The sequence below is a fragment of the Prevotella sp. khp7 genome, assembly GCF_900109055.1.
GTDB lineage: Bacteria > Bacteroidota > Bacteroidia > Bacteroidales > Bacteroidaceae > Prevotella.
Genome location: NZ_FOIV01000003.1, coordinates 671,849 through 729,519, shown reverse-complemented (window position 1 = coordinate 729,519; position 57,671 = coordinate 671,849). Strand labels below are relative to the sequence as shown.

Annotated in this window: 57 protein-coding genes (1 of these 57 cut by a window edge); 18 read left to right on the top strand and 39 right to left on the bottom strand. The window is 46.7% G+C overall.

Going from position 1 to position 57,671, the window contains the following annotated elements; translation table 11 throughout:
* Window positions 1-264: 264 nt before the first annotated feature.
* Window positions 265-1,449: an iron-containing alcohol dehydrogenase gene (locus BMX82_RS10100; protein ID WP_091768617.1), complete on the bottom strand. Its 1,185-nt coding sequence runs from the start codon at window positions 1,447-1,449 to the stop codon at window positions 265-267.
* Window positions 1,450-1,534: 85 nt separating this feature from the next.
* Here BMX82_RS10100 and BMX82_RS10095 point away from each other — a divergent pair, with 85 nt between their 5' ends.
* Entirely contained in the window at window positions 1,535-2,848 is a 1,314-nt protein-coding gene (locus BMX82_RS10095; protein ID WP_091768478.1) for a GH25 family lysozyme, read from the top strand.
* Between the two features lie 40 nt (window positions 2,849-2,888).
* Here the strand turns inward: BMX82_RS10095 and BMX82_RS10090 are convergent, their stop codons facing one another.
* The 8 genes from BMX82_RS10090 to BMX82_RS10055 form a co-directional block, all read right to left on the bottom strand.
* A complete protein-coding gene (locus tag BMX82_RS10090; protein ID WP_036910987.1) occupies window positions 2,889-3,650 on the bottom strand; it encodes a hypothetical protein in 762 nt (253 codons plus the stop codon).
* A 38-nt stretch (window positions 3,651-3,688) separates the two neighbouring features.
* Complete coding sequence (locus BMX82_RS10085; RefSeq protein WP_255396589.1) at window positions 3,689-4,402, bottom strand: NERD domain-containing protein; 714 nt, start codon at window positions 4,400-4,402, stop codon at window positions 3,689-3,691.
* 98 nt (window positions 4,403-4,500) lie between these two features.
* On the bottom strand, window positions 4,501-4,836 hold the full coding sequence (locus tag BMX82_RS10080) for a hypothetical protein (protein WP_036910991.1): 336 nt from the start codon (window positions 4,834-4,836) through the stop codon (window positions 4,501-4,503).
* A gap of 437 nt (window positions 4,837-5,273) precedes the next feature.
* Window positions 5,274-6,542: a histidine-type phosphatase gene (locus tag BMX82_RS10075; protein WP_091768475.1), complete on the bottom strand. Its 1,269-nt coding sequence runs from the start codon at window positions 6,540-6,542 to the stop codon at window positions 5,274-5,276.
* 97 nt (window positions 6,543-6,639) lie between these two features.
* A complete protein-coding gene (locus BMX82_RS10070; RefSeq protein ID WP_091768472.1) occupies window positions 6,640-8,406 on the bottom strand; it encodes a RagB/SusD family nutrient uptake outer membrane protein in 1,767 nt (588 codons plus the stop codon).
* A gap of 41 nt (window positions 8,407-8,447) precedes the next feature.
* Window positions 8,448-11,861, bottom strand: coding sequence for a TonB-dependent receptor (locus BMX82_RS10065; RefSeq protein WP_091768469.1), 3,414 nt, complete (start codon window positions 11,859-11,861; stop codon window positions 8,448-8,450).
* Between the two features lie 55 nt (window positions 11,862-11,916).
* On the bottom strand, window positions 11,917-12,819 hold the full coding sequence (locus tag BMX82_RS10060) for a FecR family protein (RefSeq protein WP_177172075.1): 903 nt from the start codon (window positions 12,817-12,819) through the stop codon (window positions 11,917-11,919).
* A 79-nt stretch (window positions 12,820-12,898) separates the two neighbouring features.
* Complete coding sequence (locus BMX82_RS10055) at window positions 12,899-13,504, bottom strand: RNA polymerase sigma-70 factor (RefSeq protein ID WP_036910995.1); 606 nt, start codon at window positions 13,502-13,504, stop codon at window positions 12,899-12,901.
* A gap of 114 nt (window positions 13,505-13,618) precedes the next feature.
* Here BMX82_RS10055 and BMX82_RS10050 point away from each other — a divergent pair, with 114 nt between their 5' ends.
* On the top strand, window positions 13,619-13,936 hold the full coding sequence (locus BMX82_RS10050) for a DUF4491 family protein (RefSeq protein ID WP_091768463.1): 318 nt from the start codon (window positions 13,619-13,621) through the stop codon (window positions 13,934-13,936).
* Complete coding sequence (rlmH, locus tag BMX82_RS10045) at window positions 13,908-14,378, top strand: 23S rRNA (pseudouridine(1915)-N(3))-methyltransferase RlmH (protein WP_036911000.1); 471 nt, start codon at window positions 13,908-13,910, stop codon at window positions 14,376-14,378. Before BMX82_RS10050 ends, rlmH begins: the two co-directional genes overlap by 29 nt.
* A gap of 3 nt (window positions 14,379-14,381) precedes the next feature.
* Here the strand turns inward: rlmH and BMX82_RS10040 are convergent, their stop codons facing one another.
* From BMX82_RS10040 to BMX82_RS10020, 5 genes are read right to left on the bottom strand one after another with little or no spacing between them, the layout of a single operon-like run.
* Window positions 14,382-14,654 carry a PqqD family protein gene (locus tag BMX82_RS10040; protein WP_036911002.1) on the bottom strand — a complete coding sequence of 91 codons (273 nt, stop codon included), beginning with the start codon at window positions 14,652-14,654 and terminating at the stop codon, window positions 14,382-14,384.
* An 11-nt stretch (window positions 14,655-14,665) separates the two neighbouring features.
* Window positions 14,666-15,106: a S24/S26 family peptidase gene (locus BMX82_RS10035; RefSeq protein WP_051949713.1), complete on the bottom strand. Its 441-nt coding sequence runs from the start codon at window positions 15,104-15,106 to the stop codon at window positions 14,666-14,668.
* Entirely contained in the window at window positions 15,096-15,953 is an 858-nt protein-coding gene (locus BMX82_RS10030; RefSeq protein ID WP_091768457.1) for a hypothetical protein, read from the bottom strand. The genes BMX82_RS10035 and BMX82_RS10030 overlap by 11 nt, the downstream gene beginning before the upstream one ends.
* The gene (locus tag BMX82_RS10025) at window positions 15,950-17,086 is read right to left on the bottom strand and encodes a nucleotidyltransferase domain-containing protein (protein WP_091768454.1); all 1,137 of its coding nucleotides are present in this window, start codon (window positions 17,084-17,086) and stop codon (window positions 15,950-15,952) included. Before BMX82_RS10025 ends, BMX82_RS10030 begins: the two co-directional genes overlap by 4 nt.
* A gap of 4 nt (window positions 17,087-17,090) precedes the next feature.
* Window positions 17,091-17,294, bottom strand: coding sequence for a hypothetical protein (locus tag BMX82_RS10020; RefSeq protein ID WP_091768451.1), 204 nt, complete (start codon window positions 17,292-17,294; stop codon window positions 17,091-17,093).
* A gap of 363 nt (window positions 17,295-17,657) precedes the next feature.
* Here BMX82_RS10020 and BMX82_RS10015 point away from each other — a divergent pair, with 363 nt between their 5' ends.
* The 4 genes from BMX82_RS10015 to BMX82_RS10000 are packed head-to-tail and all read left to right on the top strand — an operon-like array spanning window position 17,658 to window position 21,327.
* Window positions 17,658-18,212: a hypothetical protein gene (locus tag BMX82_RS10015; RefSeq protein WP_143058356.1), complete on the top strand. Its 555-nt coding sequence runs from the start codon at window positions 17,658-17,660 to the stop codon at window positions 18,210-18,212.
* 9 nt (window positions 18,213-18,221) lie between these two features.
* Window positions 18,222-18,761 carry an RNA polymerase sigma factor gene (locus BMX82_RS10010; protein ID WP_091768445.1) on the top strand — a complete coding sequence of 180 codons (540 nt, stop codon included), beginning with the start codon at window positions 18,222-18,224 and terminating at the stop codon, window positions 18,759-18,761.
* A complete protein-coding gene (locus tag BMX82_RS10005) occupies window positions 18,758-19,984 on the top strand; it encodes an outer membrane beta-barrel protein (RefSeq protein ID WP_091768442.1) in 1,227 nt (408 codons plus the stop codon). Before BMX82_RS10010 ends, BMX82_RS10005 begins: the two co-directional genes overlap by 4 nt.
* Window positions 19,985-20,040: 56 nt before the next feature.
* Entirely contained in the window at window positions 20,041-21,327 is a 1,287-nt protein-coding gene (locus BMX82_RS10000; RefSeq protein WP_091768439.1) for a serpin family protein, read from the top strand.
* Between the two features lie 58 nt (window positions 21,328-21,385).
* On the opposite strand, the gene rplT is transcribed toward BMX82_RS10000, so the two are convergent.
* The 9 genes from rplT to BMX82_RS09955 all read right to left on the bottom strand — a co-directional run bounded on the left by rplT (window position 21,386) and on the right by BMX82_RS09955 (window position 29,815).
* On the bottom strand, window positions 21,386-21,730 hold the full coding sequence (rplT, locus tag BMX82_RS09995; RefSeq protein WP_036911023.1) for a 50S ribosomal protein L20: 345 nt from the start codon (window positions 21,728-21,730) through the stop codon (window positions 21,386-21,388).
* A gap of 34 nt (window positions 21,731-21,764) precedes the next feature.
* Window positions 21,765-21,962, bottom strand: a complete 198-nt coding sequence (gene rpmI, locus BMX82_RS09990; protein ID WP_036911026.1) for a 50S ribosomal protein L35 — start codon at window positions 21,960-21,962, stop codon at window positions 21,765-21,767.
* A gap of 70 nt (window positions 21,963-22,032) precedes the next feature.
* Window positions 22,033-22,731, bottom strand: a complete 699-nt coding sequence (gene infC, locus BMX82_RS09985; protein ID WP_036911028.1) for a translation initiation factor IF-3 — start codon at window positions 22,729-22,731, stop codon at window positions 22,033-22,035.
* 78 nt (window positions 22,732-22,809) lie between these two features.
* Window positions 22,810-24,753, bottom strand: a complete 1,944-nt coding sequence (gene thrS / locus BMX82_RS09980) for a threonine--tRNA ligase (protein WP_036911029.1) — start codon at window positions 24,751-24,753, stop codon at window positions 22,810-22,812.
* A gap of 131 nt (window positions 24,754-24,884) precedes the next feature.
* The gene (locus BMX82_RS09975) at window positions 24,885-26,315 is read right to left on the bottom strand and encodes a transglutaminase domain-containing protein (RefSeq protein ID WP_036911030.1); all 1,431 of its coding nucleotides are present in this window, start codon (window positions 26,313-26,315) and stop codon (window positions 24,885-24,887) included.
* A gap of 39 nt (window positions 26,316-26,354) precedes the next feature.
* Window positions 26,355-28,304 (bottom strand): tetratricopeptide repeat protein, encoded by a 1,950-nt coding sequence (locus BMX82_RS09970; protein WP_091768614.1) that lies wholly within the window; start codon window positions 28,302-28,304, stop codon window positions 26,355-26,357.
* A gap of 5 nt (window positions 28,305-28,309) precedes the next feature.
* Window positions 28,310-28,870, bottom strand: coding sequence for a peptide deformylase (gene def, locus BMX82_RS09965; protein ID WP_036911034.1), 561 nt, complete (start codon window positions 28,868-28,870; stop codon window positions 28,310-28,312).
* Window positions 28,871-28,897: 27 nt separating this feature from the next.
* Entirely contained in the window at window positions 28,898-29,311 is a 414-nt protein-coding gene (gene ruvX / locus BMX82_RS09960) for a Holliday junction resolvase RuvX (RefSeq protein WP_091768436.1), read from the bottom strand.
* A 9-nt stretch (window positions 29,312-29,320) separates the two neighbouring features.
* Entirely contained in the window at window positions 29,321-29,815 is a 495-nt protein-coding gene (locus tag BMX82_RS09955; protein WP_036911038.1) for an SPOR domain-containing protein, read from the bottom strand.
* 217 nt (window positions 29,816-30,032) lie between these two features.
* On the opposite strand from BMX82_RS09955, the gene BMX82_RS09950 reads away from it, so the two are divergent.
* The gene (locus BMX82_RS09950) at window positions 30,033-30,245 is read left to right on the top strand and encodes a YtxH domain-containing protein (RefSeq protein ID WP_036911040.1); all 213 of its coding nucleotides are present in this window, start codon (window positions 30,033-30,035) and stop codon (window positions 30,243-30,245) included.
* 3 nt (window positions 30,246-30,248) lie between these two features.
* Window positions 30,249-30,599, top strand: coding sequence for a hypothetical protein (locus tag BMX82_RS09945; protein WP_036911042.1), 351 nt, complete (start codon window positions 30,249-30,251; stop codon window positions 30,597-30,599).
* 520 nt (window positions 30,600-31,119) lie between these two features.
* Here the strand turns inward: BMX82_RS09945 and BMX82_RS09935 are convergent.
* The 3 genes from BMX82_RS09935 to BMX82_RS09925 are packed head-to-tail and all read right to left on the bottom strand — an operon-like array spanning window position 31,120 to window position 33,718.
* The gene (locus tag BMX82_RS09935; protein WP_091768431.1) at window positions 31,120-31,881 is read right to left on the bottom strand and encodes an MBL fold metallo-hydrolase; all 762 of its coding nucleotides are present in this window, start codon (window positions 31,879-31,881) and stop codon (window positions 31,120-31,122) included.
* Window positions 31,878-32,879 (bottom strand): UDP-N-acetylmuramate dehydrogenase, encoded by a 1,002-nt coding sequence (gene murB / locus BMX82_RS09930; RefSeq protein WP_091768428.1) that lies wholly within the window; start codon window positions 32,877-32,879, stop codon window positions 31,878-31,880. The genes BMX82_RS09935 and murB overlap by 4 nt, the downstream gene beginning before the upstream one ends.
* Window positions 32,879-33,718 carry a DUF4348 domain-containing protein gene (locus BMX82_RS09925; protein WP_091768425.1) on the bottom strand — a complete coding sequence of 280 codons (840 nt, stop codon included), beginning with the start codon at window positions 33,716-33,718 and terminating at the stop codon, window positions 32,879-32,881. The genes murB and BMX82_RS09925 overlap by 1 nt, the downstream gene beginning before the upstream one ends.
* A gap of 133 nt (window positions 33,719-33,851) precedes the next feature.
* Here BMX82_RS09925 and pheS point away from each other — a divergent pair, with 133 nt between their 5' ends.
* Window positions 33,852-34,910: a phenylalanine--tRNA ligase subunit alpha gene (gene pheS, locus BMX82_RS09920; protein ID WP_091768422.1), complete on the top strand. Its 1,059-nt coding sequence runs from the start codon at window positions 33,852-33,854 to the stop codon at window positions 34,908-34,910.
* Window positions 34,911-34,947: 37 nt separating this feature from the next.
* Here the strand turns inward: pheS and BMX82_RS09915 are convergent, their stop codons facing one another.
* Genes BMX82_RS09915 through BMX82_RS09905 form a run of 3 tightly spaced genes read right to left on the bottom strand, consistent with a single transcriptional unit; the run spans window position 34,948 to window position 37,949 of the window.
* The gene (locus BMX82_RS09915; RefSeq protein WP_091768419.1) at window positions 34,948-35,979 is read right to left on the bottom strand and encodes an NAD-dependent epimerase/dehydratase family protein; all 1,032 of its coding nucleotides are present in this window, start codon (window positions 35,977-35,979) and stop codon (window positions 34,948-34,950) included.
* Between the two features lies 1 nt (window position 35,980).
* Window positions 35,981-36,697, bottom strand: a complete 717-nt coding sequence (locus BMX82_RS09910) for an IspD/TarI family cytidylyltransferase (RefSeq protein WP_091768416.1) — start codon at window positions 36,695-36,697, stop codon at window positions 35,981-35,983.
* Window positions 36,698-36,704: 7 nt separating this feature from the next.
* The gene (locus BMX82_RS09905; RefSeq protein WP_091768413.1) at window positions 36,705-37,949 is read right to left on the bottom strand and encodes a CDP-glycerol glycerophosphotransferase family protein; all 1,245 of its coding nucleotides are present in this window, start codon (window positions 37,947-37,949) and stop codon (window positions 36,705-36,707) included.
* 317 nt (window positions 37,950-38,266) lie between these two features.
* Between BMX82_RS09905 and BMX82_RS09900 the strand changes: the two genes are divergently transcribed.
* Complete coding sequence (locus BMX82_RS09900) at window positions 38,267-39,244, top strand: glycosyltransferase family 2 protein (RefSeq protein ID WP_091768410.1); 978 nt, start codon at window positions 38,267-38,269, stop codon at window positions 39,242-39,244.
* A 5-nt stretch (window positions 39,245-39,249) separates the two neighbouring features.
* Window positions 39,250-40,257, top strand: a complete 1,008-nt coding sequence (locus BMX82_RS09895; protein WP_091768407.1) for a glycosyltransferase family 2 protein — start codon at window positions 39,250-39,252, stop codon at window positions 40,255-40,257.
* Between the two features lie 6 nt (window positions 40,258-40,263).
* On the opposite strand, the gene BMX82_RS09890 is transcribed toward BMX82_RS09895, so the two are convergent.
* The 6 genes from BMX82_RS09890 to BMX82_RS09865 all read right to left on the bottom strand — a co-directional run bounded on the left by BMX82_RS09890 (window position 40,264) and on the right by BMX82_RS09865 (window position 46,029).
* Window positions 40,264-41,271, bottom strand: coding sequence for a hypothetical protein (locus tag BMX82_RS09890; RefSeq protein WP_091768404.1), 1,008 nt, complete (start codon window positions 41,269-41,271; stop codon window positions 40,264-40,266).
* A gap of 100 nt (window positions 41,272-41,371) precedes the next feature.
* The gene (locus tag BMX82_RS09885; protein ID WP_091768401.1) at window positions 41,372-42,421 is read right to left on the bottom strand and encodes a glycosyltransferase family 2 protein; all 1,050 of its coding nucleotides are present in this window, start codon (window positions 42,419-42,421) and stop codon (window positions 41,372-41,374) included.
* Between the two features lie 24 nt (window positions 42,422-42,445).
* Window positions 42,446-43,714 (bottom strand): ABC transporter ATP-binding protein, encoded by a 1,269-nt coding sequence (locus tag BMX82_RS09880; RefSeq protein WP_091768398.1) that lies wholly within the window; start codon window positions 43,712-43,714, stop codon window positions 42,446-42,448.
* Window positions 43,711-44,571, bottom strand: a complete 861-nt coding sequence (locus BMX82_RS09875; RefSeq protein ID WP_091768395.1) for an ABC transporter permease — start codon at window positions 44,569-44,571, stop codon at window positions 43,711-43,713. Before BMX82_RS09875 ends, BMX82_RS09880 begins: the two co-directional genes overlap by 4 nt.
* A gap of 103 nt (window positions 44,572-44,674) precedes the next feature.
* A complete protein-coding gene (locus tag BMX82_RS09870) occupies window positions 44,675-45,568 on the bottom strand; it encodes a DMT family transporter (protein WP_036911059.1) in 894 nt (297 codons plus the stop codon).
* Entirely contained in the window at window positions 45,565-46,029 is a 465-nt protein-coding gene (locus tag BMX82_RS09865) for a hypothetical protein (RefSeq protein WP_036911061.1), read from the bottom strand. Before BMX82_RS09865 ends, BMX82_RS09870 begins: the two co-directional genes overlap by 4 nt.
* A gap of 107 nt (window positions 46,030-46,136) precedes the next feature.
* Between BMX82_RS09865 and ligA the strand changes: the two genes are divergently transcribed.
* Complete coding sequence (gene ligA / locus BMX82_RS09860; RefSeq protein WP_091768392.1) at window positions 46,137-48,161, top strand: NAD-dependent DNA ligase LigA; 2,025 nt, start codon at window positions 46,137-46,139, stop codon at window positions 48,159-48,161.
* On the opposite strand, the gene BMX82_RS09855 is transcribed toward ligA, so the two are convergent.
* Together BMX82_RS09855 and BMX82_RS09850 are read right to left on the bottom strand one after the other, a co-directional pair.
* On the bottom strand, window positions 48,162-49,163 hold the full coding sequence (locus tag BMX82_RS09855; protein ID WP_091768389.1) for a hypothetical protein: 1,002 nt from the start codon (window positions 49,161-49,163) through the stop codon (window positions 48,162-48,164).
* Window positions 49,164-49,208: 45 nt separating this feature from the next.
* The gene (locus tag BMX82_RS09850) at window positions 49,209-50,861 is read right to left on the bottom strand and encodes an LTA synthase family protein (protein WP_177172073.1); all 1,653 of its coding nucleotides are present in this window, start codon (window positions 50,859-50,861) and stop codon (window positions 49,209-49,211) included.
* 215 nt (window positions 50,862-51,076) lie between these two features.
* Between BMX82_RS09850 and BMX82_RS09845 the strand changes: the two genes are divergently transcribed.
* From BMX82_RS09845 to BMX82_RS09830, 4 genes are all read left to right on the top strand, one after another.
* Window positions 51,077-51,925, top strand: a complete 849-nt coding sequence (locus tag BMX82_RS09845) for a patatin-like phospholipase family protein (RefSeq protein WP_036911232.1) — start codon at window positions 51,077-51,079, stop codon at window positions 51,923-51,925.
* Between the two features lie 17 nt (window positions 51,926-51,942).
* The gene (locus BMX82_RS09840) at window positions 51,943-53,154 is read left to right on the top strand and encodes a serine hydrolase domain-containing protein (protein ID WP_177172072.1); all 1,212 of its coding nucleotides are present in this window, start codon (window positions 51,943-51,945) and stop codon (window positions 53,152-53,154) included.
* A gap of 92 nt (window positions 53,155-53,246) precedes the next feature.
* A complete protein-coding gene (gene trmD, locus BMX82_RS09835) occupies window positions 53,247-53,927 on the top strand; it encodes a tRNA (guanosine(37)-N1)-methyltransferase TrmD (protein ID WP_036911069.1) in 681 nt (226 codons plus the stop codon).
* A 311-nt stretch (window positions 53,928-54,238) separates the two neighbouring features.
* The gene (locus tag BMX82_RS09830) at window positions 54,239-54,664 is read left to right on the top strand and encodes a DUF6078 family protein (RefSeq protein WP_218142022.1); all 426 of its coding nucleotides are present in this window, start codon (window positions 54,239-54,241) and stop codon (window positions 54,662-54,664) included.
* Window positions 54,665-54,856: 192 nt separating this feature from the next.
* On the opposite strand, the gene trpS is transcribed toward BMX82_RS09830, so the two are convergent.
* Window positions 54,857-55,948, bottom strand: coding sequence for a tryptophan--tRNA ligase (trpS, locus tag BMX82_RS09825; RefSeq protein ID WP_036911071.1), 1,092 nt, complete (start codon window positions 55,946-55,948; stop codon window positions 54,857-54,859).
* Between the two features lie 117 nt (window positions 55,949-56,065).
* Entirely contained in the window at window positions 56,066-56,917 is an 852-nt protein-coding gene (locus BMX82_RS09820) for a patatin-like phospholipase family protein (protein ID WP_036911073.1), read from the bottom strand.
* Window positions 56,918-57,013: 96 nt separating this feature from the next.
* On the opposite strand from BMX82_RS09820, the gene BMX82_RS09815 reads away from it, so the two are divergent.
* Window positions 57,014-57,671 carry the start of an aminopeptidase P family protein gene (locus tag BMX82_RS09815; protein WP_091768377.1) on the top strand. 740 nt of this gene lie beyond the right edge of the window, so 658 of the gene's 1,398 nt are visible here — the first part of the coding sequence; the start codon lies at window positions 57,014-57,016; its stop codon lies off the right edge, out of view.

The following is a 57,671-nucleotide window of genomic DNA, read 5'->3' as shown; positions in this document are numbered from 1 at the left end:
CTCGGAAGTGAGAAAGGCTCTTCATATCATTCAGTATCATCGTCTGACCTATATATACGCCCTATCACTTCCGCCTGCCCCCTGCAGTCGAATAATAATAATGGCGTTAAGTAGATTCAGACTCTTCATACTTGCTTCTATTCTTTATTTCGGCTGCAAAGTTATACATTTTCTTTGAATCAAACAAATAAATCGTAAGTTTTTTAATTAAAATAATTGCAATTTGTTATATTTAAGCGCACACACCTTATATATTATTATAATTCAGGCGTTAGCCTTTTCGTAGATGGCCGTCATGTCTTCGGGCTTCAGCACCTCCATAGCGCCAATATTCATCTTACCTCCCCGACTGCACTTCTCAACGAGCGCCTTAATCTCCTCGGCAGTAATCCTGCGGCCCACGAGCTCGGGGATGCTGACGGGCATACCTATCGACACGAAGAAGGCCTCCATAGCCTCGATACCCTTCAGGGCCGTAGCCTTAGGGTCGGTAAAGTCCTGCGTCACCCCCATCACGTCGACGGCAAACTTCGCAAAGCGGCTCACGTGCCTGTCCATCACGTAGCGGGCCCACGAGCCCCAGATGGCAGCCAGCCCCGCACCATGCGTCACGCCGAACATGCCGCTCAGCTCGTGCTCCAGCTTGTGGCAGGCAAAGTCCTTTTCCGTGCCACACTCCGTCAGGTCGTTGTGCGACAGCGAGCTGGCCCACATGATGGCGGCCCTGTGCTTATAGTCGTCGGGCCGACGAAGCACCTCGGGCGTCGCGACCTTCACCGTCCTTAGCAGCGCCTCGGCTATCGCGTCGGTCAGCACGGCATCCTCGTATTTCGAGAAGTAGCGCTCCATCGTGTGCATCATGATGTCGGTAGCCCCTGCAGCCGTCTGGTAAGGCGGCAAGGTGTAGGTACGCTCAGGATTCATGATGGCAAACCTGCAACGACACAGGTCGCTGTTCACGCCACGCTTCAGCATGCCCTCGTCGTTGGTAATCACACAACTCGACGACATCTCGCTGCCCGCCGCGGGAATCGTGAGCATCACGCCGATAGGCAGACACGCCTGAGGCACAGCTTTTCCGTCCCAGAAGTCCCACACGTCGCCCTCGTAGCCCACGCCATAGCCGATGGCCTTCGCCGAGTCTATCACGCTACCGCCGCCAACAGCCAGGATAAAGTCCACGTGCTCGCGCCGACACAGTTCGATACCCTCCCTCACCTTCGACAAGAGGGGGTTCGGCACCACTCCGCCCAGCTCCACATAGGCAATGCCGGCCTCGCCCAGCATCTTCTCCACCTTGTCGAGCAGACCCGATTTCCGTGCGCTGCCGCCGCCGAAGTGCACCAGCACCTTAGTGCCGCCATACTGTTTTATCAACTGCGGAAGCTTCTCTTCCGACTCGCGCCCGAACACCACCCTCGTGGGGGCGTAGAAATTAAAGTCCTTCATCATGAATTTCTCTCCTAAATGAATATTTCTGCTGCAAATATACACATTAATCAATAATAATTAGTAATTTTGCGGCATAAAAAAAATGAAAAAGACCCTATTCTATATCATATGCCCATTCGTGGCCCTCATCGCGGTCACGCCCTTTCTCCCCCGCCCCGTCCACAAGGCACCCAACCTGTCGGGCCACATCGTCGTCAGCCAAGACACCATCGAGCCCGAAGACACCAGCATCCTCAACTTCGCCAACGAGCTGGCCTACTACTTCTCGCGCCATAACGTGCAAGACGAGGGCTATGAGATGGTGGCCGCCTTTGCCGACGGCAAACGCCTCGAAGTGAAAGTCTCGCCCTACATATCGGCCCTGAACGTGGGCACATGGAAGAACCGCCAGCGCCAGGGCACAGGCGTCGCCCTCGACTCGCTGGGCCGCACCATCGTCGGCACCTTTCAGGCCGACACCCTCACCACGGGCATCCGCCTCGACTCTACGGGCACCTATCGCGGCGACTTCGTCAGACTCGCCGCCCAAGGCCACGGCGCCTATCAGCATTTCAACGGCAGCTACTTCGAGGGCCATTGGGAGAGCGACCTCCGCCACGGTTTCGGCCTCGAGATGCAGAATCCCCTCGGCAGCGAGCCCCGCCTGCGTGTAGGCGAATGGCTCAGCAACCGCTTCTGGGGCGAGCGCATGCGCTACACCACCGAACGCATCTACGGCATCGACATCGCCCGCTACCAGCACGAGCAGGGCCGTCGCCGCTTCCCCATCGACTGGAGCAAGATGCGCATCACCTTCCTCGGCAAGAAGAGCCACAAGAATGTCAAGGGCGACGCCGACTACCCCGTGTCGTTCGTCTTCATCAAGTCCACCGAGGGCGTCACCATCCGCAACCGTTACTACGCCTCCGACTACCATCAGGCCCGCAAACACGGCATCCGCACAGGCGCCTACCACTTCTGGCGTACCAAACTTGGCGGCGCCCAGCAGGCCCGTTTCTTCCTGCGCAACACCCTGTTCGGCAAGGGCGACCTCCCCCCCGTGCTCGACGTAGAGCCGTCCGACGCCCAGATCCGTGCGGCAGGCGGTCCCGAGGCCATGTTCCGCCAGATACGCACGTGGCTCCGCATGGTTGAGCAGCATACGGGCGTCAAACCCATCCTCTACATCAACCAGCGCTTCGTCAACATGTATCTGCCCGTGGCCCCCGACATCAAGCGCGACTACCGCGTGTGGATAGCCCGCTACGGCGAGTACAAGCCCGACGTGCGCCTGGCCTTCTGGCAGCTGTGTCCCGACGGCCGTGTGGCAGGCATCCGCCCCGAGGTCGACATCAACGTGTTCAACGGCTACCAGACCCAGTTCGACGAGTTCCTCGAACAGGAGACCATCAAGTAAGCAGTCAAAAATAAATGCAAATTAAACTATGTTCTTGATATCACGCTTCTTGCCATTTTCGCATTGGTTCTTTCATCGCTTCTAAAAGATTGTCAACAAACATATTGCACTCATTAATAAGCCCAACTATATTATCACATGTTAAGGTTATTCTCTTCAAGTGATTATCTTCTTTTTGGTTTCCTGAACGATGAATAATATCATGTCTTTTTAAAATATCCTTATTAATCCTTGTGTAATCTGGAAAACTAATTTCAAAAACGTTTTCAAAAACGTTTTTTATTTTCTTCATATTATGAGCATTTATACTACATATATCTTTAAATACAAACTCATAAACATCATTCTTTTCATAATTTGCGTTGTTTATATACAGAAGATATCTGTCAAAATACAGTTCACAACCTAAAACCATAGTATATAGAAACGATGTAATAAACAGTTCGAAATTACCAAACACAGCGCCATAAATGCTCTTTAGTTGTATCTGTATTAAATCTTCTGGTATCTCAATCTTTAAAATTCTTAGAATCTTATCAATCTCTTCTATATATTCATTTTTGAGTATTGATGGATCATTAAAAGTAGCTAATCCTCCTAAAGATACAGCAATGCCTCCAGCTGCCTTATATCTACAATATGGAATAAGTGTCATTTTATCATCTAGATTAAGGTCGCCTTCTATTACTAAACAGGCATTTGATGCTTCTTTTATATCTTCTAAGCACGATAATCCTTTTGCTATATGATAGCCTTTATTGGCATATATTCCACCCTTTACATATACGATACTTTTTTTCATTTTAAAATGTTTTTAATATTTCATAATTAAAGAATAATCTAGTGAGTTGTGAATCTACACTTTGGATAATTAGAACATCCCCAAAAACTACCATATTTTCCCTTTCGTAAGACTAACTGAGCGCCACATCTTGGGCATATACCTGAAGCGAGTTTCTTATCTGTTTCGTTCTTTGCCCATTTTACATTTTTCACATGTTCTCTATCGCTTATTACCTCCCTATAATCGTAGACATTAATTCTCTCTACCAAATTCAAGACATCAATATCTGATAAATAGATAGTTCGATAATTAATTATCGTATCATATAAGGCTTCTTCAGAAATAACACAGTATTGAGATTCGATTTTAGATATATCAGCCATATCTGTAAATACGACTATGGGCACAATCGGCAAATAGGGCCACTCTTTTACCATATTCTTTATGGCATAGGCATGAGCCATGGATTGTTTTACTGGATTATAAAACTTATTCTTTGTAACATAGGTGTAAGTCTTGTACCATTTCCTCCTATACGTCACATCTGTGACAATAAGCTGAGTCCAATATAGAGAATTGTCATTTCCAAAAATCTCTCCACGATAGTTTTTTGTCTCTATCGTGAAGATAGCATATTTAGAAACAACTATATGGTCGATTTGAATAGTCCTATTACCCGACTTTAAAATTACATCTTTAAAGACATAATACTCATCAGGTAAATCCAATAGCAAATTATGAATCTTAGCTTCTCCCCTTTTCCCTTTCATCTTGGGAGATCTCAATACCCATGAAAGGATAACAATCCCTAAAACTACGACGACAAATACCATATAAAAAATGTCATGCATAGAAATCCTCAGAATAGTTACATATTAATGTATTTCACTGGGTTTGCGCTACGACCATAGAACGTCTTAACAGACTTTCCTATATATGTACTATCAGGATCCTCGATTCCATTAAACTCTACTCGTCTCAAGTATTGGGATTCCTGGGTGTAGTACCATTTTTGAGGAATATATACAGCTTTCACCTTGCCATCTACAATAGCCAGTACATGTGTAGCTAGAGAAACTCTCTCCAGATTCATTTTCCAATATTTACGCGTCATCTCATAGAGATTTTCACGCTTTATAAATCCTACCTTTACACAGACTATTCTGTCGCTTTCATTAGGTAACAATTCGTTTTCTGTATCCATACAATAATCGGGTTAGGTTTGAAAATATGATGGCAAAGTTACTAAATATTTCTAACACAAGCAAATGTTTGAGCGGATTATCTTTATTTCTATATTGTTGCAGTTGTTGCAGTGTTGCAGTTCGAATCAGGGAGTGAGAAAAGTGAAAAGTAAATTCTATATATTTATATATATACAATATATATAATATATAGACATTTTTTAGGGGTGCGCCAATCTTACAAACAACTGCAACACTGCAACAACTGCAACAGATTGGGTGATTCTGCTCGGAGGAAAGCGAGAGTTGTAATAAGGCTAAGTAGGACTTTGCTCGGAGCAAGTATGGGAGTAGTCGAGGTGTTGGTAGATAAGGTTCTTGAGTGAGATGAGAGAAAGATCCCTCAGCATTGAAGTGCTGAGGGATTTATGATTATGTTCTAATCGAAGAGAACTGACTACTCGGGCTTTACGCTGTCGCAGACGGCCTTGTAGTACTGGCGGAAGTCGCTCCAGCGGTAGTACGGGGCCTGGGTGGTGGGTACGGGCAGCGTGGCCTCCTCGCCGTTGAGCAGCAGCTTGACGAGTATGTCGTCGGCCGACTTCTTGCCGCGGTAGAACACCAGCTGGATATTCGACGCCATGCAGGTCTCCCAGCTCTGGTAGCAGTTCTTCACCTCGTAGGGGTCTTCGGGGTCGAGGTCGGCGCCGTTGATGCCCAGCAGAACGGTGAGCGGACCGATGAACGAGTCGTGGCCGAAGCGCAGGTCGGCTATGCGGTCGCTATGCCCGGCGAGCACGTCGTCGGCCTTCTGGATGATGTCTTCAATAATGGGGATGACGATGTAGCGGCCGCTGAAGAGCCATGAGTAGGTGCCCAGGTTGCTGTATTCCCAAAAGTCGGCTACCTCCTGGTCGCTGATGATGCTACCCATCATGCCCTCGTGGTCGATGCTGGGCAGCGAGGTGTAGAGCTCTGAGAGCCAGTCGACCACTTCGTCGGCAGGGGCCGTGAGGCTGTCGGTGGTGGTGAACACGCGGCTGAGGACGGTCTGCACGATGGTGGTGTCGACCTTGAACTTATCCATGTTGCTCTCGAAGCGGGGTTTGCACTCGGGGTATTCCTTGCGGTCGGGGTTCTGCTTGTCGGTGGGCACCACGGCGTTGAGCGTGAAGCGCGACGACTGCTCGCGAATCTCGATCTTAGGGTTGCACTGAACGAGCTCCTGACAGAAGCCCGACATGGAGATGACGCAGCGACCCACGAGCGACGAGACGGCCAGCACGTTGCCGCCCTTGCGGAACACCTGGGGGAAGTCGTTGTACATGCGGCGGGCAATGCCCTGGTGCTGCTCCCAGCCCAGCTGGGTCAGTTCGCTCCAGCCCGTGTTGAGCTCTTTCTTGGCGGCCATGAACTTCTGGCGGAAGGCTTCGCCCTCGGCGGTGAGCTGGTTGAGGGTGTGGGCCTTCGTGAGCAGGGTGTCGATGTTCTTATAGAGTTTCTCGTTCCAGTAGTAGCGCGAGCCGTGACGGCCGTAGTGGCTGATGTAGAACGGCTTGTAGCCCTTGGGGGCCTTGGTGAGCGGGGCGGTGTTGAACTGATAGGGATAGTCGGTGCCGTAGGCCCTGCGCGGGTCGGCCTTCAGACGGTCGAGCGCGGCATTGCTCTGAGCCCAGGCGCCCACGCCCAGACACAGGAACAGGAGATTAAAGATAGTACGTTTCATAATCGTTTTAAAATTTTTTTTCCTTGCAAAGGTACGAATAAGCGGGCAAAAAAAAGGGTATGCCCGAAAAGACATACCCCCTTTTTAACCTTTTTTGTTATTTAAAGCGGTAGGGTAAGTCGCCCTTCGCCCAGTTCGTTCCGTCGCCCCAGCCGGGGTTCTGCTCGAGCACGCCCTCAGAGAGGGTCACCTGATCCTCTGGAATCTTGAAGAATCCACCACCCGTCTCATTGTAACGGGCCATGAAGTCGTTGGTGAAGGCATATTCGCCCTCGATGCCCTGGTTCAGGATCTTGTTGCCCACCTGGTTCTTCACCTTCTCGGCTACGTCGCCCCAGCGGCGCAGGTCGTTCCAGCGCAGAGCCTCGAAGCAGAGCTCATAGCGGCGTTCCTTCTTCAGGTTGGCAAGGCTGTAGGCGATGTCGGGCAGCTTGGCACGCTCGCGAACGGCATTCAGACCGCTCTTGCCGTTGTAGATGGCCTTACCGTCGGTGAGCTCTGAGTGCATGAGCAGCACGTCGGCAAAGCGCAGCCATACGAGCGACTGGGTGAGACCCGTCTGGCGGTTGTTCTCAGAACCGTAGAAGTAGCCGTAGCTGAGCATGCGCTGACCCGTCTCGGGGTCGATGGCCTCGCAGCCTACATACTTCTTGGCCAGCAGGTTGGTGTTCTCTACCTCCTTGGCCTTATCACCCTTGTAGTTAGGAATCTCGACGGCACGGTCGCAGATAGAGCCCACGCGGCGGTAGTCGCCTGCATAGTCGGGATCGGCAGCCCAGTCGGTCCACAGCTTCTCGCACACGGGACCGTTAGAGTAGCCCTGTACGGAGAATGGGAAGGCGTCGGCCGTGGTCTTGCGCAGGCTGTAGAACTCTACGATACGGTTGTGGCGCAGCTGGTCGTCGGCACTCCATCCAGGCTTGTTCGACATCTTGACGGCAAACATGTTCTCCTTGTTCTCGTCGGTCTCCCAGTTCAGGGCGTTGTCGAGGTCGTACTTATAGTCCTTACCCGTGTAGGGGTTGGTGTAGGGCCAGAGGTTGCGCTGGTCGGCCACAAGGCCGTAGCCGCTGTTCTGGATGCAGTCCTCGAGCCAGGCAGCCACCTGCGACTTCGAGATGCTGCCACCGTCGGCCAGGGGCAGTTCGCTCTTGCCGTAGAAGCCTGTGTAGAACAGCCACACGCGAGCCATCATGCCCTCGGCAGTCCACTTTGAGGCACGGCCGTCGCCAACCTCAGGATACTTTGTGGCGGGGCCTATCTCGATGGCGCTCTTCAGGTCGCTGGCTATCTGGGCATATACCTCGTCGGGGGTAGACTTAGGCAGGTTTTGGGGCTCGGTAGAGAGTACCAGGGGCACGCCGTTGAACACCTGAACAAGATTGAAGTAGTACCACGCACGGAGGAAATGGATTTCGCAGAGCAGCTGGTTCTTGGTCTTCTCGTTAGACCAGCCAGTCACGTTGTCGATGGTCTCAAGAGCGTTGTTGGCGCGGTTGATACCGGCATAGCGCTGCTGCCACAGGGGCTTCATCCAGTCGACGTAGGCATTCATCAGTCGGTCGACGCCCTGTGCGCCGATGTTACTCTGAGAGCCGCCGCCCAGACGGTCGTCGGAAGCGATATCGAACACGAAGAAGGGGTCTTCCTCGGGGTCGGCCAAGTTACGGTTCATCACGGAGTATATACCGTTTACCATCTGGAAGGCGTCGGTCTCGTTGATCGGGAAGTTCGACGTGTCCTTCATCGTCAGGTTCTCCGTGTCCAGGAAGTCGTCACATGAGGATAAAAGTAAAAAGGTGAAAAGGTAAAGAGGCAGAACCTTTACTATACCTTTGGCCTTCATAAAAATATATTTTCTCATATTCTTTTGCTTATTTAATTTCCTACTTTCTTACCTTTTATTTAGAAGTTGACGTTCAGACCAACCTGCCAGCTACGTGAAGAGGGATAGTAACCGTTGTCGATACCAGATGCCCAACTTGCGCCGTTACCGAAACCGACCTCAGGATCCATACCCGAATAGTTGGTGAAGGTGAAGAAGTTCTGAAGCGATACATACAGACGGCATCTCTGTACAGGCAGGAACTTGGCGATGCGCTTGAAGTCGTAGCCAAACGATACTCTTGAGATCTTGAAGAAGTCGGCATCCTCAATCCATACGCGAGAGATTTCCGACATGTTGGCTGTCTTACCGTCGGAGAAGCGCGGATAGCGGTTGGTGCTGCCCTCGCCCGTCCAGTACTTGGTGTACACGTCGGTACAATAGTTGTCATCAGGATGGTCGGAGAACTGACGATAGCTCTTTGCCACCTGCTGTCCGAACGAGCCGTAGCCGTTCAGGGCGAAGTCGAAGCCCTTATACGAGAGGTTGATGTTCAGACCTACGGTAAAGTCGGGGTTCGGGTCGCCGATCATGGTCTTGTCGTCGTCGCCCTTGTCGATCTTGCCGTTGCCGTTCACGTCGACGAACTTCACGTCGCCAGGCTGCAGCGACTCACCCTGCAGAGAGTTGGCCTTGTCGCCGCCGCAGTTGCGGTTCAGGTAGTCCTGAAGGTCCTGCTCGTTCTGAATGATACCCTCCATCTGGTAGCCCCAGAAGTAACCGATTGGGAATCCTACCTGAATGCGGTAGAGCTCGGCTGTGTTCTGTGCGATGGCGTTTGAACCGCCGTGGATGATACCCTCGGAGTTAGCCAGACGCGTTACCTCGTTCTTGTTGTGCGAGAAGTTGAACGATACGCCATAGGTGAAGTCCTTGCCGATTCTGTCGTTCCAAGAGAGCTGAACCTCATAACCCTTGTTCTCGATGTCGCCACCATTGATATAAGGTGCGCCTGTGCCGTAAGACAACAGCATCGGAGCGCGAACCAGCCAGTCCTTGGTGGTCTTCTTATACCAGTCGAAGGTCACACCCAGACGGTTTCTCAGGAAACGTGCGTCGAAACCGAAGTCGAGCTGCTCAGAGGTCTCCCACTTCACCTCCTCGTTAGGCAGGATGTTTGGATAGGCTCCGATACCGGGGTTGTCCTTGTTGTCGAAATAGTAAGGATCGTCGAAGGCGATGGTTGCCAGATACTGGAAGCTCGAGATGTTACAGTTACCGTTCTGACCCCAGCTGCCGCGCAGTTTCAGGAAGTCGAGCCAGCTCTTGGTAGACTCGAAGAACTTCTCGTTAGAGATGACCCAACCAGCCGATACTGAGGGGAAGTAGCCCCAGCGGTGTCCGCGTGCGAAGTTTGAAGAACCGTCGGCGCGCAGCACGAGCGACAGCAGATAGGTCTCGTTGTAGTTATAGTTCGCACGTCCGAAGAACGACGACAGGGCGCCCTGCTCCTGTGGTGTGCCGCTGATAGAGGTCACGGCTGGGTCGACCACGTTGGCGTTGTCGATATAGGCATGCTCGAACGAGCCCGGGAAGAGCGAGTTGGAGTTTGTCACACCCACGCTATTGCCGTAGCCCCACTTCTCGAGCGACTGACCCAGCAGGATGTCGATGTTATGACCGCCGAAGCTCTTCACGTAGTTCAACGTGTTTTCGAGCGACCAACGGGTGTTGTATGACTGACGCTGAGTGACGTCGTCGGCAGGATTTGACTTCTTGGTGCTCAGCTCGTAGACGGGCTTGTAGCTGCGGCGGTCGGTGTGATGGTACAGCCAACCTGCGCTCACGCGGTAAGTCAGGTCCTTGATAGGCGCAAACTCGAGGAAGAAGTTCGACTGCAGGCGCCAGCCCTTTGTGTAGCCGTAACCCTCGTCATACTTCATGGCTGCCAGGGGGTTCGACATTTCTGCGCTGAAGTCCCATTGGTCGGCCTGGATATCCTTATACTCATAGAAACCGCCTTCGTCGTTATAGGCAGGCAGCAGCGGGCTCATGGCCAGCAGGCTGCGGATGCTGTTGCTGTAGATACCGCCGATAGAGATACCCTTCTTGTCGGTAGCCGAGAATGTGACGTTCTCGCCGAACTTCAGCACGTCTCTGCCGTTTCTGCGGATGAGTGAGTAGTCTGAGTTCATGCGGATAGTGGTACGGTCGTACTTTGGCGTTGCAGGCCATCCGATGGTACCCGTCTGATGGAACTTGCTGGCACCGATGGAGAAACGCGACACGTCGCCACCACCTGTGATGTTGATAGAAGCGTTGTTGATAGGCGCGTCGTCGATCATGGTCTCTTCCAACCAGTTGGTACCGTTCCAGGTGCCGTTCATTATCTGAGCATACTGCTTCGGGATGAGCTTCGCCCAGTCGTAGGTGGCTACGCCCTGAATCTCGTAGGCCTTGTCGTTGATTTCCATATACTGCTTGGCGTTCAGCGGCGTAACGTCGTTGGTGTTGGCGTTCTGCCAGCCCAGATAACCGTCGAAGGTCACCTGAATGTGTCCAGCCTTTCCCTTCTTGGTGGTCACCAGGATAACACCATTTGATGCGCGTGCACCATAGATGGCGCTCGAAGCGGCATCCTTCAGAACGTCGATGCTCTCGATATCGTTTGGCGAGAGGTCGGCAATGTTACCTCCGGGCACGCCGTCGATAACATACAACGGAGAGTTGGAACCAGCAGTACCCATACCACGGATGGTAACCTTATAACTCTCACCAGGCTGACCTGAGTTCATCACGATGTTCATACCTGCTGCCTGACTCTGCAGGGCACCGAATGCGTCGACGGCATTCACGGCTGCGATGTCGTCGGACGTCACGTGAATCGTTGAACCGGTAATCAGCTTCTTGCGCTGCGTACCGTAACCCACTACGACCACGTCGTCGAGCAGATTGCTGTCTTCGCTCAGACTGACTGAAGTGGCGCCCGTAGCCGAGGCCTTGATGGTCTGGGACTTGTAGCCGATATACGAGATATCAAGCTCAGCACCAGGAGCGGTCTCGAGCACGAAGTTACCCTCCATGTCGGTGATGGTACCGTTTTTCGTACCTTTCTCCATCACGGTTGCGCCAATCACGGGCTCGCCGTTGTTGTCCAACACCGTACCGGTCACGCGCTGCTTCTTGCCCTTCGCGGCCTTTCCGGCGTTCTTCTTAGAGATCACAATGCTCTTGCCCTGAATCTCATAGGTCACGTCCTGACCCTTCAGAATCTGGTCAATGGCATCATTAGCATTGTCAGCGTCGATGTTCACCTTCTTGTTGGTGTCTACGTCGCTGGCCTCATACACAAACGAATACCCGCTTTTCTGTTTCAACTCCGACATAGCTTTCTTAACCGTCACGTTGTTCAGCTTGAGCTGCAGGTTTTGAGCCCAGCTACCAATACCAACGGCAAGCATCATTGCCAGAATAACAAGTTTCCTTTTGTTCATTGGCTGAAAATAGTTTTAAGTTAGACATTGATAAAAATAAATTGTATAATTTTTGTTATGGGTAATATAATGTTATGTTTTTACCGTGTTGGTCGTACCTGATCTTGTCGGTAGCTGCCAGCGCGTCGAGCACCTCGCGGAGCGTCTGCTCCTGGCGCAGGAAGTCACCATAGAACCTGAGTGTCAAAAGGCGGTTGTCGGATATGGTAATCTTCACGTTATAACTGCGCTCAAGCGTCTTCACGATTTCCATCAGGGGCTGGCCGTCGAATATCAGTCGGCCGTTGGTCCATTGGCTCGACTTGGCCACGTCGTAGTTCTCGACATAGATCTTACCCGTGCGCTTATCGACCATCGCACGCTGACCGGGCTTCAGCAGCCGGTCTTCGGCGGGATGCTTCGTGCTGCTCATGGCCACGCTACCCTCTGCCAACGAGACAGTTGCCTCCGCGTCGCTCGGATAATCGCGGAAATTGAATTTCGTGCCAAGTACCTTGACCCGCACATTCTCCGACTCGACGCTGAAAGGCAACTGCTCATTGTGGGTTACCTCGAAGTAACCCTCTCCTTTTAAACTAACTAACCTCACTGAAAAGCCAAAGCCTTGTGAATAGGATATTCTTGAGCCTGCGTTCAGGCACACCTTCGTGCCGTCGGGCAACGTCATCTGGGTGCGAGAACCTTGTGGAGCTTCAATCACAATATCGCCAAAAGCCGAAGCCACGTTACTCTGTCCGCCCTTGAACGAGAAGTAGCCCACAGCCACGACGGCAGCCACGGCAGCAGCATATCGCAGCCATCTCAGACGGTGGTGGGTCTGCACTTTAGGCTTGCTGCTCTCTGCCACACGCTTCTTAAAGGCGGCAAAAGCGGCGTCTTTGTCGTACTTGGCCAGTTGCTCTTCACTAACGGACGAGAACCATATCTCCTCTTCGAAATGTGACTTGTCGTTTGTCATCTTATGGTCGATAGTTATTAGTTTGACGATAAAAAAAGTCCTGAGGGTAGTCAGAACTGATATTTTTTCAAAAATATTTTTATGCCATCTGTTCCACCAGCAGCAGGATGGCCGCTGCCAGATACTTGCCAAGCGCCTCGTGCAACAATACCAGCGCATGCTTCACGTGATACTTTACCGTGTTGACCGAGATGCCCAGCTCACGGGCTATCTCCTCGTATTTCTTCTCTTCGAAACGACTCAGACGGAACACCCTGCCGCACTCTTCGGGCAGACTGTCGACTGCCTTCATGATCTCGCCCTCAAGTTCCTGCTCTAACAGGTGGCCCAACGGATAGTCGTCGCCCTTTATATAATTAAGCACGGGAAAGTCGTCGCTGATATCCGGAGTAGCCGACATCTTTACTTCACGCTGATTGTATTGCGATTTCAGATAGTCCAGACAACGGTTTCTCACACATGTCATCAGATAGCTGCGCAAACCAGTCTTTATCTCTATCGTCTCGCGAACCTCCCACAGGTGGAATATCACGTCGCCGACGATGGTCTCAGCCAGGAAATCGTCGTGCACATATTGTGCCGCTACATGACACAATATCTGGTAGTGGCGGTCGTACACATATCGGTAAGCCCGCTCCTGTCCTTCCTTAAGCTGTTGTATGATAAAGGTTTCAGTTTGTTCCATCAGTGCAAAATTACATTTTTTCCATTACCAAACCAAGAAAAATGAAAAAAAAATGCAGATATACAAATAAAATTGGTACTTTTGCAGCCGAATTCTGCAAACTAAATATTCAGCATGTATTTCACAGGAATCACCATCGCCGTCATGACCTTTCTCACGATAGGTATCTGGCACCCGATAGTTATCAAGACCGAGTATTACTGGGGCACACGTCCTTGGATTCTCTATATGTTTATAGGCATCGTCTGCTGCCTAGCGGCTCTCTTTGTCGAGAATGTATATATCTCGTCGTTCCTGGGTGTCTTCGGAGCTTCATCACTTTGGGGCATCGGCGAGCTCTTCTCTCAGCGTAAGCGTGTTCTCAAAGGATGGTTTCCTATGAATCCCAAGCGTCGTCACGAATATGAAAACTCTTCTGATACTGGTAGGTAAGACTACCGACAAGCATTTTCAGGCGGGCATCAGCGACTATGTCGATCGCATCGGTCACTACATGCCCTTCGAACTCACGACCATTCCTGAGCTGAAGAACACCAAAAGCCTCTCTGAAGAACAGCAGAAGACAGCCGAGGGCGAACTCATTCTCAAGCAGCTGCAGCCATCCGACACCGTTGTTCTGCTTGATGAGCATGGAAAAGAGTTTCGAAGCATCGAGTTTGCGCGTTGGCTGGAACAGAAGCGCAATACCGCCCGCCGACTCGTATTCATCATCGGTGGTCCTTATGGATTCTCGCCTGCAGTCTATGCTCGTGCCAACGAACAGCTGTCGCTCTCAAAGATGACCTTCTCTCACCAGATGATACGCCTCGTCTTCACGGAGCAGATTTATCGTGCCTGCACCATCATTAAGGGCGAGCCTTATCACCACGAGTAAAGCTTATTCTTCTACCAAACCGGCCTGCTGCCACTTCTGCAGAATGTCGGACACATCCTCTCGGGCCTCTTCAGGCGCCACGTCGTATGTCCCTAAGAGCTTTTCCGTCAGCAGATCCACGTTGAAAGTCTCCATCTCAGCAGCCTGCTGCCATAACCAGGCTGCCGTCTCGTTGAGCACCAGCAGCTTACCGAAGTCAAGAGCCCCGAGACCTTCGCCCATAATCACTTGTTCGCCGCATACCTCGCGCAGCACAAATCCTTGCTTTATTCTCATTTCTTACATTTTTACTTTTTTATCTTCTTAGCTCTTCTATATATTGCCAATAAATATCTTCTGAAAGGGCGCAGATACCACCAGACCTTCGAGCCGATACGCCGCCATAAACAATACAAGTCGTGTCGGACACCATCTGCGTCCACAATATGAGTTGCAACAGCCTTCACTTCATCGATGGTACAACGCTCCGTACCAACAAGATTACCGTCGCCCATCAGGGTCACACGATTGCCGTCAATGCTGATAATGCGATGTACCACATAACGACAGTTTTCCACCCATGCCAGCACCACATCGCCCTTCTTCAGCCGTTGGGGCTTCTTCAGGATAACACTCTCCCGACCGCCGATGATAAAGGGCAGCATGCTACGTCCGTCAACAGGCAGGGTCACACTCACACCCTCACTCAACAGCCTGACAACCTCTTCTAAAATTTCATCATCTGTCATCACATATCTTTTCTTTACAAAGCAGAGCCGCAGCTTCGTCGGGCAGACATTCCAAGTACCATGTTGGCACAGTCTTCGCTAATGTATTCTCCGACTGATGTAGTCCGTCGGCAACACGCTTATCCCAACGTTTACCGCTGATACTCGGCATCAGCACCGCGTAACTCTCCACTCCACTCAACCGGCAAATCTTGTTGTAAGGTGCCTGACTCAGTTGAACGATACCACCCAACTCGCAGCTCACATTCCGATAACATGGTGTCTTACCGCTCCAAGGCGAGCCATAGACAAAGCATTTCCCGTTCATCACCCTCACTACAGGATTGTCATCATTCATCAGTTCCGAGCCTGTTATGTATCTCAGCCACAAAGCGGCGTGCGTGCTCTTGCCCGTGCCGCTCTTGCCTAAGAACATATACCCCTTACCGCAATAACTTACTACAGCAGAATGAAAAAGCATCGTGCCCTTATCGGCTGTAGAAAGCGAATAGAGCATCATCAGCGCATTGTTTAATACCATCTTCGCCTGTGGTCCAACTATCACGAGACGCCCCTCGCTATAATCGTTCGAGCATATCAGCCAACCTACCATCTTGTTCTGCCAGCGATATTCATACACAGGATGTCCATCCGCAGTCCGTCCGCAGATAATGGTCTGTCCCTCGTCGTTTTGGCGCAGCTCCTCTATATAGACGGGAGCCTTGTCATCGGTAATCATGAGGGAGAATACTGTCTGGGATGAGCCGGCACTAAACGGTTCATAGTTGCCCATCAATGCGAAGATACTCTCCTCGCCTATGACGCTGAACGTGTGCTCAGCTATCTGATAATATCGTGTTATATTCATCTCCGGATATTTCTTAACGATAAGCGACCGCGTTCGATGCGTTCGGGCAACAGTCCAAACAAATCTTTCCAATGCCTCAGCTCCAACCACATTATCTCCGAAGGGGCAAACGGTAGCAGTTTAAGGCGTCTATACTCCTTTTTCAGAAAATAGGCCACGTCTGACTTTACCTTAACATGCTGGGCGTAGTATCCGAAGTTGCCCTCAGCCATGATGAAACGCAGCAACCATTTACCACGGTACTTGTCGGGCTTGCAGAGCATCAGCGCGTTGTCCAGACCAAACACCTCAGCAAGAACCCACATCAGCGCTCCACCAATCCGGCGCAGACCAAACTGATTTAACAAGCCCTTCACCTCCTGCCTGTCGTCGGCCGTAGAATGCTTCAGCAACAGATAATAGTCGCATATCTGCCTGAGACCAACGCCGCTGTTCAGGAAATGGTGTTGTATGTGCGCCAATTGCATCACTAAAGCAAACTTCAGCAGAGGCACCGAAAAGCCATCCTCGGTCTCCTCAATATGTTTAACCTCTGTTTCAAGCCATCGTTGCAAATACTTATTAGTCAAAGGATTATGATTTCCAGAAGACGGGCTAAAATGTACTTCGACATCCACACCTCTGTCGTTTGTCGGCAGATGCACATGATAGTTGTTTACTATATTCCTTCTGTTTCTGCCCTTCAGGTCTTGAGGTTGTGTGAAGCCCATCTCTATGAGGAGTTCCATAACACGCTCTTTACCGCCTTCTACCCAAATGTCTATGTCGCCAGGCTGCCTCACCAACGGGTCATTGTAAAGTCGGGCATTGGCCTGCCCCTTCAATATGGCTGTCTTTATGCCCCAGTTTCTAAAGGCCTCAGTCAACCGCGCGGCCTCGTCGTTCATCAATCCGTTTAGTCCGCGTATCTGTTCAGCCTCACTGGACCATTGCACAGCCAACGTCATCGGCATTTTGTGCTTACTGGCCACGCTCCATAGCAATCCTACGACCGCATGTTTCCTACTCATCCGAAACAGTTGCGTCCATTCGTCATCAGTCGGCTTCACTCTCAATTCAGAGCCCGTCATCGCCGCCTTCACCATGGCCATAAACATGCCGTCTGTTGTGTTTTTAGTATTGATCTTATCCATTTGTCTATAGTTGATATTTAGCAGGTGTCATGCTTGTGTATTGTCTGAACACCTCATGAAAAAAATCACGGCCGTTGAAACAATTGTAGTCGGCAAAACTCTCTACCGACCTGTCGGGCTGTGCCTTCAGCACGCATAACAGCGGCATCAACGACAGCATTGCCATCGTCAACATACCATTAAACTGCATCTCTCCCTTTGTGATCATGGCCACAAAGGTACAACGAAAAGAATAAAACACCAAATAATTTGTCTGAAAACCCCATTTTTCTTACAGCAACATGTTATTTTTCCGATACATACCCTACTTTTCCAACATTTCTCCCCACGCGTTTTTCTTATATTTGTACATAAACATATAAATTATTACTTATGAGAGTTTCATCATTATTGGGAGCACGTGAAAGAGAATTATTTCGGTTTTAACATTTTTTTATGCAGTATTTTGAGAGTTTATGCGTTTATATAATAAAAGAGATATAAAGATATGGACTCAAAAAGACTATTTAGACAAATGGGAACCGCTCTGATACTCGCCGCATTAGCTATGTCTTGCGCACCTGGCGAAGATATGGAAAATACGGAATTTTTAGATCCAAGCAAGCAGCTTAGCAGTAATCTGAAAGGAGAAACATTGACGTATAACGGTATCTGGACGGTAGACGGATTGGAAGCAGAAACAGTCAACGCTTATGTTAAGATTGACGACACCAGCGAGATTTCGTTCGACAGCTATCCCTATCAGACCATTGTGAGCAAAATGTTTCCTAACATGAAGGTGAGCTCGGTAAGCCACGTCATGCCGCCCGCACTGACATTCCGACTTTTAGGCTATTCAGACAATGCCATTTATCTGGAAAACTCGTCGGAAGTCTATGACCATATGTTTTTTCTCAGTTCGGCAGAGATATCGTTCATCGTCCACGAGGCCGACGGCAGCGAGACTCCTTTCAGAGTGCTCTTTACCGCCAATAGGACTGTGGCCACGGTTGATAATTACCACAATACATTCACTCTGGTATTGTCGGTATACTGCATAACGAGCGGCACGGGCGACGGGGAGACTGTAAAAGAACTGAACCCAGAAATGACGTTGAAATTTACGAGTACAAAGCGCATAAAATAAAAAACTAAGTTGGAAACCGAACTAGAACTGCTGACCGCCGTCAAGGCGGGTGACCGACAAGCCATGAGGCGGCTCTACGAGCGCTTCAAAGGGTATGCCACGTCGATAGGACACAGGTATATCCCCGACAACGACGACGTAGACGACGTGGTTCAGGACACGTTTATCAGCATTTTTACCGCTATAGGACGGTTTGAACCCAACGGAGAAGGAGCACTAAAAGCATGGATTGGTAGAACGGTTGTAAACAAGTCGCTCGACTTTATCAAGAAGCATGAACGGATAAGCTTCACCGATAAGATGCCAGAACAGGCCGACGAAGAGACGGAACTGGAGCGAATACCACCTGAAGTGATGAGCCGCATGATAGCACAACTGCCACCAGGCTACAGAATGATATTGAACCTATATGTTTTCGAACGCTGTTCGCACAGCGAAATAGCCCAGAGACTGGGCATCAAAGAAAACTCCTCTACTTCGCAATACGCAAGAGCCAAACAAATGCTCATAAAAATGATTAATGACTATATAAGACGACACGAGATATGAAGCAAGACAAATGGGCCGAAAGGCTGAGAAACCACATGGAGAACTACCGCGAGGAGCCTAAGCGCGACTTGTGGGCCGACATTGAGGCTACGCTCGACAAGCAGCAGGTAACCCCAAAGCCGACGATGATGGTGTCGTTGCGCCGATACGTAGTAGCCGCAGCCGTAGTCGGACTGCTGCTGGGCGGGGCTTACATGCTATGGGAAAACATCGAGACGGGCAAACAGAGCACAGAACTGGCACAACAGGCCACACCGGAGAATGGAAACATACAGACGGCTCACAATGATAGCAACGAACACTCTGAGAGCACTATAGAAGATATGGCAGTTCCTGCCGCAAAAGCCACTAGCATAGCCGCCACAAGCACAGAAAGGAAGCTGATGGCGCAGGCTACAGGCTACGAAACTGCAACTGAGGCACAGGAGGTGACAGAGCCAAAAGCCGCTCAGTCTACAGAGGAATCTGCTAAGCAGACAATAGAGAAAGAACAGACGACAAAAGCACCTGAGGATAAGGAATCGCTGAGGGAACAGGATAAGAAACACACTCTGCCTAGGGTTTGTGAATTAGAGCGGCAGAAACAACACTCCCATGCACGAAAATCAACCATGAACCTGTATGCCTCAGCATCCTCGGGCGGATATGATAACACGAACGGTGTGATGATGAGCCCATCAACATTAAGCAACTTTGCCATGTCGCGCGGCGAGGTAGCCTATCTGGTTGGCTACGAAGAGCACCAGAGCCATGATCAGCCCTTCACAATAGGTATTACGTTGAGCTATCCCCTATCCGACCGTTTATCGGTGAGTTCGGGTGTGGCTTACACAAAGCTCCACTCTGACTTTACAAGCGTGATGCGCTCGCTTGAGGTAAAGCGTCATCAAGTATTGCACTACGTGGGTGTCCCATTAAATATGCAGCTACAATTGTGGCAGTGGGACAGGCTGAACATCTATGTGAGCGCTGGTGGACAGGTAGACTTTAACGTAAAAGCGACAGCAGAAACAGACGGCATAGAACAGAAAATAGACAAGGACCGTCCGCAATGGTCTATTGGCGGACATCTGGGGGTGCAGTACAACATTATACCACAACTGGGCGTCTATGCAGAACCAGGCGTGCGACACTACTTTGACAACGGCAGTAACGTGAGCAACTTCTTCAAAGATAAGCCCACGGCTATGAGTCTACAACTGGGAATGCGCTACAACCTGTAAGTTCTACAGGTGGAGTCATACATGAGTGAAATATTATAACTTTAGCATAACTGATTATGAAAAAACTATTTTTATTCGCGACCGTAGCTGTGGCCATAGCAGGCTGCAAAAGCAGTAATGAGCTCGATGAGGGTGAAGAGGTAATCAACATGCTGCCGAAAACCAGAGCCATTGAACTCACACAAGAGGAAAAGACCTATGTAGAGAAGAACACTGACTTCTCGTTCAATCTGTTCAAGACCATCAGCAACATGCCTAAGGGCAAGAAGAGCAGCATCATATCGCCTATCAGCGTAACCTATGTGATGGGCATGCTTAATGATGGTGCCACAGGCGAGACGGCCAAGGAGATTGGCACAGTTTTGGGCTTTGGTTATAACGAAGTAAAAGCGGTGAACGAGTTCTGTCAGAAACTGATAGAAGAGGCTCCCAAGACCGACTCGTCGGTGACATTGGAGGTCGCAAATACGGTAATTTCTAACAAGTTTATGAATGTCAAGTTGGAATCTCAGTATGAAAAAGACATGAAAAATTACTATAGTGCAGAAGTATCAAGTCTTGATTTCAGCAAGAAGGACGAGGCGCTGAAACAGATCAACGGCTGGTGTAAGAAAAAAACCGACAATATGATTCCAGAAATATTGAAAGAGAATGAACTGAATATCGATGCCCTGCTATTGTTGATGAACGCCATCTATTTCAAGGCCACTTGGACTGACAAGTTTGACAAGAAAGATACAAAGAACGAGGACTTCACGGCTATGGACGGCCAGAAGAAGAGTCTGCCGATGATGCATCGTAAAGCTATGGCATTATACAGCGAAAACGAGATGTGTCAGATGCTGAATCTACCTTACGGCAGCGGTGACAAGTGGAGCATGAAGGTGCTACTACCCAAGGAGGGTAAGACGATAGATACCGTAATCAGCAGCATGAGCAGTCTGTGGTGGAAAGAACTTACCAACTATCAGAACGCATGGAGTGCTGAGGTTGATATTATGATTCCACGCTTTAAGACAGACTTTGAAACCGACCTGGTAGAACCGCTATCTGCAATGGGAGCACCGACGATGTTCACAAGTTCAGCCGAGTTTCCAAACATCAGTTCTAATATCAAGGAGGGGCTACATGTAGGGCTGATGAAACAGAAAGCCGCTATCGAGGTTAATGAGGAAGGTACTAAAGCGGCAGCTGTGACCGTGGCCATGATGGATTTAATGTCGCCTGGTCCTGGACATCAACCAGAGAAAGTAGACTTCCATTGCAACCGCCCATTTATATACGTGATTCAGGAAGCAAGTAGCGGTGTGATATTCTTCATAGGAACCTATAGAGGGGAATAAAAACAAATAATCCCAGCCTTTTCGGCTGGGATTATTATTGATAAAGACTTGCGATTCTTTACTTAACCTTCTCCACGATGGCCTTGAAAGCCTCGGGGTTGTTCATAGCGAGGTCAGCGAGAACCTTACGGTTAATCTCGATACCTGCCTTTGCAAGGTTACCCATCAGAACAGAATAGCTCAGACCCTCCTGGCGAGCGGCAGCGTTGATACGCTGAATCCACAGGCTGCGGAAGTTGCGCTTCTTGTTACGACGATCACGGTAAGCATAGGTAAGACCTTTCTCCCATGTGTTCTTTGCTACTGTCCAAACATTCTTGCGGGCACCGAAGTAACCGCGGGTAAGCTTCAAAATTCTCTTACGCTTTGCTCTTGAGGCAACGTTGTTTACACTTCTTGGCATAGTTTTCTTCTACTTTAAATGTTCGACAATAGGTTTAACGGAGACACAACAGGTCACGCACCTGCTTCATGTTTGTCTGATCAACGATAGTTGTACCAACCAAGTTACGCTTCTGCTTCTTGGTCTTCTTAGTCAGGATGTGACTGTGGAAGGCGTGACGTCTCTTTACCTTACCTGTACCGGTGAATGTGAATCTCTTCTTTGCACCGGAATTTGTCTTTACTTTTGGCATTGTTTTAAAATTTTAAATTGTTATTAATAAACGGCAGCAACGCATATACCGGGCGCGCCACCTTCTTTTTCTATTCGTTGTCCTGCAATTTCTTCAGCGCATCGGCACTGATCTTTGCATTGGCGAAGAGACCACCGTTAGCTGGCATCTCTGTCTCTTTTGATTCTGCCTGCTGAGCTTTCTTTGCTTCCTTAGCTTCTGCCTCAGCAGCCTCACGATCACGAGCCTGCTGACTCTTTTTCTTCTCACCAGCTTTCTTAGGAGCCAGATAAAGGAACATCTTCTTACCTTCGAGCGAGGGCATACCCTCAACTTTTCCTACCTCCTCAAGGTCGTTTGCGAAACGCAACAGCAACACCTCGCCCTGTTCTTTGAACAGGATTGAACGTCCACGGAAGAACACATAGGCACGAACCTTGTTGCCCTCCTCAAGGAACTCACGAGCGTGCTTGAGCTTGAACTGGTAGTCGTGCTCGTCGGTCTGAGGCCCGAAACGAATTTCCTTCACCTCAACCTTCACCTGCTTGGCCTTCATTTCTTTCTGACGCTTCTTCTGCTGGTAAAGGAACTTGGAGTAATCGATAAGACGACAAACGGGCGGATTGGCGTTGGGTGAAATCTCTACGAGATCTACGCCCTGATCGCGGGCCATGCTCAGCGCATCACGGGTATTAACAACGGTACTACCATCGTCACCGACGATGCGGACTTCACGTACTCGAATCTGTTCGTTGATTCGATACTGATTCTTCAATTTGTCATTCTTCATCAAATACTTTTTAGAAAATCGGGTGCAAAATTACTAACTTTCAGCGAATTAACCAAATTTTTTCCTATTTTTTTTACTTTAGAAGTCTTTTGTCATTTCGGCAACGCGAGCGTTCACCTCGTCAATAAACTCCTGAATGGTCTTAACACTCTGCTCGCCACCGCCCTGAGGACGCACGGCCACGGTACCATCCTGCTGTTCTTTCTCACCTACAATTACCATGTAAGGAATGCGCTTCAGCTCGTTGTCACGAATCTTACGGCCCAGCTTCTCATTACGCAGGTCGATGGTTGCGCGGACGCCACCCATATCAAACTTCTTAGCTACTTCCTGGGCATAGTCGTTATACTTCTCCGACAGAGGCAGGATAGCAACCTGATCAGGTGTGAGCCACAAGGGGAAGTGACCGCTGGTGTGCTCAATCAGCACAGCGCAGAAACGCTCCATTGATCCGAATGGTGCACGGTGAATCATTACAGGTGTCTTCTTCTGGTTGTCCTCATCGGTATACTCGAGGTTGAAGCGCTTAGGCAGGTTGTAGTCAACCTGGATAGTACCCAGCTGCCAACGACGACCGATAGCGTCCTTAATCATGAAGTCGAGCTTAGGACCATAGAAAGCAGCCTCGCCATATTCTACCTTAGCGGGCAGACCCTTCTCCTGACAAGCCTCTACAATAGCCTTCTCAGCCAGTGCCCAGTCCTCATCAGTACCTACATACTTATCGTGGTCGTTAGGATCGCGCAGAGAAATCTGAGCCTCGAAGTTGAATCCGAAGGCTGTGAGCACGATACCGATGATATCCATTACATTCAAGAACTCCTGCTTAACCTGGTCGGGACGACAGAACAAGTGGGCATCGTCCTGTGTGAACGAACGTACACGGGTCAGTCCGTGCAGCTCACCACTCTGCTCGTAGCGATATACGGTACCAAACTCAGCGATACGCAGAGGCAGGTCGCGGTATGAACGGGGCTTCCAAGCGAAGATTTCGCAGTGGTGAGGACAGTTCATTGGCTTCAGCATGTACTCCTCGTCCTCCTCAGGTGTATGGATAGGCTGGAACGAATCCTTGCCATAGTGAGCATAGTGACCAGAGGTAACATAGAGGTTCTTAGAACCAATGTGTGGAGTGATAACCTCCTGATAGCCGAAACGCTTCTGCACCTTGCGCAGGTGATCCTGCAAACGCAGACGGAGTTCGGTACCCTTTGGCAACCAGATGGGCAAGCCCTTACCTACCTTATCTGAGAACATGAACAACTCCATCTCCTTACCTATCTTACGATGGTCGCGCTTCTTAGCCTCCTCCAGCATCTCTAGATACTCATCGAGCATCTTCTTCTTGGGGAATGAGATACCGTACAAGCGCTGCATCTGCTCGCGGTTAGCATCGCCACGCCAGAAAGCACCTGCTACTGAGGTAAGCTTAACAGCCTTGATCTCGCCAGTATCCACGAGGTGTGGACCACGGCACAGATCGGTGAAATTACCCTGGGTATAGGTGGTGATTGAACCGTCTTCAAGATCCTGCTCGATGTGCTCGCACTTATAGGTCTGTCCCCACTCAGCAAACTGCTTCAGGGCCTCGGCCTTTGGTACCTCACGACGAACTACAGGCTCCTTCTTGCCGGCCAGTTCCTTCATCTTAGCCTCAATCTTTGGGAAATCGCTCTCCTTGATGCTCTCGCCGTCCTTCAGCAATACATCATAGAAGAAACCATTCTCGACAGCAGGTCCGAAACCGAACTGTATGCCAGGATACAACTCCTGCAATGCCTCGGCCAGCAAGTGGGCCGATGTGTGCCAGAAGGTATGCTTACCCTGCTCGTCGTCGAACTTGTAGAGCTCGATGGTAGCGTCCTCGTTGATAGGACGGTTCAGCTCTACCGTCTCACCATTTACTCCACAGCTTACAACGCTGCGTGCAAGAGCCGGAGAGATGCTCTCTGCAATCTGGATACCAGTTACGCCCTGCTCATACGAGCGAACAGATCCGTCTGGGAATGTAATGTTAATCATATCTACAATATATGTTTGAATTTGAAATTGCGTGCAAAGATACTACAAATTTTCGACATTGCATACAAAATGAGGATTTTTTTCATATTCGACGATAAAGAGGACGCAGATCCCTCACTTGTGCTCTCGGTTTATTTGGCAATATACTTTCTACCATTAGAAAGGACAATTCCCTTATATTCTGCATCGACCTTCTGACCTTGCATATTATAAAGTTGAACTTTATCAGATGGGTGATATGCCGCAGTTCGGATGCCAGTAGAATTTCTGTATTTGTAATCGGCAATCAGTGATTCAATCAAACAATCCCATTTATCCATAATCTCAGGCTTGTTATCCCATGTGATAGATAAGGGATGAGACTCCTCAAACGTAAAATCATTTGCAACCAAATCCTTCTTTCCCAACAACAGCCAATTATGATTTTCAAAGCCAGAAATCTTTTCTTGTTTTGACTTTACTACCGGATCGTTCCATGTCACATCGACCGCATACCATTGACCATCGTCCATTTGCGTTTCGTTCCACACATGCGATTCGCCTTGAGCCTGAAGTTTATTACCCTTAGCATACCCCGAGGCAAGGACGCAAGGTATATTCAGTTTATCGCAAAGTATCTTAAATGCCCTCGCATACGCCTCACAAACAGGTCCGTCAGCATCAGACAACCCCATAAAAGCACTATATGGACTCCAAACTACATGATGTTTCATATTGTCTGGAGTACCGGAATATTCGGGATTATAGCAATTATGATGCGTCAGCCAATCATTCAAATACGCGACCTTGTCATAACGGCTGCCATCGGGGCTCTCACTTATAATGCCGTTAACTTTCTCAGTGATATCTGTCACAGCAGAATATACCAATATGGCATCATCCAAAAAATCCAATCGCCGATCAAAATCATCGGCTTTTAATACAAAATATATTCTTTGAGAATACTCCGCTGTACCTTTGCCACTGGTTTGACTATAATTGTATTGCCAACTATAATAATCGCCCCATCTGAAATAATTACGTAACCAGAATGCTTCTGGATAATCATAACTCAGAGCAATTATCAGATAGCGTATGAAAGAATCAGCATCAGCATACTGAGATTTACAAACCTCTTGTACAGCATTTCTACAACTCTGTTTTATAACTTCCGCTGATGCATCTCTGGAGAATGTAAAGTCGACCGTCCCCTTGATAGTCGTTAGCGTAATATAATAGGAATTATTGCTCTCATTATAATCAGCCAGAGCAGGATCTGCAGTCCAATTTTGTTTTCCATTAAGAACTTCATGAACTTTATTCCCATAAAGATCATAAAAGTCCCTTAAATAAGTCGGCATATTTGTGATACGGTCAATCCACTTAATAGCAGTTACATCTGTTCGTGTTGAGTTACTTCTCATGCCGACAGTCTGTTCGACAAATGGTTGCAATGTGATATTGGCCTCAACAGTTACTTCATGCGGTTCGCTATAAAAAGGTCCACACGCTATTAGTTCTTGTGCTGGTAATTGACATATGTTCAGCATGACAAGGGCAATAACAACTAAAATCTTTTTCATAAGAATTTGGGGCTACAGATTAATTCTTGCTGCAAAATTCTATTTTTCGCGGTACTTTTTAATCACACTATATGCCTGATAGAGGCCAAGTTCACCTGCTTTCGAGAGGTCTTCTATACCCTCATTTACGCGCTTGACGTAAATCTTTGCAAGACCACGATTGAACCATGCCTCAGCAAGTCGTTCTTCTAACTTCAACGCACGCGTATAATCGTCAATAGCATGCTGATAATCGTTGCGCTGGGCATAGAGGTTGCCTCGATTGTAATATAGATAGGCATTTTTCGGCGACTGCTGGATGGCCTCGGAAAGGTCACCCATCACATTAGCCGACTTAAGCTCGATATTGGTGCCCTGTGAGGCGTTGAACTCGTTGATTTTGGCCTGACATACAGCACGCTGCCAATAAGCAAGCGACGAGGTAGAATCAATCTGCAGGCAGATACTCAAATCATCGATGGCATTGTCGAAATTCTGAATAGTACCATAGGCTACTGCACGGAGTAATAACAGAGGCACAACTGCGGTCGTAGTCTTGGCCTCGTCAATACGAGTACTAAGCGAGTCAATATAGGAAAAGGTCTGTTTCATACGTTCCTCGCTGAGGTTACGCTGTTCGCAAGACACAAAGACGGTATGAGAACCTGAACGCTGGTTGAACTGGTCAACAGTAGACTCATAAGGGATTTCAATCTTTACATCGTTTTGGGGTTTAATAAAGGTGAGGCCATACATGGGCTGCCATACAAGTTCAGCCTTGCGATTCTGTACGCGTCCGCGATAATCGCTTTTATACTCGTGCTCAACCTCCTGTTCATCAGCCACAACCAGCTGATTATACTTCTCGAGGTCTTCATCGCTACGTTTACGCATCTGTTTCTTTGAGAGACGGGGTTGCTTGCCATAGCGTTTATCCATCTGAGCCTTCAAAATACGGAATTCATCGAGTTCTGCTTGTTTGGTGTTTCCCAAACGGCGATAGCAAGAGGCACGGTGCTGCAAGCCGAACCAAAAATTTGGATATTCTTCGATAACCTTGGAATAGTCGCGAACAGCACCACGCAAATTGCCCGTCTGTTCCAACAACAAGGCACGATTGAAAAGAGCCATCAGGTTGTCGGGCTCAAGCTTCAGTACAAAGTTAAAGTCTTCAATTCCTCGGTTGTCATCGCCCACCTGTGCACGGAGTAGACCACGATTGTAGTGACCAAGGAAGTTATCAGGGTCAAGGTCGAGGGCCGTATCATAGTCGGACATCGCCCCACGAAGGTTGTTCTGATTGTAACGAGCCATAGCTCGGTTTATATAATTGTTTGAATGTTTTGGAAGCAGATGGATACTCTTGGTAAGAAACTCCTCACCTTCTTTCCACTTTTGACGGGCCAGACTGATGATAGCCCGTTCGGCCCAGAGACCACCATCGTAAGGATCAAGTTCCAAACTTTTGTCGAGCGACTTGACAGCCTTGGTGGTATCTTTCTGCAACAAATAGATTTCGGCCTCCATAGCATAGGCCCGAGCATAACGCGACCAGCGAGTGGTCATGGTGTCGATCTGAGCAAGCGCACGATCGTAATCTTTCTCCTGGATCAAACAAAGAATACGATTGTGCCAAAGCCCTTGGTTCTCAGGATCATAACGTAATGCACGATCATAGTCGCTCACGGCCTCGGCAAACTTCTTCTGATTGATGCGGCTTAGGCCTCGGAGTTCATAGGCACTCACCACATATGGATTGCGCTCGATAGCTTCAGAGCAGTCAATCTCTGCCCCACGAAAATCATCGAGATAAAACTTAGCTACCCCACGAAAAAACCACGGTTCATAGAGCCACGGTTTCTGGCTGATAGCCTGATTGAAATATTGAATTGAGAGGACATAATCCTCATAATACAATGCCGATCGTCCTATCATGACAAGACGGTCGGTATTAAACTGCGCCTGCGCAAACAGCGGCAGAAGTGAGAGAAATAATAAAATGCGCCGCATTTCAATCACTTTCTCACCACTTTAGTGCGATAGCCGCAACGGAATCGACCTTGAAGCAGGGCACGAAGCTTGCTCTTGATAAGCTGCTTACGGAGCGGGGAAATACGGTCAATGAACATCTTTCCGTCGAGGTGATCGAACTCATGTTGCATGACACGGGCCAGATAACCTTCAATCCACTCATCATGGTGCTGGAACTGCTCATCATCCCACTCTACATGAATGCGCATTGGACGTACAACCTTCTCATGAATAGCAGGGAGCGAAAGACAACCTTCTTCCGATGTATCGGTCTGGGTCTCATCGTACTCTATGATATGAGCATTGATAAACACTTTACGGAAATCCTTATACTCAGGCAATTCATCCGACAGCACATCGAGGTCGATTACAACAAGACGGATAGACTTGCCAATCTGAGGAGCAGCGAGGCCGATTCCTTCTGACTCAGCAAGCGTCTCCCACATATCACCAATCAATTCCTTGAGTTGTGGATAGTCGGGAGTAATATCTTCGGCCACCTTACGAAGCACAGGTTGACCATATATATAAATAGGTAATATCATTGTCTTCTATAAATTATGAATTGAGAGTCATTTGCGAGAACGGAGATAGTCTTCAAGAATGATGGTTGCACTAATCTCATCAACTAAAGCTTTGTCTTGACGGGCCTTTTTCCTCAGGCCACCATCAAGCATAGCCTGATGGGCCAGAACAGAGGTAAAACGCTCGTCGAAAAACTCAATGGGCACTTCGGGAACGGCCCTGCGCCAACGATTAACGAACTGCACTACGCGCTGCATATTCTCGCTGGGCTGACCATTAGGCTGACGAGGCTCACCGATTACAATACGTTCAACAGGCTCCTTGGTCATATAAGCTCGAAGCCAATCAAACAACTCCGATGTAGAAACAGTCGCCAACCCTCCAGCTATAATCTGAAGAGGGTCGGTGACTGCAATACCGGTACGTTTCTTACCGTAATCTATTGATAATATACGCGCCAATCTCGTAAATTATTGGGCGTTGTAGAGCAACCATGCATCCGGATAAGTGGCACGAAGCTGATCACGACTATTGACAGCACCCAACTTATCGGTAAAAGTAGAAGCTACAACACGGAACATGTTGTTAGACTCATTCTTCACAATCTGTGCGTCATAGCCTGCATCTCTCAGACGCTGCTGCAGACCATCGGCATTAGCACGAACGCTGAAAGAACCAACCACTACGCTAAAAGCCTTCAGACCGCTACCACTGATGAGCGACACATTCTCGGAGCGAACAGAAACATTGTCGAGATTGTCTACTACGCGGGTTTCATTGGCTGGCTTTGCCTGAACAGGAGCCACAACGGCCTCCTGAGCTGCAGACTGCTCTGGAGTCTGTTGAGCAGTATCATACTGCTTAGCCTTCTCGTATGCCTTCTTATAGGCACTCTCGTTAGATTTACAACTTGTAAAAGCCATTGCTGCGCATAATCCTACGCACAAAAGGGTTGTTTTCTTCATTTTGTTTTTGTTATTTAATAAAGTTATAAGTTCAATAATTGCTGCGAAATTACTAAATATCGAGCAAACACGAGCAAAAAAGGCACATAAAGTTTGTTAAATCGCAGAAATCACAACTTTTTTACAAAAATTTTGGCTCTTTTTTGCTTTACAAACGAAAAGTTTCGTATATTTGCAGAACAATTCATTACTATTAATATTATAAACGATAATAATTATGAAGAGTCTAGGTTACTTAAGCGCATTTCTTGGCGGAGCTATCGCTGGCGCAGCTCTGGGCATTCTGATGGCACCTGAAAAGGGACAGGACACCCGCGTAAAAATCACTGATGCCGTTGAGGACTTTCTGAAGAAGCACAACATCAAACTCAGCCGCAAGGAAGTTGTTGACCTCGTTGACGACATTCAGGACGCAGCAGAGGAGGAATAAGAGATGCTCTCCAGCGATAAGAACGTTGAGACAATAGCACAACTTATCGAAGTGCTAAAACATTATCTCGGACTTCAGAAGGAATATCTGAAGTTTGATGTGATTGACAAGGTAGTACGCCTATTAACGGCGGCTGCCTTGGCAGTTATTTTCATATTAATCATTATTGCTGTACTGATGTATTTCTCGATTGCCCTTGCGTTCTGGTTGGCAAACTTCACAGGTACATCTGCGGCGTTTTTCATAGTGGCTGGACTACACCTGCTTATCCTTATGTTTTTCGTAATTTTCCGCAAGTCGTGGATAGAAAAGCCGTTGGTGCATTTTCTGGCCTCATTACTTCTTGGCAAATAAAGCAATAATCCCTCTACTTTATGCTTCCAGTAAAGAAACCAACTACAGAATATCATACGCTTGACGAAATAAGACAACGTAAAAATGAACTGCTTGATCAACTCCAGCAGGACAACACGAAATTCACGTCACTTTGGAATCAGGTATTTCTAAAAAAAGAGGAAAATTCAAAGGGCGACTATATTGCGTCGCTCATAAGCAATGGCTTTGTGGCAGTAGACACTTTTCTGCTAATTAGAAAACTGATGAAAGGGTATGGTTTCTTGTTTGGAAGAAACTCCTTATTTGGAAGAAAGAAGAACAGAAAGTAGAATCAAAGCGACATACATGAAGGATTAAAATATAAAAAAAGGGTCACCGCTGTGACCCAAACCTTTGTTAACCTTAAATCTAATACTATGAAAAACACATGGCAAAGATACGTTTTTTTTAAATACCTCCAAGTGTTTTACCATAAAAACAACACAAATTTAAGCTATTTTAACAAAAACACGTATTCTTCGAGCTAATTTGGCTGAATTTAGAGAAAAACAGCCTGTCCGTCGTGAGCCAGTTCAATACCTTCAGGCAGAATTCGATTCACTTCTTCATGCAAGCCTATATCATGGCACATATGAATAAGGAGCGTACGAGGAGCTTTAATCGTACGGGCAAAAGCTATGGCATCGTCGACTAGTTGATGAGAATGATGCGGATTGTCAAAACGAAGCGCATTGACAACTAATAATTCTATGCCCTCGAGATATGACATTTCCGACTCGGCAATGGTTTTCATATCAGTAATATAGGCTAACTTACCTATACGATAGCCTAGAATGGGCAACTGACCATGCATCACCTCAATAGGCATAATGTCCAGATCGCCAATATGCAGCATTTGATGAGGAAGAATCTCATGGAGTCCGATGGCTGGGACACCTGGATAGCGATGTTCTGCAAAGCAATAAGGCAGCATCTGGAGCATTGATTCGCGAGCAATAGGGTCTGCATAAACGTTTATCTTGCCAAACTGACAATAAGGACGGATATCATCCATTCCTCCCATGTGATCGTAATGGCTATGGGTGATAAGGATGCCATCTATTTTACGAAAGGGGTGCGACATTATCTGCTGACGGAAGTCGGGACCGCAATCAATTAGCAAACGCGTTGTCTCGGTCTCAACAAGAGCAGAACAGCGCATGCGTTTATCTTTAAGATCTGTGCTCTGACAGACCTTGCACTGACAACCAATGACTGGCACACCACAAGAGGTTCCCGTTCCTAAAAAAGTCAGTTTCATATTATGTTCACTTCGGGATGAATAACAATACCGAATTTTACTTTCACGTCTTTCTGGATCGCCTCACAGAGGGTTACAATTTCTGCCCCCGTAGCACCACCACGGTTAACAAGAACTAAGGCCTGTTTGTCGTGAACACCAGCACGGCCTAATGACTTGCCCTTCCATCCGCACTGGTCAATCATCCAACCTGCAGGAATCTTCACATGCTCGGCATCCACCTCGTAATGAGGCATTCCCTCGTATTGCGCTGCTAATGCATCATATTTATCACGACTCACAATGGGATTCATGAAGAAGCTGCCCGCATTGCCTTCAACTTTCGGATCGGGCAACTTAGCGTTGCGAATATCGATTATGGTCTGTCGGAGTTGCTTGGCTGTTGGGGAAGTTATACCCTTGAGCTCCAATTCAACACGGATATTACCATATTCCAGACGAGGTTGGAACGTCTCAGAAAACTCATATTCTACAGAGAGAATCAGGTAGCGATTTTTCCACTCGTGCTTGAAACGACTCTGACGATATCCATATTCGCATTCATCATTGCAGAATTCGCGAAGTTCTCCTGTTGCAATCTCTACAGCACGGACCTTACGGATAAAATCCTTGACCTCTGAGCCATAGGCACCGATATTCTGAACAGCACTCGCGCCGACATCGCCAGGAATAAGCGAAAGGTTCTCTGCGCCATATAGCTGCATATCAATGCTCTTGGCAACAACATCATCCCACACCTCACCACTGCCACAAACGAGGCGATTGCCCATGCGTTCTATACCCTTACAGGCTGAATGCACAACGATCCCTTCGTAGTCGCCAGTAAGCAAAAGGTTACTCCCCCCACCTATTATTATATAAGGAGTATCACTCTCACGAAGGATCTTAGCTACTGTTTGTGCCTCGACTATGGTTTTGTATTCCAAAAACCTACTGCATTTGGCGTCAATGCCAAATGTATTGTGGGCTTTCAGACTATAATTCAATACATCTCTCATCAAGTGGTCATTTTCATTAGTAGCCACTTATCGCCAATCTTCTTGAAACGCAGTTCAAGTTCTAGACCATTAGCTACACCTCGCAAAAGGAATATCTTATCCGTACCTTCTTTCTGAGGCTTTCCATATATCACGTTATAAATCGACTTAGCAGGTAATTTGGGAGCAAAAGCCTCCCAAGTATCAGCAGTAATCACACCTTCCATCATGTTAAAGTCGTCATCGGGATCAGGCCCCACAAACTGTACGGTCTCATTCAGGCTCTTTGTCTGAAAAGTACTGTCGGAAGCAAAACGCTGATAAAACTTCAAAAACGAGGCATTGACATTCTTCTCAAGGGGATTAACTCTGACTTCACATAACATCCATGCACCTCTTATACGACGGAACATATAATCGTGCACCTCATTTTTCTTCAGTAATATTTTCTCTACAACAGCCTCACTAACAGCAGTATCCTTCATCAGCGACATTTGCTTATCATCATTGAAGAGTAGCGAGTAATACCCTTGACGCATAAACAGATGCTCCATCTTCCATTGCGACTTTTCAACCTGTTCCACCTTATTATCTTTAAATATTCGGAGGGGAAAAACAATCCGTTCTTTCTGCAATCGCTTATTGGCCAAGAAATTGAAAAGAAAGTCATCAAACATGGCGTCAGCAGCACGAGGCATTGGCGTCTCTGTAATCAACAGTTCCATCGTGTCGACATCCGCCACATCTGTGGAATCGGCGACAGAATCAGCAGGCATATCATCTCCCTGATTAGACCTGTTTCCCGTACATGAGAACATGAACATCAGACCTGCGGAGATCGCAATAAAAAACCTTTTCATCTAGTGAAGAAGTAACCTAATCAATCTGTTTATTCTTTCAAATTTCGGCAAAGGTACAAAATATTCTTAATTCTGCATCATAATTCTCATTTTTTTTGTACCTTTGCACGCAAAATTGCAATTTTTACTGATTATGATACTTGATAAGATAGATGAACTCCTGAAAGAAGTACAGGATTTAAGCGCAAAAAACGCAGAGGAAGTTGAGCAGCTCCGACTGAAGTATCTGAGCAAGAAAGGCGAGATTACAGCCTTGATGAACGATTTCCGCAATGTTGCTGCCGATCAGAAGAAAACTGTCGGCATGAAGATTAACGAACTGAAGACACTCGCCACAGAGCGCATTAATCAGTTGCGCGAAGAGGTGGAGACTGAGGAGAGCGGCGAAGAGACTATTGACCTGACCCGTACTCCCTATCCCATTCAGCTCGGCACACGCCACCCGCTGACAATCGTTACCAATGAGATTATCGATATCTTCTCGCGTATGGGCTTCGTCCTAGCCGATGGCCCAGAGGTTGAAGACGACCTGCACGTGTTCACCAAGATGAACTTCGCAGCCGATCATCCTGCTCGTGATATGCAGGATACTTTCTTTGTATCGCAGCATCCCAACGATGTAACAAAGAACATCCTGCTCCGCTCTCACACCTCATCGGTACAGGCTCGTGTGATGGAACACTTGCATACAGAAGATGGCAAGTTATCTGAGCCTATCCGTGTCATCTGTCCTGGACGCGTATATCGTAACGAGGCCATCACGGCTCGTGCGCACTGTTTCTTCCATCAGGTAGAAGGTCTCTATATTGACAAAAATGTTTCGTTTACAGACCTGAAGCAGGTCCTGTTGTCGTTTGCCAAAGAAATGTTTGGTGCCGATACGAAGATTCGCCTGCGCCCCAGCTATTTCCCATTCACAGAACCCTCAGCTGAGATGGATATCTCCTGCTTCATCTGTGGCGGTGAAGGATGCGGTTTCTGCAAGCATACAGGTTGGGTAGAAATTTTGGGCTGTGGTATGGTTGACCCCAACGTACTTGAGCAATGCGGCATCGACTCTAAGATTTACAGCGGCTATGCCTTTGGTATGGGCGTTGAACGTATCACAAACTTGAAATATCGTGTAAGCGACTTGCGAATGTTCTCCGAAAACGACACCCGTTTCCTCGAAGAATTCGAATCAGCTAACTAATATAAAAGCCTCACCAAATGGTGAGGCTTTTCTTTATCTATGCATTATATTCAAATACCCGTTTAATTCCTTCCGTAAGTGAAACCTCTGGTTTCCACCCTAAGTGTTCAATCGCAGTTGTATCTAAGGCTGTACGACGATAAGAACAATAACCTTTTTGCTCACCAACTGAAATTACAACCTGAACACCTTCTCTCTGCGATGCCAACAGTTTTGCCAGATTCCTTATACTGGTGGGTTCAGTCTCATTAGCCAAATTATAGGCCATTCCGGGAGTTCCATAAAAAAGTACAGTAAACATGCCCAATACGGCATCTGTTACATATAGAAAAGCACGGAGTGCTTCACCATTGCTTTTCAACACGATATCACGCCCGGTCACCACATCACCCATCAAGTCAGCCATCACCCTCCCATCATTCTCCAACGTCATCGTTGGCCCGTATGAATGAGCTATACGAATGGTATTGAAACTCATGCCGTATTGCAGATAATAACTCCTCAACAAAGTCTCTGCAGCTCTCTTACTTTCAGGATAACACGATCTATCATCCATAGTATCGAGAGTTCCAAATGCTTTCTCGTCCAGCACGTCAGCCTCTTCGTTCTTACCATAGACCTCACGAGTCGAAGCAAATATCACTTTCGCCGTCTGCCAGTTACGAGCACATTCTAGTATATTCATCGTCCCCACCAGATTACACCTCATAATGCCAACTGGGTCTGTATTGATAAAGTGCGGACTGGCATTCCCTGCCAGATGGAATATATAGTCAATCCCTCCTTCATACGCAATTGGAGCACAAACATCCTGAATCAGGAGACGGAAATAAGGTTTATCCAGATAAGAGCCAAAGAATTCTTCAGCCTTCTTGCGATTCCTGCAAAGTGCCACCACACGCACATCAACGCCACAATGCTCATGCAAATAGAGCAACAGCAAAGTAACATACGATGCCAACATGCCTGTAGCCCCAGTTACGAGAACCGTCTTTCCATCGAGTTGCCTCCAAGGCAGACTCGCCTCACCCATTCTTCGCAAGTCGTCTATAACAATCCTATTATTCATGCTACAGTCCGAACACGACGCCCTCTTCCCTTGCCTCTATGATGGCACGAAACATAAAACAGTCGGCAGGTGTCGTTATTTTAATATTCTCTACTGTTCCAAGAATCGTATTAAACTTATGCCCATAATACTTCATCATCGTACAGGTATCTATGAAATCGTGCTTTTCCTCTTTCAAAGCCCTCAGGTGGGCAGCCATCACATCACCCAGCCTGAAACACTGAGGAGCCCTGGCCACATAGCAATTCGAGCGGTTTGGAATAGACCAGTCACCATTTTCACCTTCAACGACTATAGTTTCCATCGCAGGCACTACAACCACGCAGTTTCCCTTCTCGTTGGCCACTTCGATACACTCCAGGATTGTCTTATCCATCGCCAGAGGGCGCACACCATCATGAATCAGCACCATCGTGTCGTCTGGATAATGATCCTTCACGCATACCAGTCCGTTGTAGATTGAATCCTGTCCCTTTCTGCCACCAGGCACAATATGCAGCACTTTGTCAAGATTATATTTCTCCACTTCGTGACGCAGATAAGGTATCCAGTCTTCCAGACAAACCACTACGATACCGTCTACAGCAGATATACGCTGGAATATCTCAATAGTGTATATTACAATAGGCTTACTTCTGAACTCAATAAACTGCTTGGGGCGACTGTAGTTATGAAGTCTGCTCCCCATTCCTCCTGCATATATTACTGCGATATTCATATCTTAGCTATATTATTGGATAGTCATTATTCCATATAACTTTCTTACCATTCAAGAAATCGGCCATCTTCTTCGCGATATCCTTGGCAGAGTGGCCTGTTTCGTTCAGTCCCATCCTCAGGGCAAAGGCGTCCCACCTCTTCAGATAGTCCTCTTCATTGAATGCCTTCACGTTCTGTTCCAGTTCGTCATTATTCGTGGCATACGGGAACGGCAATTCCTCCATCTCATAATACACGCCCCTTTCTTCATTCTTATACTGATTGAAGTCTGTGGCATACGTAAAACAGGGAATCCGCCTCAGGGCAGCATCGAAGATACAACTCGAATAGTCGCTTATCATCACGTCCGTTGCCATCAGCAGGCACTGCATATCCTGATAGTCAGTCACATCCTTCACATCCGGATGCGTTTTCTGATAGTCCTTCACATATAGTCTCAAACTGGGGTGAAATCTGATCACCATCGTCCACTCGCCTCCAAACTTCTCCGTCAACACCTTCTTCAAACGTTGCATGTCAAGGCTGTATACATTCATATCAATCTGATAATCCCCGGAGAAACTGAGTCGCCAGGTTGGCGCATAGAGCAGGACCTTGTTATTCAATGGGATGCCCAGCTCTTTACGGGCTTTCAAGCCCTCTTCAGGGTTGTTCAGCACCAGCATGTCGTTCTTAGGATAGCCGCATTTCCAGATAGGGCCATGAAATCTGAACGCCCTGCGATAGATTTTTGAAAGATGGTCGGAGTTCGAGATAAACACATCCGCCATATCAGAGGCATTTTTGAAAAACGAGATCTGTCTTTTCTGCGTCGCATATTTCCCTTCAATATCACGCGACACCTTTTTGATGCCAAGTCCGCCGTGCCAAGTTTCAACATACATCTGCCCTTTACGCTTCACGTAATAATCTGGATCCAAACAGTTATTGGTCCATATCTTAGCAGTCGCATATTCATAGAAATAGCGAAGCGAACGCCATCTGACAATTCTCATCCACGAAGGTACCTCATACGCATAGCGCGGATCCTTTACCCACACAATGTCTATATCAGGGCAAAGCTTATGCAGCTCCTCCATGATATATTTCTGGTTATCGTTAAAGTTTCTGCCAGCAGACACGCTCACCAGCACCTTGTTCTTTTTGATTGGAAATATGCGCAACAGATAGAACAGAGCAATAATCATTGCTCCTCCAACAGGTCTTGCAAAGGGTTTCACAATCATCCACAATTTATGGCTAAGGTTCATCCTTATATTTATATATCTTACAATTTGCAAAATTAATAAAATTCGAGCAAAACACCAAAAAGCGATGGGTTTTTCTTTAAAATTTTATTTCCTTCGCAGAACTTTGATTGTAGTTCCCTGTTACTTTACTCCTAGTAAACCCATACTTTAGTCGGAGTAAAATAGAGGTTTAGTCGGAGTAAAATAAAATGTTTCACCGCGGATTATTTGGAATCTTCGGCTTTTTTACGTAATTTTGCAGCCGGAATAAAATAGAGAGATGAACCAGCCATCAACCACAACCGAAAAAGAGAAAGATGTTTCTCCAATAGATTAATATGCATAAGCCATTAGTCAGTATCGTAGTACCAATATATAATACAGCAGAATACATCGATGAATGTGTTCAGTCCATTCTGTCGCAGTCATATACCAATACTGAAATCATTCTCATCAATGATGGAAGTACGGATGGCTCTGGTGAGATATGTCAGAAATATGTAAATCTGCCTCATGTCAGATATGTAGAACAAGAAAATCAGGGACTGACCAAAGTAAGAGAGAAAGGGGTTATACTATCTCGTGGCGAATGGGTGATGTTCGTTGACTCAGATGACGTGCTACTACAGGATAGCATTAAAAGGCTAGTACAATTATCAGGAGATGATTGTGATATTGTTATCGGCAGACATCTAAATAATAAAAATACAGGTTTACCTGATTACTATAGTTGGGAAGAGTACCTTTACAGAATCTATTCCATCACGACAAGTATTTCCACCTGGGGAAAGCTGTATAGAAAGCAATTGGTAATGAATAGTCCTCATGCGTTTGAGTATAATTTGATTAGGGCGCAGGATCTACTAACGAATATTGCTATAGCAAAGACAAACAGGAAGAATGTTCAAATATGTAAAGAGCCAGTATATTACTATAGACAACGTCTCAACTCGACTGTACATACAATTCTTTTCTCATTTGACTATTGTTACAATTTATGCAATATTGCCGATTCAATTATGGGCGAGAGCCTTACGTATAGAAAAAGGTTAAACGGAAGTATCAGTCAGCGACTTTATTATTATCCTATTATTCTAAAAGGCAATAACTACCAAGGCAACAACAAACACCCTTTTGTAAAGAATATCATACGACGGATGAATGAGGCACGAATGTTACGGTTAAGTGACAGACTGGTATTAGCAGCATCAGACAGGAGAACCGTGAAGATATGCCTGCTCTCATCAAAAATCATTAGAAGACTTGAGAAACCCTCTCTAATCCATAGAGATATTAAACGAATCATCAAGCGTTAGTTAAAATGGACTCCTCATTAGTAAGCATCATAATCCCCATATATAATACAGCTGAGTACGTTGAAAAATGTATTCTTTCTGTTCTGTCTCAGTCATACAAGAATATCGAATTGATTCTCGTAAATGATGGGAGTACGGACAATTCTGGCAAGATATGTAAGAAGTATGAGAATTTGCCCAATGTTATATACATAGAACAAGAAAATCGCGGGGTTACAGCAGCAAGGAAGCAAGGTGTAGATACAGCAAAGGGCGAATGGATTATGTTTGTGGACTCTGATGATCTTTTGGTTGAGGATTCTATATACGGATTAATGGATATATGCAAATCAGCTGATATTATTATTGGTGCAAATCAGAGGAACATTGATAGCGTAAAGAAATTGCCAGATATTATATCCAAAGAAAAATATCTTGAAATGCAATATGCAAGAGAAATCTCCGCCAGTCCCTGTGCAAAATTATTTAGAAGAAGATTGTTTGACGAACAAGCACTAACATTCCCTAAGCATATTGTCAGATGTGAAGACTATTTGATGAATCTGGTACTGGCTATTAACAATCAATCAGATGTATATGTATATAAACATCAAATTTGCTTTATTAGAAACAACCCGACGTCAGCCACCCATACACGTCTTCTGACATTGGACTATATGTTGGAGTTATGCAAAAGAGCAGATGATATTATAAGTAATCATATTCCTTATGGCATATTTCTAAATCAAAGGGTGAAGCAAAGGATATATTTTTTTTATGAAGCAATGCACGACACCAAATATACCAGCAATTCCCATCATCCATTTATAAAAGACATCAAGCGTTGCATGAATGAGGCTGGAGTATGGAGCCCAATAGACAGATGGTTATTAACCATATCATCGCCATGGGCTGTACAAAGTGTATGGAATCTTAGAAGGGTGATAATGAGGATAAAAAATCCTTTTATGATAAAACACGACATAAAGAAAATCTTAACATATATTCATTCTTCAGACATAACAGATAAATAGAGGTTCTTATAATTCAAACCCACATTTGTTCGGCAATATCTGCTCAAAGGCCTTTATAAGTCTTTCTTTATATTCATCGAAATGGGTTACATGATCTCCGTCATTCAAACAAATCAGTTTTTTCTTTTGATGACAAATGCAGTCAACACTCTCAGATATGTTTTTATCGCAGAGATAGAACACCTTTCCATATTTGTAAACATTACAGGGCGTAAAATTGCCTGAAGCCAATTGCCAGTAACGTATTAATGTAGGAGAAACATCTCCATAAGATCGGAATTTACTTTCACATGTCCTTGCCAACTCTCCCCCACAACACTTCCATATCTCATCATAGGTTTTCTTTAGATATATCTGTGGCAAATGATTCAAGCTGAAACCAGGAAATTGTGGGAGTCTAAGATACCTAAGATTCGCTTTTACGACCCATGGGATTGATGGTGGATACCACTTAAAGATGTTTTTCTTCACAACCTTCGTTTTCTCAAAATACTGATTTACCAAAGCCTTCGCCATAAAGCAACAGTTGTCATAGACATTCGCTTTACTATGGCACACAGCCGACATAATGGCCATATCACATGGAAGCCCATTCCTAAAGAAATGCGTAGGAAAAACATTATCGATAATAAACATGTCATCACAGAAATAGACGAACTTGTCAGACAGTCCTTCTATTCTGTGGAAATTGAATTCTATAGGGAAACAGCTAAAAGTAGGCATGTATTGAGACGGAACAATATCTTTGTCATTCAACACAATCAACTTGGGGTGCTTGGTATTCATCCATTTAGGAGGATTCGCATTGGTAACGAAGTACACCTTATTAACCCAAGGTGCAAACTTTTCTATTCCTCTGAATAGGAAATATAACATATCCCAATCGCGATATCGATATATACTACTATCTACAGTCCGACCGGCCTTGGCAGAGTAATATTCATACTGTTTTTTCCACTCAGGGTCATCATTACTTCCCCATGTTATGACAAAATCAATCTTTTCGTTCCCCATTTCCTAACATCTTATTATGATAGTTTATTTATGCCACAAAGATACAACATTTTCTATATAAAGCGAGAGTTGGAGTCCTCATTCGTTCGCATCGTAGTTCCTATATATTATAATGTCTCTTATAAACGCGCCGTCTTAGTTTACTGATGACTCTCCATCTACAATAAATAAACATATACTGCCAATAAGGCGCGATAAATCCTGGTAAGTAATAATGGAAATCACGCAAATATGATTTGAGCCGAAATCTATTTCCTAATAATAGTAACTTAATTGATGGTTTTACGTATTGACGCAACTCTTTATATGTCTTTTCATAAAGTAGGAATGAATTCATAAACTTACTGAGGGCTTCATAAAAGAAGAATTGCAGGAATTGATATGTTTCATAGTTAAAAAGCATTCTATTCTTAACAAATGAAAACATTTCGATTAGTATAATTATATAAGCTCTTGAAACTGAATTCTTATTGCAATATGATGTTACACTCCGACTTCCTTCCCTGACTCTAATACTATATGTGACTCTCTTTGACGCAAATAAACTTTTTGCAACACATGCTGTCTGAAACCCCCAAAGTTCATCTTCAAAATGAATTCCTTCTTTAAAATTTAATTTTCCTTCATGAACAAATTGCGATCTATATAATTTATTTGTTGCCGTCATATTCCATCTCTGACGATAGTTTTTCATAATATCAGGAGATCTCAGAATTGTACCATCCTCTAACTTAAGTCTCATCCAACCACTTGGTTTTTCACCGTCTATCACCTTTATATCCCCTACAACAATATCATATAATTCCTCAACAAGCGGCGCCGTCAGTGTTTCAAAGCAGTCATCCGTAATCTCATCGTCACCATCCAGAAAGTAAAGATATTCACATGTTGCAGCATCCATTCCGATGTTACGAGCTACTGAAGGACCTTGATTGTGAGTAGCATGGATAATTTTGAAAGCAATAGGGCCAGAATATTCTGCTATAAGCTTCTTAACAACCTCTATACTATTGTCTGTTCCACAATCATCTACAAAGATACACTCGATTTTCCCCTCATACGTTTGACGCATGACACTTCTAACACAAGCCGCAACATATGGCTCTACATTGTAAACAGGAACGATAACACTGACTGATGGTTTATGCATATAGAGTTTATGGTAGTTTTTCGCTTAGACTGACTCCAGACCAATGAAACCTTCGGTAGAGAGCCTAAGGGGATGGGCATATGGCTCGTAGAAACCCTCGACGTGGAGGGTCTGGCAATTCTGAGCTTGGAAGAAATCCTGTACATGGGGCTCATGCAGATAAAGTGCAATGATATAATAACCATCTGCCAGATACTTAGGAAGACGGATATGTCGCTCAAAAGTAAACTCGCCAGGTTGGATATTACATAGTTGACCCGTATAACAACCTTCAATAAAACCTGCCAATGGCGTACCATCGAGTTTCTTGATAATCATACGCACCTCACATTTCATGGGTTCTTTGGTCGTACCCTTGATAAGTACATCGAGAACCTCTTGCCTTGGAGACAATGATGTTGTGGTATAGGGTGTATTATTAATCTGTATCTCTTTGATTTTCAAATAGCTTTTGCAATAGCCTATACAATCTGTCATCAGTTTCCGGTTCTCTGTCTGGGTGGTAGCAGACTTCAGATAATGATCGATAGCCTCTTCTGCTGTTCCAATAAAATCGGTCATGCCATCGCAGAGCACGATACCCTTCTGACAAAGATTACGAACCGACGCCATATTATGGCTGACGAACAAGACGGTTCTACCTTCGCCTTTCGCCACATCCTGCATCTTGCCAATAGCTTTCTTCTGGAAGTCGGCATCTCCTACTGCCAGCACCTCATCCACCACCAGTATCTCTGGCTCCAGATGGGCTGCTACAGAGAAGCCCAAACGCACCTTCATACCTGAAGAATAGCGTTTGACGGGGGTATCGAGGTAACGCTCACAGCCAGAGAAATCCACAATTTCGTCGAGCTTACGGGTAATCTCAGCCTTAGTCATACCCATGATGGCGCCATTCATATAGATGTTCTCACGACCAGTCATCTCTGGATGGAAGCCAGTACCAACCTCAAGTAACGAGGCGATGCGTCCACAAACGTTGATTTCGCCAATACTGGGGGCAGTCACTCGTGAAAGCAGCTTCAACAGAGTACTCTTACCTGCACCATTCTTACCGATAATGCCCACCACATCGCCTTGCTCCACACTAAAATCTATGTCCTTCAGTGCCCATACGAAATCGCTTTCACCTTTCTTTGAACGGATGTTGGTCTCACCAATCTTCAGGAAGGGGTCTTCCTTGCCAAGTACATTCATAGCCCACCAGCGACTGAAGTCACGACTGAAGGTGCCAGTAGAGACCAGTCCCAAGCGATACTGCTTACCTACATGATTAAATTCAATAGCCTTCATACAGTATCCATGAAATTGCGCTGCACCTTATTGAATATCACAATACTGAACAGTAGTAAAACACTCATAAACAGGAAACTATAGCCAAGGGAGAGCCATGAGAAATAGCCTTGACCCAAAGTGGCATATTTGAAGGCTTCGATGATCGACGTCATCGGATTAGCCAGAATCAGTGTGCGAAGTGAACTCTCTTCTACCATACTCAAGGGATAGACAATAGGTGTGGCATACATCCAAAGCTGGACGATAAAAGTAAAGAGTATCGTAAAGTCGCGATACTTAGTGGTCAGCGATGAGATTAGGATGCCAAAGCCAAGACCTAAGCCTGCCAGCATCACAACAAATACTGGTGTGAGCAGGATGGCCCAATTAACGGCAAGGTCTGCACCATTAAAAAAGAAATAAAGATACATCACCACGAACAAGCCTGCCTGAATGGCGAACCTGAGGAGATTGGAAATCACCACAGCGATAGGCACTACCAAACGAGGGAAATAAACCTTGCCAAACATGTGCTGATTAGCCGTAAATGTGGACGACGACTGATTCAGACAGTCTGCGAAATAGAACCAGCAGATGTTACCTGCCATATAGAAGATGGCTTGAGGAATCCCGTCTGTACTCATCTTGGCAATACCACCAAACACTACCATGTTCATAATTACAGTGAGGACGGGTTGTATCAAATACCACAAGGGACCAAGTATGGTTTGTTTGTACTGTACCACGATGTTTCTCCTGACAAACAACTCCGTCAGGTCACGATAGCGCCAGATTTCGCCCAGATCGATATGCCACAGCCTTTCATGGGGCCGAATCCGCATGGTCCAGTATTGCTTCTGTTCTTTTTTTCTCATCTCTGATTACCTCATTTATAGTTAAGGCGCTGCAAAGGTAATGTAAATTGAGTAAAAAACCAAATTTTTAAATAAGGAAATGGTTCCGACACTTGCCTTCAAGCTAATCTTTCGCCGTTACTACCGTTACGATGTAGGCACTTAGCAAAACCAAAACACCTGCTACGGGCTTATCCCATGTAAAAACGTCCTGACCTAACAGAATAGCAACAAACGATGCGATAACTGGTTGCAGATTGGTGTAGATACTCACCGTGGTGGCCTGCAAGTACTTCATAGCAAATGGAATCAGGAAATAGCCGAGGGCCGTTGCGCATAAAACAATGAAGAGCATTTCGGCAACGCCATCCCATCCCCAAGATGCTGTATAAAGCGCATTGGCCGAAAGTTCAGGAATAGCTATAGGTACTGTAACGATAGCAGAGATGAGAAAAACATATTTCATCTGCGTAACAGGCGAATACTTCGAGGCTACGTTGCGGGTTATTATCAGATAGACAGCCCACGTGAGGACACTTAGAATAGCCAGCGAGATACCTATCAGATCGTTTTTCCCAGAACCCTGAGACTGGCTCATCAGTACCATTAAAACAGCTCCCACAATACCTAGAAGAACGCCCAGAGATTTCATGGGCGTAATCTTTTCGCCAATGGTCAGTGCAGCACAAAGCATCACGGCTACAGGCGTCAGCGCAGCTATGAGTGAGAAGTAAACAGGACTGGTATAATCGAGCGCCCAAGCTGTAAGCGTCTGGGAAATTACAAATCCCATCAAACCGCCTATCAGGATTGTAATCAGGTCTTTACGCTCCACATGCTCCTTTGGAAGAAATGCAGCAATCAGCCAAAATACCAGACAGGCGCCCAATGAGCGCGAAGCCATATAACCCATCGGAGTAACCCACTCGTCGAGCAACAGTTTGGTGACGGGTACGCCAAGTCCGAAAATTGTGTTTGCAAAGAAGATAGCGCTATGCGCCTGCAGTTTTTTGTTCATAATCTATGGTTGTAAAAATCTAATCGTTCACGAAGTGTCATCTTGGCAAACCTCCGCCATTCTGTAGCAGAACCGTCATGCGAGAGATAATCAGGCTCATTCATTCTATGATAAGCCTCCATCTCAAAGGGATTCAGCAGATAGCCGGCATTCCTGAGTTTCCTACACATGGAAAGGGCCCGCAACCAATACCACATATACAATAGGTAGAAACGTAGCCAGGAGTCGCCACACGACTGTGCTTGCCTCAGATGTATCATCTCATGATTCTTCATGGCTGAGAAGCCACTATTAAAAGCATCAGCCTCTTGTTGTGTGGGAGTCAGAATCTTACCGAAGAATGTCAACCCCTCGTAGCCCTTACGAAGCCAGAAGGTATTAACAACAGCCGGCATGTCGGCAACCCTACTTGGTCGCACAGCACGCCACATAATCGGTATCACCTGAAACATCATCCACATAACGACCGCAAAGTTACAAAAAAAATAAAAAGGGGAAAAAATAAAAAGACAAAAGTTGTGATTTCTCTTTTTTTTCGTAAATTTGCAGGCATTAAATAAGAAATACAATGGATGAGATCAGACGCATAGAGCAACTTCGTCAGGAATTGCACAAGCACAACTACAGATATTACGTTCTAAACCAACCTACGATTGGCGATCAGGAGTTCGACTTCATGATGCATGAACTACAGGACTTAGAGGCTCGTCATCCTGAGATGGCTGACCCAAACTCCCCTACCCAACGTGTAGGCAGCGACCTGAATGCGGAGTTCCGTCAGGTAGAACACAAATACCCCATGCTCTCACTTGCCAACACTTATAACGAACAGGATGTGGCCGACTGGTATGAGAGTGTGAAGAAAGGACTGGCTGGTGAAGACTTTGAAGTGTGCTGCGAGATGAAATACGATGGTCTCTCTATCTCTTTGACTTATGTTGATGGCAAACTGATACAGGCCGTAACTCGTGGTGATGGTGTGCATGGCGACGATGTGACTACCAATGTAAAGACAATCCGTAGTATTCCCCTAGTGCTAACGCCACCTGTTGCCAACGACCTGTTTGCAACCCCAAGCTATCCTCGCGAGTTCGAGATACGTGGCGAGATCCTGATGCCTTGGGCTGTATTTGAACGTCTGAACAAGGAGCGCGAGGAAGCCGAGGAGCCTCTCTTCGCCAACCCTCGCAATGCCGCCAGTGGTACACTGAAAAGTCAGAAGTCAAGTTTAGTTGCCAGTCGTCAGCTCGATGCTTACCTTTATTATCTGTTAGGCGAGGAGTTGCCTGCCGATGGACATTTCGAGAATCTGGAAGTGGCACGTTCATGGGGGTTCAAAATCAGTGAGGGCATGAAAAAAGTCAAGACCCTGCAGCAGATTTACGACTTCATCAACTACTGGGATACGGCGCGCAAGAACCTGCCTGTAGCTACCGATGGCATTGTACTGAAAGTAAACTCTCTGCGCCAACAGCGCGCCTTAGGCTTTACCGCCAAGAGTCCACGCTGGGCCATTGCCTATAAATTTAAGGCTGAGCGTGTGTGCACCCGTCTCAATGAAGTCACTTATCAGGTTGGCCGTACCGGTGCTATCACCCCTGTAGCCAATATGGATCCTGTGCAGTTGGCAGGCACCACCGTGAAGCGCGCCACACTGAATAATGAGGACTTCATCCGCTCGTTCGACCTGCATATCGGAGATTACGTCTATGTTGAGAAAGGCGGTGAGATTATTCCCAAAATCGTTGGTGTAGATGTAAACCAGCGCCCCATCATCGCCCAACCTGTAGAGTTCATCAAGCGCTGCCCTGAATGCGGCACACCATTGGTACGCTATGAAGGCGAGGCTGCCTGGTATTGTCCTAACGACACGGGGTGCCCGCCACAGATTAAGGGGCGTATCGAACACTTCATTGCCCGTAAGGCTATGAACATCGATTCACTGGGTCCTGAGACTGTCGATGATTTCTATCGTCAGGGACTCATCAAGAACATCGCAGATCTTTATAAGATTGAGGTGCAGCAGATCAATGGCGATGGCAGCCGCACCAAATCAGCTCAGAGAATCGTGAACGGCATTGCCGCCTCAAAGCAAGTACCTTTCGAACGAGTGGTCTTTGCCCTTGGCATCCGTTTCGTAGGTGAGACATCGGCGAAACTGCTAGCACGTCATTTCAAGAATATCGATTCCTTGATGAATGCCGGATTGGAAGAGTTGCAGGAGATTGAGGGCATCGGTGAGGTGATGGCCAAGAGTATCATCACCTATTTCCACGATGAGAAAAACATTGAAATCGTTGAGCGCCTGAGAAACTACGGTCTGCAGATGGAACTATCAGAGGAACAGACTGCCCAGACGAGCGACAAGCTGACAGGACAGAGCATTGTAATCAGTGGTGTCTTTACTCACCATAGTCGTGATGAGTATAAGGCTATCATCGAACAAAATGGTGGCAAGAACGTTGGAAGTATCTCTAGCAAGACTTCATTTATCCTTGCTGGAGAGAATATGGGTCCCTCGAAACTCCAGAAAGCTGAGAAATTAGGTATTAAGATTGTGAGCGAAGAAGATTTCCTATCTATGATAGAATAATCAGTCCTCGTCCCAATAACTGATGGTGCGTGTCTGGTTAACTTTCATGGTCTGAGGTCGCTGACCTTTCTCCCAATAGGTCAGGGTCAGTTCGTTCTTAATCCAGTTACCGTTGTCATCGCGTTCCTCTATGCTGTTTTTCATGTTGATAGACATGATGCACTCGTTCTGCTTATCGAACACCTTCTTGCTTTGCTGAGTCATCTCGCCATCATCATTATATTTATACTCGTTTATTACCTTCAGACCCGACTTCGTGTTTGTCAGCGTCTGTCTGCGCAAATTGCATTCGTCGTCATATTCATAGGCTATCACGCTCTTCTCACCTGACGCTTCCATCTGTGCAGCCTCAGTGATATAACCCGCGCCATTATACTTTCTGTCTATCAAGTCAGCACCCTCAAGTTTGCCCCTTTCATCGAAATGCAGAATGGCTTCCTCACCCACAGGATTCTCGGTAATTACCTCCTGTATGAATCCCTTCAGTCCCATATTGGCAGCATCTTTATAATAAGGTGCCATATTCAGATAGAAATAGGTTATTGTGTGGCGTCCTTCCGCATCAAGCGAAGTGGACTGACGAATATAGCCATAATCGGTCATCGTATGAAGCGAGCCGTCACCCTTCGCCTTGAAGTTACCCCACTCACGCTGGAGTTTACCTAACAGATATTTCTGGTTGCGGTCAAAAAGTTCACGAGTCCGATATGGTCCGCATTTTACCGTCACATCCGACAACAGACGGGTTTTCTCATTAACGGTCACCATCAATTTAGCATCCTTGATGCCGTAGAAGTCACCTTTAAAATAATAGGTATCAGGATCATCGCCTTCAGACTTCACCTGCTGGAATCCCGCAGCCTGCAAAGTAGGTATAAACACCGAGTCGGTCCCCTCCAAGGGCACATCCATCAGCGTCATACACTTCACGTCACTGACTGCCTGCCCCCAAGCAAAAGCAGTCACCAACAGCATCCAGAATAACAGTCCAACCTTTCTCATTGGGTGCAAAAGTACAGATAATAATCCAATTATCTTTCTTTTTTATCAATTTTTAAAATAATCGCTCAGAATTATCCACTCCGAATAATTGTACCCGGCCTCTGTCAGCGAGTTTTTGTAATGTGGATTCAGTAGCGTATGGCCTAGTCCCCGCCACTCAGAATCAATGTTGAGGATGTCGAGAATTGTGGTAAACACATCGAGTTGGTTGCACTGGCCATGCCATGCCTCATCGTTCGAGAAACCGCCATTAATGATAAATACAGGCAGTTCGCGCTCATTGATAATCGGCGGTAATTCCAACTGGTTTTCCGACACATGATGGTCAGCGACGATTACAATCAGCGAACTGTCATACAGTCCCTTTGCTTTCAAACTGTCAAAATAGCGTTTAATCTGATTATCCGTATAATGACAGGCATTCAGATAATAGCCGAATTCTGATGGCTCTACGCCGACAGTAGCCGTAAACTCATTGTCGATATTCTCGATATATGGCTTGTGCATCGAAAAAGTGAGGACCGTCGAGAAGAATGGCTGACTGCTCTGCGAATCCACGGAATCAGCCAATGCCATCACCTGTTCATCGGAAAGGAACGAACCATGAGACTTCGGGTAATCATTTCTCGAATAAAGTTTTTCTATCCCGTATGCCTTACACATGGCATCCTGACTCCACATCGCTGCAGCCGTTGGAATCACCATCCGTGTCTGCATACCTCTCTGTCGTTTCAGTATGGCAGGTAAGGCAGGCATTGTATTGCGCTTCGCCTTAGTGATTGAGATTTGGCATCTTAGAGGCAATAATCCCATCATGTATATAAACTGTCCGTCTGACGATTCACCGCCTTGGATATTCGAGGTCATGTGACCATTATAATAAACAGAAGAATCGCGGGCCAACGAATTGAGGAAAGGAGTTACCTCCTGATTGTCTATCTTCATGTCTACTGAAAACGACATATATGACTCCACCAATAGGATAATCACGTTCTTAATCTCCGAATTAGCATGATGTCCACTCACCTGCATAGGTTTCAAGCGATTAATTTCATGCTTAATTTCCAACTTCTTTTCTTCTGTGAGTTTATGAGTGCCAAACTTTTCTTCAATGAAAGCAAATGCCATGCATCGCATTGAACCACGCTGGAAATTGGTATACACAGGCTGACACGTATAGCGCCACGTACGGAACAGTTCGTAGTTAATATCCTCTACATAGGCTTTCATACTGAATGTCGGCTTCAGTACCCAGTGTGATGCCAGTCCTAATAAGATGACCGAAAGAATTCCTACCACACAATATTTGAGCGACTTCAGTTTCAATCTCATATCGGGAATCTTCCGATAGAGAACTATTGCCAATACCAAACTCAACGCAAAATACAGGTCGCCCCAGCGAAAGCCGTCAATAAGACTACGAACTACGACAGGATCGGCCAGACTATTACTCTCGCTAAACGCCGAATAAGGAATATACTGAAAGAAGAAGCGGGAATAAACAATATTCGAGAATGCCCAAAGACATGTAACGACCGTAGTAAGAAATGCGCCGATGCGTAATCTCCCCAAGGATGCTAATGTAAAGAGTGAGATCAGTAGCACCACCTCTATCGTCACAAAACAGAAATTATCCACATAATCTACTGGCACCATCGGCTTTTCCACATCACATGTCATGATGATTGTATAATGCATCACCAGCAGGTTCAGAATACATAGTGCTTTAAAAAAGCACACATACTTATTGGATAAAAGATTCATCTCAATATTATAGATTTTGGTTGCAAAGATACGAATATTTTTTGTATCTGCAAAAAAAATCGTAACTTTAAGCAATGCTCGAAGTGCTCACGTTCGGAATTATCCAAATAAATTTGGTATTTCCCTCACTTATTCGTAACTTTGTCCCCATGAAAAAGGGATTGGTACTTGAAGGCGGCGCCATGCGCGGGCTCTTTACGGCAGGCATCATCGATGTGATGATGGAGGCAGGCATTGAACCCGATGGACTCATTGGCGTATCGGCGGGAGCAGCTTTCGGCTGTAATTATAAGTCAAGACAACCTGGGCGCGCCATTCGATATAATACGAGGTTTGCCCGCGACAAGCGTTACTGTAGCTGGCAATCACTGCTCCGTACTGGCAATCTCTATAACGCTGAGTTCGGCTATCACATCATCCCCACACAATACGACATCTTCGACAACGAGGCTTTCGATAAGAACCCTATGGCCTTCTACGCCGTCTGCACTGATGTACTGACAGGTAAAGCCATCTACAAGAAACTGGAAAAAGCCACTCCCCTCACCTACGACTGGATTCGCGCATCGGCCTCTATGCCGCTGGCATCAAAGGTCGTTGAATTAGAAGGTCTGAAGGTGCTTGATGGCGGCGTTGCCGACTCCATCCCCCTTGAGTACTTCGAGCAGATTGGCTATGACCGCAACGTGGTGGTTCTTACGCAGCCAGAGGGCTATGTCAAGGGGCACAACCGCCTGATGCCGTTAATGCGCATCGCACTGAGGAAATACCCCCTGATGATTGAGGCTCTCGACAAACGCCATATCATGTATAATCAGCAATTGGACTATATACGTCAAGCAGAGCAAGAAGGTCGCTGTCTCGTCATTCGTCCGAAGGAGAAACTGCGTATCGGACACATCTCTCACGACCCGGAAGAGATGCGCCGCATTTATGAGTACGGAAGAGTGGTTGGAAAAGATTATATAGAACATATTAAAGAGTTTTATACAATATGAGGACATGTCACTTTATTATGAGAAAAAAGCATCTTACCGGTATAGTTTTACTTAGCTCTCTCTGCATGGTCATGCATTCATGTTCCATTATAAGAGGACTCCGTGCCGATGGCCAAAGCGGGCCACATATATATAGTTTTGAGCATCATGCCCACGACACCATTACCAATGGGACACAGGCATTCCAATTCCCTTATGCAGAGAAACAGGCAGTTTGGATTGACACACTGCATTTTTTCAACCAAGCCCCTCGGTATCATAACATCACATTACAGAAGGCATTGGCAGGAAAAACCGATACACAAGGTATCCTTATCATTCAAAACGACAGCATCGTCTATGAGAAATGTTTTGGTGATATCTCTACCGACAGGCTGGCAACCATATTCTCGATATCGAAATCCATCACTTCCTTATTGTGTGGAATTGCCGTCGACGATGGTTTTATCAAAAGTGTGGATGATGCCGTGACAGACTATCTGCCAGAACTGAAGAAGAAAGACCCTATGTGGCAAAAGCTTACCATCCGACATTTACTCAACATGCAGAGCGGACTGGACTTTGATGACACCTATTCCCTTCGGATAAAGCATCTGAAGCGACTCAATGCGATGGCGAAACTGAATTATGGCCATAATCTGAGAAAGCAGATCCGGCAACAGAAATTCCGTTGTCCCCCTGGTACAGAATACCGTTATGAGAGTATGACAAGCCAGATTCTCGGTGTGGTCATCGAACGAGCCACAGGAAAACGCTATGCCGACTATCTCAGTGAAAAAGTGTGGAGACCATTGCAGATGGAGTCGCCAGCCACTATCAACATCGATAGCCACAAGCATGACCTTGCTCACGCTTTCGGCGGCATATCTACCACCATGAAAGATTTGGCAAAACTTGGACGACTCTACCTTAATCGTGGCATGTGGAATGGGAAACGCATCGTCAGTGAAGACTGGATACGACAATCCACCGAATATGACAATGATAACCACGGCTATCACTTCTGTTGGTATAATACAAGCAGTATCGGAGCCGAAAAGCCTCTATACCCAGGCTTCTACGCTCATGGCATTCGCGGACAAGTGCTATACGTCAATCCCCACAACCAACTCATCATGGTTAGAATAGGAAAACATGACAACACCTATGCCTCCATTCCTTATCTCTTTGAGCAACTTAGCGACTCGTTCTCTGGAGAACTTCCGAGAATAGGCGAAAAGTCCAAATAATCATCGTTTTTCACCATAAAATAGAAAAATAGTTGTAACTTTGCAGCGAAGATAGAGGGATATATTATAACAACTTAAGATTATTACGCAAAATGAGAATAGATATTATCACCGTGTTGCCCGAGATGATCGAAGGCTTCGTCCATGAGTCCATTCTGGCACGTGCAGAGAAGAAAGGACTGGCAGAGATACGCCTGCATAACCTCCGTGACTACACTCTCGACAAGTGGCGTCGCGTTGACGATTACCCTTATGGCGGTTCTGCCGGTATGGTGATGCAGTGCGAACCTATCGACCGCTGCATCACGGCCCTCAAGGCTGAACGCGACTACGACGAGGTCATCTTCACATCGCCTGATGGCGAACGGTTCGACCAACACATGGCCAACGAACTCTCGCTGAAAGGCAACCTCATTATCCTTGCGGGCCACTACAAGGGCATCGACCAGCGCGTGCGCGATCACCTCATCACCAAAGAGATCTCTATTGGCGACTTCGTACTGACGGGGGGCGAACTCGTGGCAGCCATGATTGCCGACGCCATCGTCCGTGTCGTGCCTGGGGTGATTGGTGATGAACAGAGTGCACTCTCCGACTGTTTCCAGGACGATATCCTCGCCGCTCCCATCTACACACGTCCTGCCGACTACAAAGGATGGAAGGTTCCAGACATTCTGCTGAGCGGCAACGAGGCGAAAGTCCGCGAATGGGAATTTGAGCAAGCTATGGAGCGCACACGCCGACTCCGCCCCGATCTTCTGAAAGACAAATAACTGCGATTTTGACTTGTATTCATGTTCTCATAAGTTAAAAACGTTATATTTTCATAAATCGGGATTCTGATAACGGCTATAATCAGCCATAACCCGACAATTAGACTTCATGGCCTCGTAACTTTGCAACTGCGTTGCCGAGACCTCGCCGGCCGTCTCCGTAGGGAGCCTAGGGGGAGTGTAACCCCCTCTTAGGCCCCTTATATAAGGGGGGCCAAGAGAGGGGTATACACAACACTCCCCCTGGATCCCGGAGGAGACGGCCTCCACCAAGTCTCGGCTGGCAGCAGAAAAAAACGAAAGGCATGAATATGATCAATTTCAAAGAAGTACCAGACCATTATCTGCTCTGTATGAAGGAAGACTGCCCAATGGCAGATCACTGCTTGCGCCAGATGGCCATGCATGTACTAACCAAGCACGACAAGGTTGTTAAGATTGCGAATCCGCTACTGACTCATCCCTCCGAACGGTGCAAGTTCTACCGTCCTGATGAGCCTCAAGTCTTCGCCAGAGGCTTCGCAGCCATGCAAGAAAAGATGCTACCTCATCAGTACAGTGTCTTTATGAAATGCCTCCAGCAACGATTTGGACGTACCGGGTATTTTGAACGCAGACGAGGAGACAGACTTTGTTCGCCAGATGATATTAAAGCAATTAAGGCCTTACTTGAGAAAATGGGGCTACAACATCTGGAATTTGAAGCTTATGAACTACACCATAACTGGAACGACTGACCATAAGGATAGTCTCTAAGAGCAGTACAGACGTTCCGTACTGCAGTATTCCGACACTTGTACTACGGTATGTCCATATCTGTACTATGGTATGCCCTATTCCGTACCATAGTAGTACCTTTCCCGCACTACAAGAAAGTAACGATTCATCGTATCAAAAAAGAATCCCAGCCACTTGGCTGGGATTGGTCTTTATTTGTTTGCGAAGCGCTCCGCTTGCTGGCGGATGAGTTCAGCATCGTTGAAATAGTCGATACGCATGGCTTTACGGACCTCATCCATGGTCTGAGCCCCGACTTCACGAGCCTGCTCCGTACCTTTCTTTAATATATTATATATTTCAGGGATGTCTTTCTCGAACTCGGCACGACGAACACGCATGGGCTCCAGGAACTTGTTGAGCACCTGATTGAGGAACTTCTTGCACTTCATGTCGCCAAGGCCACCACGACGGTAGTGATCTTTCAACTCATCAAGGTTCTGATACTCTGGCAGGAACTCCTTGAAGTCGTCATCGCATGAGAAAGCATCGAGATAGGTAAATACGGCATTTCCTTCTACATGACCGGGATCGTTGAGGTTCACGTGCTCTGGATCGGTATACATAGAGCGTACCTTCTGCCATACATCATCAGCAGAATCCGAAAGGTAGATACAGTTGCCTAATGACTTCGACATTTTCTCCTTACCATCGGTACCTGGCAGGCGACGAGCTGTAAGGTTCTCGGGCAACAGAATGTTGGGTTCAACGAGTACGGGAGCGTAGATCTGATTGAAGCGACGCACCAGCTCACGGGTTACCTCGAGCATAGGCTCCTGATCCTCACCTGCAGGAACGGTAGTGGCCTTGAACAGAGTGATGTCGGCTGCCTGAGATACAGGGTAGCAGAAAAAGCCGAGAGGGATGCTCTCACCTTCGAAGCCACGCATCTTCACCTCTGTCTTCACAGTAGGATTGCGCTGTACGCGACTTACCGATACGAGGTTCATCAGATAGGTGGTAAGTTCTGCCAGTTCAGGAATCTGACTCTGGATAAACAATACGCACTTCTCTGGATCAAGACCTGCTGCGAGGTAGTCAAGAGCCACCTCTATGATGTTCTGACGAATTTTCTCTGGATTATCTGCATTATCGGTCAATGCCTGAACGTCGGCCATAAACACGAACATACGATCAAAGTTACCTTCGTTCTGCAACAAGACACGGCGGCGAAGTGAGCCTACATAGTGCCCTAAGTGGAGTTTGCCGGTGGGACGATCACCGGTCAGAATTACTTTTCCCATTGTATTTTAATGTCTGTTATTTCAAATTTGGCTGCAAAGATAATAAAAAAAAGTAAGAAAGCAGAAAGGTAAATAAGGTAAATCGTCATTTGCCGTGCGTTTTTTTTCTTTTTTACCTTATTTTCCCTTTTTTATCCCTAAGCAGAATCGCTCGCCTACATCAAAGCCTTCTTCATAGAGGGCTTCAAGTTTCTCTACATCACGACAGATGCGCTCAACCTCCATCGGGCGTTCAGGACGAATGCAGATAATCTCACCCCAATCCTCCATCCGCTCTATGAGATCAAGCTGCTCATTATAGACTTTCACATGATGGCTCAGCACAACACGCAGACGAGGATACTCCTTGTAGAGAAAACGAGGAATTTTGAAGTCAGGTTCACTAGAACGGAAGCCACGATTTCTGGTGAGTATCACGACGTTAGGCGAATAGCCTTTATCAATGGCTCGCGCCACAGGAATACTGTCAACAATGCCGCCATCAAGCATCGGGATACCATCAACCTCAGTAATCTGAGCCACATAGGGCAGCGAACTCGACGCCTTGACAATAGCTGTCAGTCGCCGTGCATCGTTTTTCTCTGAGAGATATTCTGCACGCCCCGTAAGACAGTTAGTAGTCACCACCTCGTATGTCGCTGGATTATTCCTGTAAGCCTCATAGTCGAAAGGTACGATCTCATTAGGAAAGCGCTCATAGAGGATGTTGGGGTCGAAGATGCTGCCTTGGGTGAGCAGACTCTTCAGCGATATATAGTCATACTTACGCAGCATATCGATATTCGAGTACCGGGCCCTACGAGGCTGACAACTCATATACGACAGTCCGTTGCATGCACCTGCCGACACAGCAACCACATATGGAAAGGTTAAATCGTACTTCATAAAAGCATCGAGTACCCCCGATGTAAACACGCCTCGCATGCCTCCACCTTCTAACACAAGTCCAGTTTTTCTGTCTATCTGCATAAATATTGCAAAAATTTGCCGCAAAGATACAGCTTTTTGAAGAATAATATGTAACTTTGCCGACAATTTGACGAATAATAACGAAAACATTGACAAATGTTCAACAAAGAAACTTATATTGATCGACGTAAAGAACTGAAGCAGCTCGTTGGCGAAGGCATCATTGTTTTGTTTGGAAACAATGAGTCTCCAGCAAACTATCCCGCCAATGCCTACGCTCCCATGCGACAGGACTCCACGTTCCTTTATTATTTTGGACAGCACCGCGACGGGCTGGTAGGTGTCATTGATATCGACAATGACACAGAGATAATCTTTGGTGACGATATCGACGTGGAAGACATCGTGTGGATGGGCTTCACCCCATCTGTAGCCGATCTGGCTTCAGAGGTAGGTGTCAGCAATACAGCTCCAATGGCGGAACTGAAGACGCTTTGCAACAAGGCAAAGGGGCGCACAATCCATTTCCTGCCTCCCTATCGTTTCGATACAAAGATTCAGATCATGGACCTTTTGGGCATCCATCCCACCCAGCAAAAAGAGGCCGCTTCCTTGAAGCTCATCAAAGCCGTAGTGAAGATGCGTGCCACGAAGAGTGCCGAGGAGATAGCATATATCGATGCTGCCTGCGACGTGGGTTACGTGATGCACACCACAGCCCAATTGCTTATCAGGCCTGGTGTGACAGAACGTTTCGTGGCAGGTCAGGTGGACGGCATCGCCCGCAGTCTGGCTCAGGGAAACAGTTTTGCCA

Bases quoted from the DNA above. Each gene is read 5' to 3' on its own strand.
- BMX82_RS10025 (WP_091768454.1), bottom strand. From the start codon at position 17,086: ATGGATAAGATCAATACTAAAAACACAACAGACGGCATGTTTATGGCC.
- murB (WP_091768428.1), bottom strand. From the start codon at position 32,879: ATGAGAGATGTATTGAATTATAGTCTGAAAGCCCACAATACATTTGGC.
- BMX82_RS10100 (WP_091768617.1), bottom strand. From the start codon at position 1,449: ATGAAGGACTTTAATTTCTACGCCCCCACGAGGGTGGTGTTCGGGCGC.
- BMX82_RS09890 (WP_091768404.1), bottom strand. From the start codon at position 41,271: ATGGGGAACGAAAAGATTGATTTTGTCATAACATGGGGAAGTAATGAT.
- ligA (WP_091768392.1), top strand. From the start codon at position 46,137: ATGGATGAGATCAGACGCATAGAGCAACTTCGTCAGGAATTGCACAAG.
- thrS (WP_036911029.1), bottom strand. From the start codon at position 24,753: ATGATTAACATTACATTCCCAGACGGATCTGTTCGCTCGTATGAGCAG.
- BMX82_RS09875 (WP_091768395.1), bottom strand. From the start codon at position 44,571: ATGAGAAAAAAAGAACAGAAGCAATACTGGACCATGCGGATTCGGCCC.
- trpS (WP_036911071.1), bottom strand. From the start codon at position 55,948: ATGGGAAAAGTAATTCTGACCGGTGATCGTCCCACCGGCAAACTCCAC.
- trmD (WP_036911069.1), top strand. From the start codon at position 53,247: ATGAGAATAGATATTATCACCGTGTTGCCCGAGATGATCGAAGGCTTC.
- BMX82_RS10065 (WP_091768469.1), bottom strand. From the start codon at position 11,861: ATGAACAAAAGGAAACTTGTTATTCTGGCAATGATGCTTGCCGTTGGT.
- BMX82_RS10055 (WP_036910995.1), bottom strand. From the start codon at position 13,504: ATGGAACAAACTGAAACCTTTATCATACAACAGCTTAAGGAAGGACAG.
- BMX82_RS10035 (WP_051949713.1), bottom strand. From the start codon at position 15,106: ATGACAGATGATGAAATTTTAGAAGAGGTTGTCAGGCTGTTGAGTGAG.
- BMX82_RS10060 (WP_177172075.1), bottom strand. From the start codon at position 12,819: ATGACAAACGACAAGTCACATTTCGAAGAGGAGATATGGTTCTCGTCC.
- BMX82_RS09910 (WP_091768416.1), bottom strand. From the start codon at position 36,697: ATGAATATCGCAGTAATATATGCAGGAGGAATGGGGAGCAGACTTCAT.
- BMX82_RS10030 (WP_091768457.1), bottom strand. From the start codon at position 15,953: ATGAATATAACACGATATTATCAGATAGCTGAGCACACGTTCAGCGTC.
- BMX82_RS09840 (WP_177172072.1), top strand. From the start codon at position 51,943: ATGAGAAAAAAGCATCTTACCGGTATAGTTTTACTTAGCTCTCTCTGC.
- infC (WP_036911028.1), bottom strand. From the start codon at position 22,731: ATGAAGAATGACAAATTGAAGAATCAGTATCGAATCAACGAACAGATT.
- BMX82_RS09880 (WP_091768398.1), bottom strand. From the start codon at position 43,714: ATGAAGGCTATTGAATTTAATCATGTAGGTAAGCAGTATCGCTTGGGA.
- BMX82_RS09935 (WP_091768431.1), bottom strand. From the start codon at position 31,881: ATGAAACTGACTTTTTTAGGAACGGGAACCTCTTGTGGTGTGCCAGTC.
- BMX82_RS09905 (WP_091768413.1), bottom strand. From the start codon at position 37,949: ATGAACCTTAGCCATAAATTGTGGATGATTGTGAAACCCTTTGCAAGA.
- BMX82_RS10040 (WP_036911002.1), bottom strand. From the start codon at position 14,654: ATGAGAATAAAGCAAGGATTTGTGCTGCGCGAGGTATGCGGCGAACAA.
- BMX82_RS10085 (WP_255396589.1), bottom strand. From the start codon at position 4,402: ATGAAAGGGAAAAGGGGAGAAGCTAAGATTCATAATTTGCTATTGGAT.
- BMX82_RS09950 (WP_036911040.1), top strand. From the start codon at position 30,033: ATGAAGAGTCTAGGTTACTTAAGCGCATTTCTTGGCGGAGCTATCGCT.
- BMX82_RS09955 (WP_036911038.1), bottom strand. From the start codon at position 29,815: ATGAAGAAAACAACCCTTTTGTGCGTAGGATTATGCGCAGCAATGGCT.
- BMX82_RS09915 (WP_091768419.1), bottom strand. From the start codon at position 35,979: ATGAATAATAGGATTGTTATAGACGACTTGCGAAGAATGGGTGAGGCG.
- BMX82_RS09865 (WP_036911061.1), bottom strand. From the start codon at position 46,029: ATGTGGATGATGTTTCAGGTGATACCGATTATGTGGCGTGCTGTGCGA.
- BMX82_RS10090 (WP_036910987.1), bottom strand. From the start codon at position 3,650: ATGAAAAAAAGTATCGTATATGTAAAGGGTGGAATATATGCCAATAAA.
- BMX82_RS09850 (WP_177172073.1), bottom strand. From the start codon at position 50,861: ATGCATTATACAATCATCATGACATGTGATGTGGAAAAGCCGATGGTG.
- BMX82_RS10095 (WP_091768478.1), top strand. From the start codon at position 1,535: ATGAAAAAGACCCTATTCTATATCATATGCCCATTCGTGGCCCTCATC.
- BMX82_RS10070 (WP_091768472.1), bottom strand. From the start codon at position 8,406: ATGAGAAAATATATTTTTATGAAGGCCAAAGGTATAGTAAAGGTTCTG.
- BMX82_RS10080 (WP_036910991.1), bottom strand. From the start codon at position 4,836: ATGGATACAGAAAACGAATTGTTACCTAATGAAAGCGACAGAATAGTC.
- BMX82_RS10050 (WP_091768463.1), top strand. From the start codon at position 13,619: ATGTATTTCACAGGAATCACCATCGCCGTCATGACCTTTCTCACGATA.
- BMX82_RS09870 (WP_036911059.1), bottom strand. From the start codon at position 45,568: ATGAACAAAAAACTGCAGGCGCATAGCGCTATCTTCTTTGCAAACACA.
- pheS (WP_091768422.1), top strand. From the start codon at position 33,852: ATGATACTTGATAAGATAGATGAACTCCTGAAAGAAGTACAGGATTTA.
- BMX82_RS09820 (WP_036911073.1), bottom strand. From the start codon at position 56,917: ATGCAGATAGACAGAAAAACTGGACTTGTGTTAGAAGGTGGAGGCATG.
- BMX82_RS09830 (WP_218142022.1), top strand. From the start codon at position 54,239: ATGATCAATTTCAAAGAAGTACCAGACCATTATCTGCTCTGTATGAAG.
- rpmI (WP_036911026.1), bottom strand. From the start codon at position 21,962: ATGCCAAAAGTAAAGACAAATTCCGGTGCAAAGAAGAGATTCACATTC.
- BMX82_RS10020 (WP_091768451.1), bottom strand. From the start codon at position 17,294: ATGATCACAAAGGGAGAGATGCAGTTTAATGGTATGTTGACGATGGCA.
- BMX82_RS09925 (WP_091768425.1), bottom strand. From the start codon at position 33,718: ATGAAAAGGTTTTTTATTGCGATCTCCGCAGGTCTGATGTTCATGTTC.
- BMX82_RS09885 (WP_091768401.1), bottom strand. From the start codon at position 42,421: ATGCATAAACCATCAGTCAGTGTTATCGTTCCTGTTTACAATGTAGAG.
- BMX82_RS09970 (WP_091768614.1), bottom strand. From the start codon at position 28,304: ATGCGGCGCATTTTATTATTTCTCTCACTTCTGCCGCTGTTTGCGCAG.
- BMX82_RS09945 (WP_036911042.1), top strand. From the start codon at position 30,249: ATGCTCTCCAGCGATAAGAACGTTGAGACAATAGCACAACTTATCGAA.
- BMX82_RS10075 (WP_091768475.1), bottom strand. From the start codon at position 6,542: ATGAAACGTACTATCTTTAATCTCCTGTTCCTGTGTCTGGGCGTGGGC.
- rplT (WP_036911023.1), bottom strand. From the start codon at position 21,730: ATGCCAAGAAGTGTAAACAACGTTGCCTCAAGAGCAAAGCGTAAGAGA.
- BMX82_RS09855 (WP_091768389.1), bottom strand. From the start codon at position 49,163: ATGAGAAAGGTTGGACTGTTATTCTGGATGCTGTTGGTGACTGCTTTT.
- BMX82_RS09975 (WP_036911030.1), bottom strand. From the start codon at position 26,315: ATGAAAAAGATTTTAGTTGTTATTGCCCTTGTCATGCTGAACATATGT.
- BMX82_RS09895 (WP_091768407.1), top strand. From the start codon at position 39,250: ATGGACTCCTCATTAGTAAGCATCATAATCCCCATATATAATACAGCT.
- def (WP_036911034.1), bottom strand. From the start codon at position 28,870: ATGATATTACCTATTTATATATATGGTCAACCTGTGCTTCGTAAGGTG.
- rlmH (WP_036911000.1), top strand. From the start codon at position 13,908: ATGAAAACTCTTCTGATACTGGTAGGTAAGACTACCGACAAGCATTTT.
- BMX82_RS09845 (WP_036911232.1), top strand. From the start codon at position 51,077: ATGAAAAAGGGATTGGTACTTGAAGGCGGCGCCATGCGCGGGCTCTTT.
- BMX82_RS09900 (WP_091768410.1), top strand. From the start codon at position 38,267: ATGCATAAGCCATTAGTCAGTATCGTAGTACCAATATATAATACAGCA.
- BMX82_RS10015 (WP_143058356.1), top strand. From the start codon at position 17,658: ATGGAAAATACGGAATTTTTAGATCCAAGCAAGCAGCTTAGCAGTAAT.
- BMX82_RS10000 (WP_091768439.1), top strand. From the start codon at position 20,041: ATGAAAAAACTATTTTTATTCGCGACCGTAGCTGTGGCCATAGCAGGC.
- BMX82_RS10005 (WP_091768442.1), top strand. From the start codon at position 18,758: ATGAAGCAAGACAAATGGGCCGAAAGGCTGAGAAACCACATGGAGAAC.